Genomic DNA, 50,994 nt, shown 5'->3' with positions numbered 1-50,994 from the left:
CATCATCGCAAACGCATTGCTCAGGGATGGCCGCATATGGGAACCAACCCGTACTTGACCAACACGGATACTCTAGCGAAAGTGCTTGTAGTAGGAGGAAATCTGCGCCGCCGTGTTGGACGACAGATTGAGCTTGATGCCGATCTTGTCGCCGCGGTACCAGCGTACCATGCCGGTCAGGAAGCCCAGTTCCTCGCTCCTGATCGTCACTTCCTGCCCCGTCTTGGCGCCGATGTCGAAATAGAGCTGGAAGCAGATGCCTTCGTCCGAAAGGTCCTTGACGACGCCATTGCTGGACCCGGTCTTGCAGGTGACCATGCCGGTGATCTTCGTCTGTGTGCGGGCTGCCGCACGCTCCGTACTGTCCTTGTAGGCCATGTGATCCTCGAACCTGAATTGACAGGCCTGGATCGTCACACACGATCACTGAACATCGCGCTAAAAGAAATGCCCGCATTTGAGCGATGTGCGCCAAATGCGGGCATATTCATGAGATGCAACGCGGGCGCGTGACCCGCGCACTGTCAGGTTCAGCCGAAGACGCGCTTGAAAATCGTGTCGACGTGCTTGGTATGGTAGCCAAGATCGAACTTCTCGCGGATGTCTTCCTCGGAAAGCGCTGCACGGACTTCCGTATCGGCCAGCAGTTCCTCAAGGAAGTCCTTGCCCTGTTCCCAGACCTTCATGGCGTTGCGCTGCACGAGGCGGTAGGCATCCTCACGCGATACCCCTGCCTGGGTCAACGCCAGCAGCACGCGCTGCGAATGAACCAGACCGCGGAACTTGTTCATGTTCTTGATCATGTTCTCGGGGTAGACGAGCAACTTGTCGATCACGCCGGTCAGGCGGGAAAGCGCGAAGTCGAGCGTCACCGTCGCATCCGGTCCGATCATGCGCTCGACGGAGGAGTGCGAGATGTCGCGCTCGTGCCAGAGGGCAACGTTTTCCATTGCCGGTACCGAGAAGGCGCGAACCATGCGGGCGAGACCCGTCAGGTTCTCGGTCAGAACCGGGTTGCGCTTGTGCGGCATTGCCGACGAGCCCTTCTGGCCCGGCGAGAAATACTCTTCGGCTTCGAGCACTTCGGTGCGCTGCAGGTGACGGATTTCCGTCGCCAGGCGCTCGATCGACGAGGCGATGACGCCGAGGGTCGCGAAGTACATGGCATGACGGTCGCGCGGGATGACCTGGGTCGAAACCGGTTCCGGCTTCAGGCCAAGCGCCTTGGCGACATGTTCTTCCACGCGCGGATCGATGTTGGCGAAGGTGCCGACGGCGCCGGAGATCGCGCAGGTGGCGACTTCCTCACGTGCGGCCAGCAGGCGTTGCTTGCAGCGGTCGAACTCGGCATAGGCAAGCGCCAGCTTGACGCCGAACGTCGTCGGTTCGGCGTGGATACCGTGCGAACGGCCGATCGTCACCGTGTCCTTGTGTTCAAAAGCGCGGCGCTTCAGAGCTTCGAGCAGATGGTCGAGATCCGCGAGCAGCAGATCGGTCGCGCGGACGAGCTGGACGTTGAAGCAGGTGTCGAGCACGTCGGACGAGGTCATGCCCTGGTGGATGAAGCGGCTGTCCGGGCCGACGAATTCGGCAAGATGCGTCAGGAAGGCGATGACGTCATGCTTGGTGACGGCTTCGATCTCATCGATGCGCGCGACGTCGAAGGTGGCAGCGCCGCCCTTCTCCCAGATCGTGCGGGCCGCATCCTTCGGGATCACACCGATTTCGGCAAGCGCATCGCAGGCATGAGCCTCGATCTCGAACCAGATGCGGAACTTGGTTTCCGGCGACCAGATGGCCACCATTTCCGGACGGGAGTAGCGCGGGATCATGGGCTTTAGCTTTCGTCGTCAGTGGAGGATGGCCGTGCCTCTAGCAAAGATAGCCGTGAAGCTCAACGCATTTGGCTCGTGCGCTCGCTCGCCAGCCACAGGCTGACGCCGACGAGTATAGCACCACCGAGGGGCAGATAGAGGCGAAGCCCCATCACCAGAAACTGGTAGAACGCGATGAGCGAGGTGAAGGCGAGCTGGAAAAACCAGGTCCTGGTGCCGGCAGGCGCGTGCCATTGGGCGTAAAACTGCCGGTAGTCGAGGGCATAGAGCATCGCCGTCATCGCGACGGTGCCGAGCGAAAGGAAGAAGAGGTAAGCCGCAAAACGCGTTTCCGGCCGGCCCCCCAAAGCTGCAAGTCGAGCCAGGAACAGCGATGGCGCCCAGGCCAGAAGCGCCCCGAAGCCGAAGATCAGAAGCAGCTCGGACAGATGAAAGGTGAGAGCACGCTCGCGAAGCCAGAGGCCACACCAGGCCGAAAGCACCATCGCGCCGCCCCAGAGCGGCGCACCGATGACAAGCTCCCGCATCGTCGGAAGGGATTGGGCGAGCCGGCGCCGATGCAGAGCGCCTACCGGCGCCAGATCTGCTCTTGCCTCGACGCCCGCCGCCGCGTCGTTCATTTCGCGATCCGGGTCGGGATCGCGATCCAGCGTCCATCGGTCGTGCCTTCGAAGCCGAGCGACTTGACGAGAACCATGATGACATGGGTTTCGGAGCCGTCGTCATTCCGATGGGTGACGGCGCCACCGACCTGATAGCCGGTGGGGCAGCGGCGGCTCTCGGGCAAGCGGCTATCGTCCTGCAGGACGTCTGTCGCCGGCTTGCCCGCCTTCATCGTCATCGACAGACGAAAGCCTTTGACCTCCTTCAGGAAGTCCTTGCAGATGCCTTCGGGCTCGAAGGTCTTCTCTTCGAGCGTTACCGAATAGGTCTCGCGGAACCCTTCGTCGGCCGCAAAGGAATCGTAGGTCAGCGCCAGCGGCTTGGCGTTCGCCTCGGTGATCGGATTATAGGCGGCAAGCAGCCCGGGCGCATCAGCCAGGCGATAGGCGTCGATCAAGGGTGCCGCACGGCGGCGTGCCTCGTGACGCGCCTTGGAGAGCGGGCTGCCATCCTCGTGGCTGACGGCGCGCACCGGCGCGCCGGGCAAGAAACTGTCATTGCGCGTATCGATCACATAGATGGTCGAATAGGGAAAGCCGGAGCCATCCTGAACGCCGTATTCCTCGAAGGCGAAGACATTGCCGTCGGCCGAAAAGCCGATCGGCTGGAGCGCGGCATAGTCGCCCGCCAAGGCCGGCGCTGCGGCTGCCGCAGCGCCCAGCAAAAGCACGCCGCGCAGTGCCGCGCGCGGCTTCATCGATAGGCCTTTTCTGCCGGCGTGCGGATCGCCTCGATCGCCGTGCGATAGGCTTCGACGGAGCCGCCCTTGAAGATCGCCGAACCGGCGACGAGAACGTTGGCGCCGGCGCCGGTTGCGAAGGCCGCCGTGTCGGGCGCAATGCCGCCGTCGACTTCGATCTCGATCGGACGATCGCCGATCATCGCCTTGATGCGGCGGATCTTTTCCGCCGTAGCTTCGATGAACTTCTGTCCGCCAAAGCCCGGGTTCACGGTCATGACCAGGATGAGATCAACCTGATCGAGCACGTATTCGATGGCGCTTTCCGGCGTTGCCGGGTTGAGCGAGACACCGGCCTTCTTGCCGAGCGACCGAACGGTCTGCAACGAACGGTGAAGGTGCGGACCGGCTTCGGCATGCACGGTGAGGATATCGCAGCCGGCTTTCGCAAAGGCTTCGAGGAACGGATCGGCGGGCGAAATCATCAGGTGGCAATCGAACGTCGCATCGGTGTAGCGGCGCAACGACTTGATCACGTCGGGGCCGAAGGTGATGTTCGGCACGAAGTGCCCGTCCATGACATCGAGATGGATCCAGTCGGCGCCGGCATCGACGACGTCGCGGACTTCCTGTCCGAGCTTGGAGAAATCGGCCGCCAGGATCGACGGAGCAATGCGGATAGGGTGGGTCATGGCGCACTCCAGCGTGTTTTCCGCGCAATAGCACCGGCGGCGCGCGCAAACAACATGCTCGCGATCAAAGCTGCGTCACCTGAGCTGCGACCAGCACGGCATGAGGTCGTTTTCGGCCGGGGCCGCGTCATGAACGCCACGGGCGATGGCGCGCGCCATCGTCGATGCCGCCACCGCGCCGAGATCGATGAAATCCTCTAGTGTGGGGGTCTTGCCGCTGGCGCCGGTGGCAAGCGCAAAGATGAGATCGCCGTCGAGCGGCGTGTGCGCCGGCCAGAGCGCTCGGGAAAAACCGTCATGGGCGGCGATTGCCAGGCGCTTCGCTTCGGCCTTTGTGAGCACCGCATCCGTCGCGATGACGGCGATCGTCGTGTTGGCGGCTGCGGACTGCCGGTCGCGGAACTTGATGCGGATATCGGCAGCGTCAGCGGGCAGGGGATGCGGCAGGCCGAGCGCACCGAACTCGCCGTCCAGCTCGAAGGGTGCGGACCAGAAATGCCTGCTATCACCAACGGTCGCCGAGCCGAGCGCGTTGACCGCGACGAGCGCGCCGATGGTGATGCCGCTTGGCAGAACGGTCGATGCCGAGCCGAGACCACCCTTGACGGTGGCGGTCAGGGCGCCGGTACCGGCGCCGGCGGTTCCGGTCGCGAACGACGGGCCGGCGCGACGAACCGCCTCGAAGCCGAGTTCGCGATAGGGCGGGTAACGTCCCCAGTCCTTGTCGCCGCCGTTGATCAGGTCGAACAGGATGGCGGTGGGCACGATCGGTATCCGGTGCGGTCCGACGGCAAAGCCGCGGCCCATTTCCCTCAGCGCGGCCTGGGCTCCGGAGGCAGCGTCGAGGCCAAAGGCCGAACCGCCGGAAAGCACCAGAGCATCCACTGTCTGCACCGTGTTGTGCGGGTCGAGCAGATCGGTTTCACGCGTTCCGGGCGCGCCGCCCAGCACCTGAACCGCTGCCGTTGCCGGCGGATCGCAGACGATGGCGGTAACTCCGGACTTCAGCCGATGATCCTCCGCATTGCCGACCGTCAGGCCCGCGACGTCGGCAATCAGGTTCAGCGGTCCGGTGCGCATCATTGGGCGGTTCCTTCGGCAGGCACTGGCACGAAGCGGCCGCCTTGCCACTGCATCAGGCGATAGGGATTTTCGGCGCGCTCGTGCTGCGCGTTGAAGGCGATGGGACCGAGCACGGTCGTGTAGGGTCCTTTGGCGAATGCGTCGAGAAGGGGCTTGTCGTCCTTTTCCGCCTGGTCCTTGGCTTGCTCTAGCAGGGAGACGGCCGCAAAGGCCGGCAATACGTACCCGTCCGGTTCGGTTCCCGCGGCGCGAAGCGCGTCCGCGACCGGTTTACCCTCGGGCGATTGCGATGCGTCCGGCAGGGTGACCGCGAAAACGCCATCGGCGAGCGGCACGGTGAGATCGGCGGCATTCAGCGCGTCGCCACCGAGAAAGGCGAGGCCCGCGCCTTCGCCTTCTGCATCGCGCGCAATCACCGCCGTGTCCTGCCTGTCGCCGCCGGTAAAGACATGGGTCGCGCCGCTCTTCACCAGTCGCCGCACCAGGTTGACCTGCTGCTCCTGGGCGGGCCGATAGGTGTCGGTGAAGACCGGTGTCAGCCCAATTTCGCCGAGGGCGGAGCGTACGCTTTCAACCAGTTCCCGGCTGTGGATGGTTCCATCGTCGATCAACGCGATCGGCTTGTCCTTCCAGCGCTGGACGATGGTGTCGACGATGCTGGCAGCCTCGGCGTTGCCGCTCGGCGCAAGACGGAAGAGCGGCCACTTCTTCTTCAGCGCATCTTCCATCAGGACATCGGAACGCACACTGAGGGTAATGGCGGGAAGGCCCGCTTCGGCAAGTGCCGGAAGTGTGGCGTCAAGGCTTTCGGTGCAGAGGAACCCGATCGCTGCCTCGGCGCCGGCCGCAAGCAGCGCCTTGGTCAGCGCTTCATTGCCGGCCGTATCGCAGCTCTCTGGAATGACGACGATCTCACTGCCGCGATCGCCGGCCTGGAACGCGGCGCCATCGATGATCTGCTTGCCGAGAGGTGCAAACGGGCCTTCGACCGGCGCGACGACGGCCACCTTGATGCCGGCTGCCGCGGCGGGTGCGGCCTGTACCAGTCCGGCCACGACAAGGCTGGCGACGATCGATCGAAGCATTCATTTTCTCCGCTGCCGCATTTTCCCCGGATCAGGAGGGATCCTGACCCTGCGGCGAGCCCAAACATTGCCTTATCCGTGCCGGTCGCGACGGGCGCGCGGCACGGTAGTGGCCGCATGTTTTAAGGATGTGCCCTGCCGCGTCAAAGGAAAAGATGTGACTTCGGCCGCGGATGGTTCTATCCGCGTCGCTGCCGTGTCGCAGATCTGCAAGATTCTCCTTGCAGCGGGTTTCATATTTCCCGGTACTGTCTATGTATGTGGCTGACTTCGCTCGGAGAAAGAATTGTTGGACAAGAGCCGGCTGGACCCCATCAGTTACCGCGACGCCATGAGTCGCCTGGCCGGTCACGTGCAGATCATCACCGTGGCCGATGGTGTCGAGCGGCGCGGTGTCACGGTCACCGCATCCTGCTCCGTGTCCGACAGTCCGCCGACGATTCTGGCCTGCCTCAACGGCGCCAATCCGCGCAATGAGATCTTCACGCGCAGCGACAGTTTCGCGCTCAATCTGCTTGGCGATGAGCATCGCGCCATGGCACACGCTTTTTCCGGCCGCGATCAGCTCGACATGGACCTGCGCTTTGCCCTTGGCAAGTGGACCAAGCTGACGACAGGCTCTCCGATCCTCACCAACGCGATCGCTTCGTTCGATTGCCGGCTCATCGAGGTGAAGACGATCGCCACGCATCTGGTGCTTTTCGGCGAAGTCGTCGATGTCGCGATCGGACCGGCGCGGCCGCCACTCATTTATGTGGACCGCGGATACCACTCGCTATAAGTTTTACGTGGCGAGATTTCGTGCCCATCGAGACATGAGAAGATCGCCGTAAGCCTTTGAGTTGGAAGAGTGAATTCATTCGCTTTTCAACATCAAGTTATCGATTCGAGCCGTGGCGGAGGAGACATGGCCACACAGGCGACCACAGCCCTGCCGCAGTCCATCGAGGAGACGATGGCGCTGCTGGAGGCGCATGACTATCTCGCGGGAACGGCGCTCGCGACGGTGCTGTTTCTGGCGCTCAGAATGAAGCGCCCACTCTTTCTCGAGGGCGAAGCAGGCGTCGGTAAGACCGAGATCGCCAAGGTTCTGGCAAAGGCGCTCGATCGGCCGCTGATCCGGCTGCAATGTTATGAGGGCCTCGACGTCGCCTCGGCCGTCTACGAATGGAACTATCCGGCACAGATGCTGGAAATCCGCCTATCGGAAGCAGCCGGCAAGGTCGATCGAAAACGGATCGAAAGCGATATCTTTTCCGAACGCTTCCTGATCCGCCGCCCGGTCCTGCAGGCAATTTCTTCCAGCGCGGGCCGCGCGCCTGTCTTCCTGATCGACGAGCTTGACCGAACAGATGAGGCCTTCGAGGCGTTCCTTCTCGAAGTTTTGTCCGATTTTCAGGTCACGATACCGGAACTTGGAACAATCCGGGCGGACGAACCGCCAATCGTCATCATCACCACCAACCGCACCCGTGAGATCCATGACGCGCTCAAGCGACGCTGCCTCTATCATTGGGTCGATTATCCCAAGGCGGCGCAGGAGCTGGAAATCATCCGCCGCAAGGTACCCGGCTGCAACGCGACGCTGTCGCGCGAAGTCATCGCCTATGTGCAGCGGCTGCGGACGATCGACCTCTTCAAGAACCCCGGCGTTGCCGAGACCATAGACTGGGCAACGGCCCTGACGGAGCTCGACCGGCTGGCGCTCGATCCGGAAACGATCGCCGATACGCTCGGAACATTGCTCAAGTATCAGGACGACATCGCCAGGATCGAGGGTGCCGAGGGGCGCAAGCTGCTCGCCGAAGTCAAGGCGGAACTGCTGGCGGCGGGCTGACCATGAAGGAGCGGGAGGAGCACAGGGAAGGTGCCATTGTCCCGCCGCTTGGGGAAAGCGACGGCCGGCTTGCCGACAACATCGTCTTCTTCGCACGCGCCCTGCGTCGCGCCGGCATCAAGATCGGGCCGGGTGCCATCGCCGATGCCATCGATGCGGTGGCACTGATCGGAATCGGCGGCCGGGATGCGTTTTACGCCGCACTGCAATGCGTCTTCGTGAAGCGCCACGAGGACCAGCCGGTGTTCGACGAAGCCTTTCGGCTGTTCTGGCGCTCGCGCGGCCTCGTCGAGAAGATGATCGCGATGATGTCGCCGCTGGCGCCGGAGCGCGAAAGCGAGCGGCACCAGCGGCGTGCCGGCGAGACACGCGTCAGCGATGCGTTGCTTTCCGGGCACGAAGCGGATCGACCGCCACGTGAGGAACCCGAGATCGATATCGATGCGCGCTTCACGGTTTCGGGCCGCGAGCTCCTGCGTCGGGGCGATTTCGCGCAGATGAGTGCTGCCGAACTTGCCGCGGCGAAACGCGCCCTTGCCGCGCTGACGCTGCCGATGGACCGTGTCGTAACCCGTCGCTTCCGCCCATCGAAGAGGCAGATCCGCATCGACCCGCGCGCCACCATGCGTGACGCGATGCGTTTCGGCGGGGAACTGATCCTGCCGCGGTTCCGGGAGCGGCGTGTGGTGCATCCGCCGCTCGTCGTGCTTGCCGACATCTCGGGCTCGATGAGCCAGTACACCCGCATCTTTCTGCATTTCCTGCATGCGTTGACCGAGGAGCGGCGGCGCGTGCACACCTTCCTGTTCGGCACACGGCTGACCAATGTCTCCCGCCAGTTGCGCAATCGCGATCCGGATGCCGCGATCGACGACTGCGTGGCTGCGGTGAAGGACTGGTCCGGCGGTACGCGCATTGGCGAAACGCTGCATGAATTCAACAGACGCTGGTCGCGGCGCGTGCTCGGACAAGGCGCCATCGTGCTGATGATCACCGATGGCCTGGAGCGTGACGATGTGGGCGATCTTGAAATCGAAATCGATCGACTGCACCGGTCCTGCCGCCGGCTGATCTGGCTCAACCCGCTGCTGCGCTTCGACGGCTTCGAGGCGCGTGCGCGCGGCGTCAGAGCGATGCTGCCGCATGTTGACGAATTCCGGGCGGTGCACAATCTTGAATCGATTGGGGAACTGGTGAAGGCGCTTTCCGGGCAGGGTTCCCGGCAGGCTAACCCGCGGCGGTTCCTCAGATCTTGATCTGTCCGGCGGGAGGGTGGCAACATGCTGGAAGCTGCAAATGTTCTGGATCCGCTCGACATCGCCCAAGCCTGGATGAAGGAAGGGCGTAAGGTGGCGATTGCCACCGTGATCGAAACCTGGGGCTCGGCGCCGCGCCCCGTCGGCAGCCATCTGGTGATCGACGGCGACGGCAATTTTCAGGGCTCGGTTTCCGGCGGCTGCGTCGAAGGCGCCGTCATCACCGAAGCGGCAGATGTCATCGCTTCGGGCGCGCCAAGGATCCTCGATTTCGGCGTTGCGGACGAAACCGCCTGGCGCGTGGGACTTTCCTGCGGCGGCAGGATCCGGGTCCTTGTTGAACGGGTCGAAGGCTAGCTATGGAACGGAGGATTCTTGAAGCACTCAATGCGGCGCGTTCGGCGCGTCGGGCGGTTGTCACTGTCAGCGCTCTAGCCGGCAGCAGCAGCCAGATCTATCTCGAGGGCGATGATTGTCCGGATGTCTGGCGCGGCCCGGTCGCGCGCGCCCTGCAATCCGGCAAGGCCGGGATCGTGGAGACGGAGCAGGGCTCTTTCTTCCTCAATGTCTACTTGCCGCCGCCACGCATTCTCGTCATCGGCGCCGTGCATATTTCACAGGCCTTGGCCCAGCTGGCGCCCGTTGCCGGTTTCGACATGACGATCATCGATCCGCGTACTGCCTTCGCAACGCCGGAACGTTTCGCAGGCGTCGAGCTCATCGCCGAATGGCCCGAGGATGCCCTGAAACAGAGGCCGCTCGACCGCTTCACCGCCGTGCTGGCCGTCACCCATGATCCGAAAATCGACGACGAACCAATCCGGGTCGCCCTTGCAGCCGGCTGTTTCTACGTCGGCGCGCTCGGCAGCCGGAAAACCCATGCGACACGGGTCGAACGGTTGCGACAGGCCGGTGTTGCCGATGTTGACATAGCCCGCATCCGCGCACCGATCGGCCTCGATATCGGTGCGGCGAGCCCGGCCGAGATCGCCGTCGCCATCCTGGCCGAAATCATCGAGGCGCTACGGCGCCGCGATACCAGCCATGTCAAAGGAGTGATTGCGTGAGGTTCGGGCCGGTCAAGACCACCGAAGCGGAGGGCGCCATGCTGGCGCATGCGGTCAAGACGGATGAGATCCGGCTGCCGAAGGGCCACCGGCTTTCGCCCGCCGATATCGCCGCCTTGATCGCCTGCGGCACGCTGGAGGTGGTTGTTGCGCGCCTTGACCCCGGCGATCTCATGGAAGACGAGGCCGCAACGCGCATTGCGGCGGCAATTGCACCCGACCACCTGCGCTTCTCTCAGGCGGCAACCGGGCGTGTGAACGTCTACTCTCGGGTTGCCGGCCTCTTCGTCGCGAAGCGCGACACCGTCAACCGATTGAACCGCATCGATCCCGCCATCACGCTCGCCTGCCTTGCCGACCATGTGCCTGTGCAGGCCGGCGACATGGTCGCGACGATCAAGATCATTCCACTCGCCGTGGCCGGCCAACTCGTCGAGGAAGCACAGAAGCTGCTCCGGAGCCATGCCGCCTTCGAAGTAAAACCCTTTTCCGCGCGACGCGCAGCGCTAATAGCAACTCAGTTGCCGACACTGAAACCCCAGGTCATGGACAAGACGAAAACCATCCTGGCGGCTCGCCTGCGGCAATCGGGAAGCGAGCTTGTGACCGAGCGACGCGTCGCACACACGGAAGGCGCGGTCGCCGCGGCAATCGACGAACTCCGGGCCGACCATGACCTGCTGGTGGTCTTCGGTGCTTCCGCTGTCGCCGATCCGGATGATGTGATTCCCGCGGCGGTTCGTCGGGCAGGCGGCGTCGTCGATCATGTCGGCATGCCCGTCGATCCCGGCAATCTTCTCGTTCTTGGCCGTGTCGGCGAGATCCCCGTGATCGGGGCTCCCGGATGCGCCCGCAGCCCGCGCGAGAACGGATTCGACTGGATCCTCGACCGTATCCTCGCCGGCGAGTGGCCGAGCTTCGACGACATAACCGGCCTTGGCGTCGGTGGTTTGCTCGGCGAAATCCCGACCCGGCCGCAGCCGCGCGAAAAAGCAACGGCGTTGCCGTTAGGACCGGTCGAGATCGTCGTTCTGGCCGCCGGCCGCGCCAGCCGGATGGGACCGGACGGCGGGCACAAGCTGCTGGCGACCTTTGACGGCGTGCCGCTGGTTCGCCGCAGCGTCGAGGCAGCGATCGCTGCGGCCCCCGGCGGGGTTGTCGTGGTCACCGGCCACCGCGAGACCGATATCCGCGCTGCGTTGGAGGGTCTGCCCGCGAAGCTCGTCTCGAATCCAGACTACATGTCCGGAATGGCCTCATCTCTGACGATTGGACTTTCGGCCATCAACGAGCGATCCGCGGGCATGTTGGTCATGCTCGCCGACATGCCGGGCGTCAGCAGCGGCGATCTGCGCAGGTTGCTCGATCGTTTTGCGGCCGAAGGCGGCCGCGCCGTCATTCGGGCAACCGCCGATGGGCAACGCGGCAATCCGGTCATCCTGCCGCGGCAAACCTTTTCCGCTGTCCGTCTTTTGGTTGGAGACGTTGGCGCAAGGCACATCATCGAGAAGTGCGGACTGCCAGTCATCGATGTCGAGCTTGGTTCGGCGGCGCGGCTTGATCTCGACACGCCGGAGCAGATTGTGGCTGCCGGCGGTATCCTGGAGGAATGAACGCGTGGACAATGCTGCCATCGAGGAGATGTTCGAGACGCTGGGGCCGGTGACCATCAAGCGGATGTTCGGCGGCAAGGGGATCTATTGCCAGGGCATCATCTTCGCACTCGAGGTGGACGGAGAAATCCTCCTGAAGGGGGACGAGCAGACGGCGCCGACCTTCGAGGCGGCCGGCTCCCGGCAATGGGCCTATGATGGCAAGGGCAAGCCGGTGAAGATGCCCTATTGGAGCATACCGGACGACGCCTTTGACGACCCCGACGAGATGGCGCGCTGGGTGCGGCTTGCCTATGAAGCAGCGTTACGATCGAGAAAATAGAGGATAAACCCGCCAGCGGAGGCAATCCGCGACGACTGCGCCGCTAGAGCATCCCGCTCTCAAGTGGAATCACTGGAGGCGGAAAGATGCTCTATAATCAAAGTGCTAGAGCGTCCTTTGTGCCTTCGCTTGAACGCACGGCGCTCTTGTGCTCCAGCCTGCGCAAGGCATCGACTGCGTCGGCCGTAAAACGTGACAGCGGCTGGGGCAGGGCATCGAGATCGAACCAGCCGAGAGCGGAAAGCTTGTCCGGCTCGGTGAGTTCAGGCTCACCGATAAAGTCCCGGGTCACGTAGATCATCGAGATCCAGTGCTGGCGGTCAGCCTCGATCACCTGTTCGCTGAGGCACAGAAATTCGCTCGAACGGATCTGGAGGCCGCTTTCCTCTTCGGCCTCGCGCCGCGCTGCGGCTTCCGAGCGTTCCATATGATCGACCTTGCCGCCGACGATGTTCCAGTGCTCGGCTTCAGGCGCGTTAACGCGCTTGTAGAGCAGGATCTTGCCGTCGCGCACGATTGCAAGTCCGCAGCCGAGACCCGGAAAATCGATGCCCGGCAGGCCCATAGGTTTAATCAGGCCTTGCCGGCAATCAGCATGAAAGCGGGGATTTCGTCGCCGAAGCCAACGGGCGTCGGGCCGTCATCATAGTCGCGGCGGTGACGGTTGCGGCGATCGCGATTGTCATCGTTGGCCGGGTTCGATGCGCGCACCGGACGATCGGCGCGGTTGTTCTGTCCCTGCTTGTTTTCTGCGCTGCGTGCCGGTTTCACCGATTCCGCCCTTTCCACGACTGTTGCAACTTCGGCCTCACTATCGACACGCACGGTATCGGATTTATGATCGGCGCGAGCCCTCGGGCCGCGATCCCCATCTTTTTTCCGGTCCTTGCGGCCATCGCGATCGCGACCGCGATCGCGGCGACCGCTGTCGTGGCTTTCCATCGGCTCGGGCAAATTGGAAAGGTCGCCGTTCAGCCATTCGACCTTCTGGCCGATCAGCTTCTCGATCGCATCGGAGAACTTCGTGTCGCGCTTGGTCACAAGCGTGAAGGAGGCGCCAGAGCGACCGGCACGGCCGGTGCGGCCGATCCGGTGAACATAGTCTTCCGCATGGATCGGAACGTCGAAGTTGAAGACATGGCTGACATCGGGGATGTCGAGGCCGCGGGCAGCAACATCGGATGCAACGAGCAGCGTGATATTGTTGTCCTTGAAGCCGGCAAGCATGGCCATGCGCGAGCGCTGGTCCATGTCACCATGCAGGGCGCCGACCGAGAAGCCATGACGCTCGAGCGACCGAAAGAGGTCGGCGACATCCTTCTTGCGGTTGCAGAAGATGATGGCGTTCTTCAGATCGTCCTGGGCGCGAATCAGATCGCGCAGCACCGCGCGCTTTTCGTAATCCTTGGCGTGCGCCGCGACGAAGCGCTGTGTCACCGTCTGTGCCGTGGAGGCCGGGCGGGCGACTTCGACGCGCTCCGGGTTCTGCAGGAAGCGATCGGCGAGCTTCTGGATTTCCGGCGGCATGGTCGCCGAGAAGAACAGAGTCTGACGCGTGAACGGGATCATCTTGGCGATGCGTTCGATGTCGGGAATGAAGCCCATGTCGAGCATGCGGTCGGCTTCGTCGATGACCAGGATCTCGACGCCGGTCATCAGCAGCTTGCCGCGCTCGAAGTGATCAAGCAGGCGGCCGGGCGTGCAGATCAGAACGTCTGCGCCGCGCTCGAGCTTGCGATCCTGCTCATCGAACGAAACGCCGCCGATCAGAAGCGCGATGTTGAGCTTGTGGTTCTTGCCGTACTTATCGAAGTTCTCCGCGACCTGGGCGGCGAGTTCGCGCGTCGGCTCCAGGATGAGCGTGCGCGGCATGCGGGCGCGGGCGCGGCCCTTTTCCAGCAGCGTCAACATCGGCAGCACGAACGAAGCGGTCTTACCCGTTCCCGTCTGGGCGATGCCCAGAATGTCACGACGCTGCAGGGCCGGCGGAATGGCGCCAGCCTGGATCGGGGTCGGGATTGTGTAGCCCGCATCGGTGACAGCGGAGAGAACTTTTTGGCTCAGGCCAAGGTCAGCAAAATTGGTCAAAGGGAAATCTGTTTCCGTTCCGGTTCAATAGAACACTGATCGATCGATGGAAAACGCACGAGACGTGGCCGCGCTCATAAGCTGAACGTCGCTGAAAGTCAAGAAATCCAGCACGTTGAAGCAGCAAAAGGTAAATAGTGGCGAATCTGTCGCATTTCTTGTCAAGCCGCGCAAGACCTGGAGACAGCCAAACGACCCGTCAGTTCATGTAGGAGGCGAGCTTCCGGCTGGCATCGAGAAAGCGCATGGGATCCACCGCCTCGCCATTCAGGCGGATTTCATAATGAAGGTGCGGACCGGTGGAACGACCCGTATTGCCGGACTTGGCAATGACTTCACCTTCCGTCACCTGGTCGCCAACCTTCACCAGAACGGCGGAAAGGTGGGCGTATCGGCTCGACACGCCGTTTCCGTGGTCGATTTCGACCATGTTCCCGTAGCCGCCGGTCAGGCCGGCATTCGTCACGGTGCCGGGCGCGGCCGCGCGAATGCGCGTGCCGACCGTCGCGCGGAAGTCGATGCCGGCATGGAGCGCCAGGCGACCGAGGAACGGATCAAGACGGTTGCCGAAGTCGCTGGTGATGTCGCTCGCCGGAGACGGGTTGCCGAACGGCAGCGCGCGGACCTGCGCCCGCGTCCGTTCCAGTTCCAGAAGAGCCGTATCGAGAGCCGCCAGCGACTGGCCGAACTCGTCATCATTCGCCGGTTCGACGAACGGGCCGCCAATGGCGCTATCGACAGAGTCAGACGTCGCGACGGGGACCATTGCTGCGACATCGCCGACCGGCAGGTCGACGCCGGTCCGACCGACGATCGAGCGAATCGCACCCGACGTCTTTGCAGCACCATCCGTCAGTTGCTTCAGTCGCGCCATTTGTTCGAGTTCGACGTCCTTCAGCGACAGCGTCACTTTGGAGAATATCCGGTCGGCACGGTCCGAGGTCGATTCGGCCGCATCGGGTGCGGCATAGGCGAGGGGAGCGGGACGAATTGCACCGGTGACCGACGCGCCGCTCAGGCCCATCAATTTCTCGATCGCCTTTACGCCGCCGCTGCTGGCGTCGGCCCGTTTCTCAAAGGCGAGGGGTTCAATCTCCGGGGTCCCGTTGCTTTCCGTCGTCAGGCCGGAACTTTCGGCCCTTTCGACCAGGGCGCCGAGCTTTCCGTTGCGCGAGGTCAGCGCCATCTGCTGGCGCAGCAGCTTCTCGACCTTTTCTTCGACCACCTGCTGGTCGAGCAGTTGCCGGCTGGTGACGCGATCGACCTGCGCTCTCAATGCCGTGATTCGATCCTCGTATTCGTGCTGCATTCGCGCCTGGCGGGCGATCGTGCCGCCGATGAGATCGTCGCGCAGGACCAGATAGGATGTGGCCGCGAGATAGCCGATGCTGCAGACGCCGGCGAAGGATACGGCGATTGCCGCCATCCAGGGACGAACCGTCATGTGGCGAACCTTGTCGCCACTTGCCAGTATCAGAACGTGATTTTCCTTACGTTTTCCGAAGGCACGATTTGCCGAACGTCCAGACACCCGTTCTCTCCCGCCATGTGCGCGTTGCCTCGCATCACCTGCGGATCATTACACTTCGTTAGGGTTAACAATTGGTAAGGATGATTGCGGTTGCGTGATGCGGCTATCGGTTGGTCGAGGCGGTCATCGAGCGATAAAAGGACGGCGTCAGGCCTGCCTCGGCGCGGGCAATGTCGTTGAACGGTGCCTTCAATGGTCCGCGAAAATTGGCGCGCACCAGCGCCTGGAAGGTCACCGCGGGATCCTTCTTCTCGCGGGCGCAGAGGAAACGGAACCATTTGGCACCGACGGCAACATGGCCTTTCTCGTCTTCGTAGATCACATCCAGAACGGCGGCGCTCTCGACGTCGCCGGTTTCGCGCATCTTGGCCTGAAGGGCCGGCGTCACATCGAGACCGCGCGCTTCGAGAATGAGCGGCACCACGGCAAGGCGGGCCGTCAGGTCGTTGCGGGTATCGTGCGCCGCTTGCCAGAGCCCGTCATGGGCAGGCAGGTCGCCATAGTCTGCACCGAGATCGTTCAGCCGCTGCCGGACCAGCCGGAAGTGCTTGGCCTCCTCGAAGGCGACGCGCATCCAGCCGTCAAAGAAGGAATTGGGCACCGGCTCGGTCGCAAAGCGGGCGACGATATCGAGGGCCAGGTCGACGGCGTTCAACTCGATATGGGCGATCGAGTGCAGCAAGGCGATGCGGCCCTTGAGGGAACCGAGCGACCGCCGCTTCACCTGCGTCGGCGGTGTCAGTACGGGCTTGTCCGGCCGCCCGGGGCGAACCGGAACGGGTCGGTCGAGCGGCGAGCGCAGCGACAGCGTGCGGCGCTGCCAGCGCCGTGCCGTTTCTTGCGCAAGCGCCGTCTTGACCTCGAGGTCGGCGGCGCGAATCGCTTCGACTGCGCCGCCCCGCAGGCTGTGAAACACGGGCAATTCGGTCATTGGTTTCCTCAGAGGGCCTTTGCGGCGGCCAGGACCTCCTGGGCGTGACCGTCGACCTTCACCTTTTCCCATACCCTGACGACGACGCCGTCGGCGCCGATCAGGAAGGTGCTGCGTTCGACGCCCATGTACTTGCGGCCGTACATCATTTTCTCAACCCAGACGCCGTAGGCAGTCACCACCGCCTTTTCCTCGTCGGCAGCGAGCGTCACTGTGAGGTTGTGCTTCTTGGCGAAGCGATCGTGCTTTTTCACCGAATCGGGGGAGAGGCCGATCAGCGTTATGCCGGCTGCGGCAAACTCTTCGGCAAGTTCGGAGAACGAGATCGCCTCCAGCGTGCAGGCCTGCGTATCGTCCTTCGGATAGAAAAACAGCACGACGGGGCGGCCGCGAAAGGCGGAAAGCGAGATCGTGCCGCCGCCATCGCGCGGCAGGGTGAAGTCGGGAGCGACATCTCCGGGAGCGGGTCTTGCCATGATTAAACCTTCCTTCTGCCAAGTTTTGCAGACAATCGGACGCTACTGCATGTGGCCCTTGATCGTTGCCGATCAATGCGAAATCTGCGGCAACTCAAAGTTCTACAGCGACTTCTGCGCGCCTCTTAAGGCACGCCGCGCTGTAGGGCATATCGAAATTCGTCGACTGCCGTCCAGCGCATTTGTGCTAGATTCGACAGGTTTCGGACGGCGTCAGCCGCTACGAAACGTTGCAGTCGCTCGCCCGCGCGATTCCCGTTGAGGGTGGTGGCTTTCCACAGCATGGTCCCGCGTCTCATGGTGACTCTGCACGACGACATGTGGTCTACAGGAAACGAGAACCAGCCGTCCGCAACGATTGAAAAGAAGGCGCGGCGAAAAAGCTCGTATCGAACGGAGGACGTCCGCGCTGATGAGTGAGATCCGCGGCGAAAAAGTCGGCTTTCGCAAGAAAGACATCGTCGCGCTGCATGCGTTGCCTTCGGCGCAGGCTCACGATCCCATGATCGTGCACGCACCACGCAAGCGCGCCCTGCTGCGTCTCTGTGCCAAGATTGCCCTGTCCATATCCCTGCTCGCCCTCATCATAGGGGCGATCCTCGTGACCGTGATCGAAAGCGGCATGATGGACAGCACGCTGAACGCGCGTGCCCGGACGGCCCTCAATGCTGCGCTCGGAGACGCCTACCGCGCCGACGTCGGCAGCACGGTCGTGCGCGTGACGGCAAGCGGCGCGATTGCGCTCAAGGCCCGCGAGGTGGCGCTCAGCGAAGCGGCATCCGGCCAACCCGTCGCGAAGCTTCGCTCGATCTCGATCGCACTCGACCCATTGGCGCTGATGACCGGCCGCATCGCCGTCTCCAGCCTTGAAGCGGAAGGCGGCGATTTCGATACCGGGCTCCTTCCTCGGGGCGAGCCGCTCGATCTCACCAAGATCCGTATCGCCGATGTCGGCGATGCGCTCGAGGCCCTGTTCTCCCATGTCGACCGCATGTCGCAGATGGCGGCCGGGCGGGGCAGCCAGACCGTAACACTCTCCGACTTCAGTTTTTCCGTCGTCGGCGCCCGCAACCGCGTCGTTCCGGTCGTCGCCTCCGCACTCGAATTCAACCGGGATGCCAGCGGTTCGATGAGCGTCAAGGGCAGCGCCACCGTCGATGGTGTCGAGGTCGATATCACCGCCGACGCGCTTGGCCAGAGAGGGCATGTGACCGGCTTTGATGCGGCGATCACCAATCTGCCTCTCGCGCCGTTCTTCTACCACGGCAAGTCGGGTGCGGAGCAGGCCTTTGGCATCGACGCGACGGCAGGGCTGACGTTGAACGCGACGCGGGCAGTCGGGGAGGCGAAGCCGGATCTGCGCGTGGCAGTGCGCACCTCCAAGGGCACCTTCCATGCCGGCGGCCTCGTCTCGACGCTCAATCCGTCGCAAATGGACATCGCCTATGATTTCGGGCGCTCCGCGGTCGAGATCCTGCCATCGGTCGTCAAGATCGGCCGCTCGACCTTTCCGTTCACCGGCGCGGTCATCGACCTCGACAAACTTGCCGGCGCCACGGACAATGGCTTCGCGATCGATCTCCTCCTGAAGAACGCAAGCTCGGCCCCGGAAGACGTCACCGATCAGCCGCTGACCTTCGATGCCAAGGCAAGCGGCCGGTTCACCGCAGACACCCACCGGTTGATCTTCGATCAGCTCGCCGTGTCGAGCCCGCTTGGCTCGATGTATGGCTCGCTTTCGGTCGCCTTCGGCAAGACCTCGCCGCAGATCAGCTTTGCCGCCGTCAGCGACCGCATGGAGGCGACGGCCGTCAAGCAGTTGTGGCCGTGGTGGATCGCCAAGGGCGCTCGCCGTTGGGCGATCGGCAACCTCTTCGGCGGCATAGTCACCAATGCGCGCATCGAAGTGTCAGTTGCCGAAGGCCGGATTGCCAACAACGAAGGGGAGTTGAAGCTCAACGAACAGGAGCTCAACATCAACTTCGACATCGACGACACCCGCATCAACATAACCGGCGAGATACCGCCGCTGCGCGACACCTCCGGCAAGTTCAAGCTGAGCGGCCAGCGCATGACGGTTGAGATCGGGCAGGGCACCGCCTATTTCCCGTCGGGACGGTCCGTGGCGCTCAACGGCGGCGACTTCATCCTCCCCGATGTCTACACCAAGCCGCTGATGGCGGAGATGAAGATCGAGGTTGGAGGTGCTGCGGATGCGATTGCCGAACTCGTCACCTACAAACCGATCCAGGCACTGCAAAAGACGTCGCTGCTGCCGGAGGACTTCAGCGGTCCTCTCACCGCGCTTGTCGGTGCGCGCTTCGGCCTGATCTCGGACCAGCGCCCGCCCAAGCCGCTGTGGCAGGTGGAGATGCAACTGGACAAGGTCAGCGTCAACAGGGCGTTCTATGGCCGGCCGGTATCCGACCTCGTCGGAACGTTCCGGGTCGACAATCAGCAGGCCGTGCTCGATGCCGACGCGCAACTGGAGGGCGCCAAGGTCAGCATTGCGTTGACGGAACCGGTCGATAGCGATTCGAAGGTCAAGCGCTCGCGTGAGATTTCAGGCACCTTGGACCAGGGTGTCTGGCAGAAGCTGGCGCCGGGCCTGTCGAAGATCGTCTCCGGACCGATCAGTGCCGACGTGACGATTGGCGATCAGGATCGGGTAGAGGCGAAGATCGGGCTCGCAAAGGCCGCTCTGTCCTTGCCGTGGATCGGCTGGAGCAAAGGAGCCGGCATTCCGGCGGAGGCGCGTTTCACGGCGAGCAAGTCTAATGACACCGTCGTCATCTCCGATTTTGCCGTCGCCGGAGACGGTTTCGGTGCACGGGGTGATCTGCAGGTGGACGGTGGCGGACTGGTCTCCGCCCGCCTCGACAACGTCCGACTGGCCCAGGGCGACGACTTCAAGGTTTCGGTCGACCGCGGCAAGGGGGGCTATACGGCCACGCTCAGCGGCGCCGCTGCAGACATCAGGCCGATCCTCGCGCAGATGAAGGCGGGAAGCGACCAGAGCCAGGGCGGCGGCGACGACATCACCATCAAGGCCCAGCTCGATCGCGTCACTGGCTTCAACGGCGAATCCCTGTCGAATGTGAACCTGGTCTATGCCGAACGCGGCAGCCAGATCGAGGACGTCAATCTTTCGGCTGTCACCGGCAGCGGTCAGGCACTTGTCGCCCGGATCGCCAAGGCCGGCGCCGATAATACGCTTGAGCTGACCGCAGGCGACGCCGGCGCGCTGGCGCGCTTTGCCGATATCTACCAGAACATGCGCGGCGGCCTGCTCAATCTCAAACTGCGCGATCGTGGCGGGCGTTCCTGGCGCGGGAGCGTCGACATCCGCAAGTTCCAGCTCGTCGGTGAACAACGCCTGCAATCGATGGTGTCGACGCCAACAGGCGCCGACGGGCGAAGCCTCAACCAGGCCGTCCGCCGCGACATCGACGTGAGCTCGGCCCGCTTCGAGCGCGGTTTCGCCCAGCTCGCGCTCGACCGCGGCGCGATCCGCGTCGATGGCGGCGTGTTGCGCGGCACCGACGTCGGCGCGACCTTCCAGGGGACGGTGCGCGATAACAACGGCATCATGGATATGACCGGCACCTTCATGCCGGCCTATGGCTTGAACCGTATCTTTGGCGAATTGCCGCTGATCGGTGTTCTGCTTGGCAATGGCCGCGATCGTGGCCTGCTCGGCATCACCTTCAAGCTCAACGGCCCCTTCAATCAGCCGAAGCTGACGGTCAATCCCCTGTCGATCATCGCGCCGGGCGTCTTCCGCAGCATCTTCGAGTTCCAATGAAAAAGGCCGGCGCGAAGGCCGGCCTCAGTCGTCTATTCGTTGTGGCTCGGCTTAGGCCGGGCGCACGAGGATGTGCTTCTTCTTGCCGAGCGACAGCTTGACGACATTATCGGCGGTGACGTCACCGATGCCGATCAGGCGGCGCTCGTCGCTGACCGCCTCGTCGTTGATCCTGACGGCACCGCCCTGGACATGGCGACGGGCTTCGCCGTTAGAAGCGGCGAGGCCGGCGCGCACGATCAGCGTCAAAAGCCCGAGGCCGGCTTCGAGCTCGGCGGTCGGGATTTCGACCGAAGGCAGGTTGTCGGCGAGCGCGCCTTCCTCGAAGGTCTTGCGCGCGGTTTCCGCCGCCTGCTCGGCGGCCGAGCGGCCGTGCAGCATGGCGGTGATCTCCGTCGCCAGGATCTTCTTGACCTCGTTGATCTCGGAGCCACCAAGCTTCGACAACCGCTCGATCTCCGCCATCGGCAGCGTCGTATAGAGCTTCAGGAAGCGGGTGACGTCGGCGTCCTCGGTGTTGCGCCAGTACTGCCAGAAGTCATAGGCCGACAGCATATCCGGGTTGAGCCAGATCGCGCCGTTGACCGACTTGCCCATCTTGGCGCCCGACGCCGTCGTCAAAAGCGGCGAGGTCAGCGCGTAAAGCTGCGGCGTGCCCATGCGGTGGCCGAGGTCGATGCCGTTGATGATGTTGCCCCACTGGTCCGATCCGCCCATCTGCAGGCGGCAGCCGGTGCGCTTGTGCAGTTCCACGAAGTCGTAGGCCTGCAGGATCATGTAGTTGAACTCAAGGAACGACAGCGATTGCTCGCGATCGAGCCGCGTCTTGACGCTGTCGAAGGACAGCATGCGGTTGACCGAGAAGTGACGGCCGACGTCGCGCAGGAACTCGAGGTAGTTGATGCCGAGCAGCCAGTCGGCGTTGTTGATCATCAACGCGTCCTTGGGGCCGTCGCCATAGGTGAGATAGTTGGAGAAGACCGTCTTGATGCTGGCGATATTGGCTTCGATCGTCGCCGGCGTCATCAGTTGGCGCGCCTCGTCCTTGAAGGACGGATCGCCCACCATGCCGGTGCCGCCGCCCATCAGCGAGATCGGCTGATGGCCGGTCGCCTGCATCCAGTGCAGCATCATGATCTGAATGAGACCGCCGGCATGCAGGCTCGGTGCGGTCGGGTCGAAGCCGATATAGGCCGTCACGATTTCCTTCCGGAACAGTTCATCCAGGCCAGACTCGTCGGAGATCTGGTGGATGAAACCACGCTCGCTGAGGGTGTGAAGGAAATCGGACTTGAAACCGGACATGCTCTGTCTCTCTTGCGGGGAAGTTTTTGAACGAACGGGCGTTTAGCACTGTTTCCGCGCATAATCACTTCAAAAGTGATTCTGGAAATGTTGACGGCATGACACGGACAAGAACGGCAATCGGCCTGATGAGCGGCACGAGCATGGACGGCATCGACGTCGCCATGCTGAGGACCGACGGCGAAGACATCGTCGAGCGCGGCCCCTCCGCCGGCTTTTCCTATGACGCCCGCTTTCGCGACCGGCTGAAGCAGGGACTGGTCGACGCAAAGACGATCACGCAACGGGATCAAAGGCCCGGCGCGCTGTCGCAGCTTGAGCGCGACCTGACGCTGCGGCATGCCGAAGCGGTCAAAGCCTTCCTGCAGCAAAACGACCTGTCGCCGGCGGCCATCGACGTGATCGGCTTCCACGGGCAGACCGTGCTGCACCGTCCCGACGAGGCCTTGACGGTGCAGATCGGCGACGGCCCGCTGCTTGCCGGCGAAACGGACATCGACGTCGTCTACGACATGCGCGCCAACGACATGGTGCATGGCGGGCAGGGTGCACCGCTGATCCCCGCCTATCACGCCGCTCTGGCGCGGGGCGCCGCCGGCCTTTCGGCGCCGGTCGTCTTCGTCAATATCGGCGGCATCTCCAACCTGACCTTCATCGGCGCGGGCGAGACACTCGTCGCCTACGACAGCGGCCCGGGCAACACGCTGATCGATCAATGGGTCGAGGCACATGCCGGCATTCCCTTTGACCAGGGCGGCATGATCGCGAGCGAAGGCGTCGTTCTTCCCGATCTCGCGGAGCGCTACCTCGCCAATCCCTTTTTCACCGCGAAGCAGCGCCGGTCGCTCGACCGAAACGATTTTGCGCCGCCGACGGGAAGCGACGCCGGTCTTGCCGACGGCGCCCGCACGCTTGCCCATGTGACCGCAGCGGCGATCCTCAAGTCGGCCGTACACCTGCCGCAGCGGCCATCGACCTACATCATCTGCGGCGGCGGCCGCCTCAATCCGGTGATCATGCGCGACCTCGCGGCGCTCGCCAAGGAAGAGGGTGCAGCGGTGCTGCCGGCGGAGGACGCCGGCTTTAACGGCGATTCCATGGAGGCCGAGGCCTGGGCCTATCTCGCCGTAAGATCGCTGCAGGGCTTGCCGCTGACCTATCCGGGAACGACCGGGGTCGGGCGGCCTGTCACGGGCGGAAAACAAGCCGCCAGACCTGCTCGCTGATAGGCCCGAAACGGTATATGCTATCCACCGAATGGATTAATCAATTCTTCGCATCGGCCAATTAGGATCGGCCTCCGCGACCACCGGAGGTGGCGAAAGGCGGCTAGCCGCAGGACGAAGGTTTCGGGTTCTTCGATGGGTGGTGCGATCTCTCTGCTGGCTGTGAACTTTATCATTGCGCAGATTTTCACGGTCGCATTCCTCACCATTGCCGTAAAGAGCCGACAGCGCCGCGCGGCGCTGTGGTGCGCGGCCGGTTTTACCGTCGCGTCGCTTGCTGCCGTTTGCGAAGCGATCGTTCCCTTCTCGTCGACACCGCGGCTCTTTGCCATCGGCGCCTTCGCCTGCGTGCTCGGCGGCTTCTGTCTCCTGCGGTTTGGCCTCGGCCTCTTCTATCAGGTTCCGGTGCGTTGGCCGGTGCTTGCCGCGTGTTTCGTCGTGGGCGTTGCGCTCGACATGGAGATCTACGATTTGCCGCGCGGCACCTGGCAGCACGCCATCCCTTACCAGATGCCTTTCTTCCTGATCCAGGTGTGGACCGCGTCCGTGGTGCTGCGCTCGGGGCGACGCTCGTTCTCCGACTGGCTGCTTTTCGGTCTTCTGGCGCTCTGCTCGCTCTATTATCTCGTGAAAATCTATGCCGCCGTTGCGGCCGGCTCGGGCGTCACCGCCCAGGACTACGTCTCGAGCCCATTCGCGCTCATTTCCCAGGCACTCGGCGCGATGCTGATCGTCGGGGCAGGGCTTGCCATGCTCGGCGTGATGGTGAAGGACATCGTTGACGATGTGCAGGCCCGTTCGGAAATCGACCTGCTTTCGGGGCTCTACAATCGCCGTGGCTTCATGGATCGCGTCATGCCGCTCTTGGATGCGCGTGCGACCCAGACGCCGGGCACGCTTATCCTCGCCGACCTCGATCGCTTCAAGTTGGTCAACGACACCTATGGCCACCTCTCCGGCGACGAGGTGATCCGTCGTTTTGCGCGGGTGCTGATGGACGTCATGCCGAACCGTGCCGTGGCAGGCCGCCTTGGCGGTGAGGAATTCGCGGTGTTTCTGCCCTGCACGGACTTGTCAGAAGCGCGCGTCGTCGCGCACGGCATGCGCGCTGCCATCATGTCCCAGCAAATCGCCGGCCTGCCGGAAGCAGCGCGCGTGACGGCGAGCTTCGGCGTCACCGCCGTCGGCAGCGGCGAGGCCTTGGATCCCGTCATGCAGCGCGCCGACATGGCGCTCTACTCGGCCAAGGCAAACGGGCGCAATCGGGTCGAATGCACGGAGACGCCGACCACGGTCGTCAATCCGACCGTGCCGCAGTGGGTCGGTCGCCCCTAGGGGCCGCGGGCTCAAGCATAGATTGGACTGGCGTCCGCAAGCGCGCCGGATGTCTTGCCGATACCCTTCGCCTGCAGAAAGCGAAGAATGTCCAGAGTGAACTGGTCAGGATCCTGCAAGAGGGAGAAGTGACTGACTTCCGGTTGGATCAGCAAACCGGAGTTCGGAATGTTGTCGGCGATGAACAGTGTATCCGTTCGCTTGATGACTTCCTCGTGATCGCCATCCACGACCCAGACGGGAACCCGGATTCCCTGGAGATCGCGGTCCGTCATGTTTGGCTGTGAGGTCCACATCTTCAGCATCTGATCATAGAAGGCAGCGTATCCGCCGGGAGTGCGGGACAACCGCTCGTACTCGACGCGGGCCCGGGCCTCGTATGCGTTGAACATGGCGCTATTGGTTAGATCGAAGGTTCCGGACGGGTTGCTGTTTGCCCCGAAGGCGAATACGCCGCTGACCCGCTCGGGATGCAGCATCGCCAGCTTGAGGCCGGTAATGGCACCGTCGCTCCAGCCGACAATGGCACTTCTGGGTATGTTCAGCTGTTCCATCACCCCGACGACGTCGGAAACCATGAGGTCGTAACCGACAAGGTTGTCCCAGGTGCTGCGGCCGTGGCCGCGGCTGTCGAGAACGATGACTTGGTAGAACTTGGCGAGTTCAGGAACCTGGCGCCCCCAATAGTCGGAATTGGCCAGGCCTCCATGCAACATGATGATGGGCTCGCCTGTGCCGTAGACCGAGTACCAGATTTCCGCACCCGATACCGGTACGAACCCGTTCTGCGTGGCCGCTGGAAGCGCCGGAGTGTCCGGAAGGGTCTGCCATTTCGGTTCGCCAAATGAAACGCCCAACATTCCCGTCATCGCGATCCCCCAAAAAAGCGCCTGGCGTGACGCGCACGCCAGCACGGACAAACGGATCAACTCCAAATAACCCTGCCGTCCTTTAAACAGCTCAGACTTGCACCATACGCCGTTTGCGCGGCTCTGAAATCACCCCACCGGGTGAAGGACGACCGGACTTCGGAGTTAAATGAGGGTAACAGCGACGCGGCGCAGCGCTCAAACGTACGCAAAGCTCGCCGCAAACGAAAAGAGCCGTGCGGTCCGAAGAACGCACGGCTCTACTGCTCAATCTACCAAACGGTCAGCGAATGCGCTTGGCGGCCGGCTCCGGCGTCAGTTCGCCGTTCAGGCGACGGTCGAGATAGTCCTCGCATTCGCCCATCAGTCCGTCGACCTGACCATTGAAGAAGTGGTTGGCGCCGGGCACCGTGCGGTGGGTGATGAGAATGCCCTTCTGCGCCTTCAGCTTCTCGACGAGACCGTTCACGTCCTTCTCCGGCGCGACCTTGTCGGAATCTCCGTTGATGATCAGGCCGGAGGACGGGCAGGGCGCCAGGAACGAAAAGTCGTAGATGTTCGGCTGCGGTGCCACGGCCATGAAGCCTTCGATCTCCGGACGGCGCATCAGGAGCTGCATGCCGATCCAGGCGCCGAAGGAATAGCCGGCAACCCAGCAGCTCTTGGAATCCGGATGCAGGCTCTGCACCCAATCGAGCGCGGACGCCGCATCCGACAATTCGCCGGCGCCGTGGTCGAACTCACCCTGGCTGCGACCGATGCCACGGAAATTGAAACGGAGCGTGGTGAAGCCGCGCTTCTGGAACATATAGAAGAGCTGGTAGACGATCTGATTGTTCATCGTGCCGCCGAACTGCGGATGCGGGTGCAGGATGATGGCGATCGGGGCGCTCTTCTGCTTCGAAGGCTGATAACGGCCTTCGAGGCGGCCGGCGGGTCCGTTGAAAATGATTTCGGGCATTGGCTCTCCGGGAGTGTTCCTGGTTCGAATCTTGGGTTCAGATCGCGATCAGTCTTGACGAAAGCAGTCAGCTTTTCTAAAACCTAGTTTAGAACCGTTCAAAACTTCTGTGCGGGCATTCCGCCTTGTGCTTCGTCTCTTAAGGCAAGCGACGCGGAAAATTCAAGGAAAATGCATCGCCAGAGGTTGCCGGCTTGCGGCCTGTTGGTCTAGCGAAGGAAATCATGTCGGGTTCGCGCATCTACATGGACTGGAATGCCACGGCGCCGCTTCTGAGCGAAGCGCGCGAGGCCTGCCTGTTCGCGCTCGACCTCGTCGGCAACCCTTCTTCCGTCCACGGCGAGGGCCGTGCGCTGCGCACGCTCATCGAAAATGCCCGCCGTGATGTGGCCGCCCTTTGCGGTGCGAAAGCTGCCAGCGTCATCTTTACCAGCGGGGCGACGGAAGCGGCCAATCTGGTGCTGACGCCCGATTTCCGCATGGGCCGCACACCGCTCAAGATCAGCCGGCTATACGCGTCGGCGATCGAACACCCTGCGATACGCGAAGGCGGACGCTTTGCGCGCGAAGCCGTTTGCGAAATCCCGGTGACCTCGGCGGGTGTCGTCGATCTTCAGGTGCTTCGCGAGCTGCTCGCAGCGCATGACCGTGAACTTGGCTTGCCGATGGTCGCCGTCATGCTGGTCAACAACGAGACCGGCATCATTCAGCCAATTGCCGAGATTGCCGAAATCGTTCGCGCCAAAGGTGGTATACTTGTCGTCGACGCGGTGCAGGCCGCGGGCCGGCTGCCGCTGGCGATCGAAGAGCTGAACGCCGATTTTCTCATTCTCTCCTCGCACAAGATCGGTGGCCCGAAAGGCGCAGGCGCGCTGGTGGCGCGCGGCGAGGTGTTGATGCCCGCACCGCTGATCCGCGGCGGCGGGCAGGAGAAGGGGCATCGTTCCGGGACTGAAAATCCTGTGGCGATTGCCGGCTTTGCCGCCGCCGCCAGAAAGGTCGGCGAAGGCGTTGGCCAGCGGATGAGCGCCGTTGGAGCGTTGCGCGACAAGCTCGAAGGCGAGATGCTGAAAGCGGCAACGGATGTGGTCATACACGGCCGCGACGTTTCGCGCGTTGGCAACACGACATTCTTCACGCTCCCTGGCCTGAAAGCCGAGACGGGACAGATCGCCTTCGATCTCGAAGGCGTCGCGCTTTCGGCCGGATCGGCCTGTTCGTCCGGCAAGGTGGGACAGAGTCACGTGCTGACGGCGATGGGCTACGATCCGCGTCAGGGTGCGCTGCGGATCTCGATCGGTGAGGGAACGACCGCGGCTGACATCGAGCGTTGCGCCGCCGCCTTCGCGAAGGTAGCAGCACGACGCCGGGCACCGGGGCAGGCCGCCTGACGCGGGCGACGGGACGAAATTGCGGAAAAGCAATTTTCCGCTTGGCAAACAGGGTGAAAAGCGCCTTTTAGCCATTACATAAGCGGTGCGCTCAGTCGCATCGTGTTGACAAGCTACCGGACCTTGGATCCGGAAAGATTGGAGAACGACATGCCTGCCGTGCAGGAGACCATTGATCAGGTCCGTCAGATCGACGTCGACCAGTACAAATACGGCTTCGAAACGACCATCGAAGTCGAGAAGGCCCCGAAGGGCCTGTCGGAAGACATCATCCGCTTCATTTCGGCCAAAAAGAACGAGCCGGAATGGATGCTCGAGTGGCGCCTTGGCGCCTATCGCCGCTGGCTGACGCTCGACGAGCCGACCTGGGCCCGCGTCAGCTATCCGAAGATCGACTTCAACGACATCTACTACTATGCAGCGCCGAAGGGCATGACCGGTCCGACGTCGCTCGACGAGGTCGACCCCGAAATTCTCAAGGTCTACGAGAAGCTCGGCATTCCGCTGAAGGAACAGGAAATCCTCGCCGGCGTGCAGAAGTCGAGGATCGCCGTCGATGCCGTGTTCGACAGCGTCTCGGTCGTCACCACCTTCAAGGAAGAGCTGAAGAAGGCCGGCGTGATCTTCATGTCGATCTCCGAGGCGATCCGCGAACATCCCGAGCTGGTGCAGAAGTATCTCGGCTCCGTCGTTCCGACGACCGACAACTACTATGCGACGCTGAACTCCGCGGTCTTCACCGACGGTTCCTTCGTCTACGTGCCGAAGGGCGTTCGTTGCCCGATGGAGCTTTCCACCTATTTCCGCATCAACGAGAAGAACACCGGCCAGTTCGAGCGGACGCTGATCATCGCCGAGGAGGGCGCCTACGTGTCCTATCTCGAAGGCTGCACGGCGCCGCAGCGCGACGAGAACCAGCTTCACGCCGCGGTCGTCGAGCTCGTCGCCCTCGATGAGGCCGAGATCAAGTATTCGACGGTGCAGAACTGGTATCCGGGCGACAAGGAAGGCAAGGGCGGCATCTACAACTTCGTCACCAAGCGTGGCGATTGCCGTGGCAAGAACTCCAAGATCTCCTGGACGCAGGTCGAAACCGGCTCGGCGATCACCTGGAAGTATCCGTCCTGCATCCTGCGCGGCGACGGTTCACGCGGCGAGTTCTATTCGATCGCTGTGTCCAACGGCCACCAGCAGATCGACTCGGGCACCAAGATGATCCACCTCGGCAAGAACACGTCGAGCCGCATCGTCTCCAAGGGCATCGCTGCCGGCGTTTCGGAAAACACCTATCGCGGCCAGGTCTCGGCCCACCGCAAGGCCGAGAACGCCCGCAACTTCACCCAGTGCGATTCGCTTTTGATCGGCGACAAGTGCGGCGCGCACACCGTGCCCTATATCGAGGCGAAGAACTCGACGGCGCAGTTCGAGCATGAAGCGACGACGTCCAAGATCTCCGAGGACCAGCTGTTCTACTGCCTGCAGCGCGGTATCCCGACTGAAGCGGCGATCGCGCTGATCGTCAACGGCTTCGTCAAGGAAGTCATCCAGGAACTGCCGATGGAATTCGCCGTCGAAGCGCAGAAGCTGATTGGCATCTCGCTGGAAGGCTCCGTCGGCTAAGGCCGTGAACTGAATATTGAATGGCGCGCACGTCGTGTTTGCGCGCGAACAAACGTTCGTTTCCCAAGAGGACGATAGAATGCTTGAAATCAAGAACCTGCATGCCCGCATCGCCGAAGATGGCACCGAAATCATCCGTGGCCTGAACCTCACGGTGAAGGCAGGCGAAGTTGCTGCCATCATGGGCCCGAACGGCTCCGGCAAGTCGACGCTCTCCTACATCCTCTCGGGCCGTGAAGACTACGAAGTCACCGAAGGCGACATCCTCTACAACGGCGAGAGCATCCTGGAGCTCGACGCTTCCGAGCGTGCGGCCAAGGGCATCTTCCTCGCCTTCCAGTATCCGGTCGAAATCCCCGGCGTCGCCACGATGCAGTTCCTGAAGGTGGCAATGAACGAGCAGCGCAAGTATCGCGGCGAAGACGAACTGACGACGCCGGAATTCATGCGCCGCGTCAAGGAAGCTGCAGCCGAGCTGAAGATCGCTCCGGAAATGCTGCGTCGCCCGCTGAACGTCGGCTTCTCCGGCGGTGAGAAGAAGCGCGCCGAAATCCTGCAGATGTCGCTGCTCCAGCCGAAGCTGTGCGTGCTCGACGAGACAGACTCGGGCCTCGACATCGACGCGCTGAAGATCGTTGCAGACGGCGTCAACGCGCTGCGCTCGCCGGACCGCGCCGTCGTCGTCATCACCCACTACCAGCGCCTGCTCGATTATATCGTTCCGGACACGGTGCACGTCCTCTACAAGGGCCAAGTGATCAAGTCGGGCGACAAGATGCTGGCGCACGAACTCGAAGCCAACGGCTACGCCGACATCATCGATGCCGCGGCTTGACGCCTGTTGAAGGAGTGTTCGAATGAATATGCAACAGGCAATCAAGATGACGGCCGCCGAGACGGCGCTCGTCGATGCCTATACCGCGCAGATCGGCGATTTGCCGGGTGATGGTTCGGTTCTCTCGGTCCGCGACACGCTGGTGCACGAACTGAAGACGGCTGGCCTGCCGACCCGCCGCGTCGAATCCTGGCACTATACCGACCTGCGCACCCTGCTGCGCGCAGTGCCGGCCGCCGACCCGACGGCCTTTGCCGATCGCGTCGATGCGCTCGTTCCGGGCTCGACAGTACTTTCCGTCCGCAACGGCCAGGCTGAGGTCAAGGGTAGCCTGCCTGATGGCGTGACCGTCCGTTCCTATGTCGACAGCCTGCTCGACGGTTCGGCGGCCGCCGGCCTCGCCGTTCTCGGTTTCGACGACGCGATCGGCCGCATCAATGGCGGTCTTGTTCGCGGCGGTCTCGAAATCGACGTGGCTGCTGAAACTGCTCTGGAAGATCCGCTGGAAATCCAGCTGGTGCAGAGCCTCGGCCAGGCGCATACGCGCTTCCCGGTCGCCTTCGGCGCCAACACCAAGGCAACCGTGATCGAGCGGCATCTTTCGACCGATGCCGGCGAGAGCTTCGTCTCGTCTGTCAGCGACGTGACGCTTGCGGAAGGTTCCGAGATCATCTGGATCATCCTGCAGCAGCAGGGCATTTCCGATACCCATCTCGGCCAGCTCCGCTTCGACCTCGGCAAGAACGCCAAGCTGCATCTCTTCGTCATCAATGCCGGCGGCAAGCTGGTGCGCCAGGAGATCCACGGCAAGACGAGCGGCGAGGGCGCGGATTTCAAGCTGCGCGGCATCAACCTGCTCGGTGGTGAAAGCCACACGGACGTGACCTTCACGCTCGGCCACAACGTGCCGCACACGACCTCGACGGAGGTCATCCGCAACGTCGTGTTCGACCGCGCCAAGGGCGTCTTCCAGGGCAAGATCCTGGTCGCCAAGGACGCCCAGAAGACCGACGCGAAGATGGCGTGCAACACGCTGCTCTTGTCCGACGATGCCGACCTGTCGGCGAAACCGGAACTGGAGATCTTCGCGGACGACGTCCAGTGCGGTCACGGTGCGACGGTTACCGACATCGACCACACCCAGCTCTTCTACATGCTGGCGCGCGGCATTCCGGAGAACAAGGCGCGGGCGATGCTCGTCAACGCCTTCGTCGCCGAGATCGTCGAAGAGCTGGAAGAGCACGAAGCGCTGGTCGAGGCACTCGAAGACGTCATCTCGACCTGGCTCGACAAGCACGCCTAAGGCTATTGCGTAATTCCTTAATTCGGAAGCGATTTAGGGATAGAATTATGCAGCAGTTCAACATGTTACAGCGACCTTAGCGCGTCTGGAATGACGCGCGGCGCTGTAGCGAAATTGGATTGAAAGACATGGAACACTCCGTACCGGTGCCTGCCTACGACGTCGAAGCGATCCGCAAGGATTTCCCGATCCTATCGCGAACCGTTTATGGCAAGCCGCTTGTCTATCTCGACAACGGCGCATCGGCGCAGAAACCACAGGTCGTGATCGACGCGGTGGCCCATGCCTATTCCAACGAATATGCCAACGTCCATCGCGGCCTGCATTTCCTGTCGAATGCCGCGACGGAAGCCTATGAGGCGGCGCGCGATAAGGTGCGCCGCTTCCTGAACGCCCCTTCGCCCGACAACATCATCTTCACCAAATCCTCGACCGAAGCGATCAACACGGTCGCCTATGGCTACGGCATGCCGAAGCTCGGCGAGGGTGACGAGATCGTGCTGTCGATCATGGAGCACCACTCCAACATCGTTCCCTGGCACTTCATCCGTGAGCGTCAGGGCGCCAAGCTTGTCTGGGCGCCGGTGGACGAGAACGGCGCGTTCCACGTCGAAGACTTCGTCAAATGCCTGACGGACCGCACCAAGCTCATCGCCATCACCCATATGTCGAATGCGCTGGGTACGGTGGTTCCGGTCAAGGAGATCTGCCGCATCGCTCGCGAACGCGGCATCCCGGTTCTGGTCGACGGCAGCCAGGGCGCCGTGCACATGCCGGTCGATGTCCAGGACATCGATTGCGACTGGTATGTGATGACCGGCCATAAGCTCTACGGACCCTCCGGCATCGGCGTGCTCTACGGCAAGATGGACCGCCTTAAGGAGATGCGGCCGTTCCTCGGCGGCGGCGAGATGATCGAGGTGGTGACCGAAGATTACGTCACCTACAACGATCCGCCGCACCGCTTCGAGGCCGGCACGCCGCCGATCGTGCAGGCGATCGGGCTTGGCTATGCGCTCGACTACATGGAAAAGCTCGGCCGCGCAGCGATCCAGGCGCATGAGGCGGACCTGACAGCCTATGCGCGCGAGCGTCTTTCGGCGGTCAATTCGCTTCGGGTTTTTGGCGACGCGCCCGATAAGGGCAGCATCTTTGCCTTCGAGATCGCCGGCATCCATTCCCACGACGTCTCGATGGTCATCGATCGTGCCGGGGTCGCAGTTCGTGCCGGCACGCATTGCGCCCAGCCGCTCTTGAAACGCTTCGGTGTTACCTCCACATGCCGTGCATCTTTCGGCCTTTATAATACCAGGGCCGAGGTGGACGCACTGGCGGACGCGCTGGAGCATGCACGCAAGTTTTTCGCCTAAGAAGTTGGTAAAAGGTTCAAAGAGTTCTCGTAGTCTTTTGAACCAAAAGAGAAAGTCCAGGAGGCCGATATGAGCCTTGATGCAACGGAAGAAAAGGTCGATGTTCGCGAGGGCATCGTGCATTCGGCGATCCCGGCCGAGGAACTGGCGCGCCTCAGCGACGATATCATCGCCGCACTGAAGACCGTCTACGATCCGGAAATCCCGGCCGACATCTTTGAGCTTGGCCTCATCTACAAGATCGACATCGAAGACGACCGGATGGTCAAGATCGACATGACGCTGACCGCACCGGGCTGCCCGGTTGCCGGCGAGATGCCGGGCTGGGTCGAGAATGCCGTCGGCGCCGTCGAGGGCGTGTCGGGCGTCGAAGTCTCGATGACCTTCGATCCGCCGTGGACACCGGACCGCATGTCCGAGGAGGCGCAGGTCGCGGTCGGCTGGTACTGAGCCGAGACCTGCATATTGATCCGTTAAGGCACGGATACTACATTTGATTCTGTAAGGCGCCGGGCCTTTACCCCGGTGACGACAAGGAGAATGAGCCCATGGGCTTTGCCGTAATGAGCCTGACCGATTCTGCCGCCGACCGCGTCCGTTCGATCGTCGAAGGCGCCGGTGCCGATGCCAAGGGCATTCGCGTCGGCATCAAGAAGGGTGGCTGCGCCGGCATGGAGTATGCCGTCGACCTGGTGACCGAGCCCAACCCCAAGGACGACCTGATCGAACATCAGGGCGCCAGGGTCTGGGTGGCGCCCGAAGCCGTGCTCTACCTGCTTGGCACGCAGATGGATTTCGAAGTCACGACGCTGCGCTCCGGATTTACCTTCAACAATCCGAACCAGACGTCCGCCTGTGGCTGTGGCGAATCGGTCGAACTGAAGCCCGCCGACCTCGCGGCTCTGGCCGCACAGGGCGATGCGGTGGTGCGCGCCAACTAAATTTCCTCCATTCTTTCAAACGGATAGGTTGGCCCGGTTTTCGCCGGGCCATTTTTCTGCTGAGATGCTTGAACATGGAACGGGGGATTGGGCATGGCGGCGTTCAATGAGGATCTCGTCTTCAAGGCGCTCTACGAGACGTTTCCCGATCCGGTGATCATCATCGACGCCGAGCGCGTCATCCGCTCCGCAAACAATGCCGCCCTGCGCCAGTTCGGCTATCCCGCCGAAGAATTCATCGATCGCTCGGTGCGGCTGATCTACGCCAACGACGCGGAATACGAGAAGCGCCTGCGGAACCGCGCGGCACGCGTGGACGAAACCGCGGCCCGGACGTCGAACTATCTCTATGTCAGGCGCGACGGATCGACATTTTCCGGCCACCTTCGCACGACGCCGCTGCTCGACGATCAGGGCGCGGAACTGGCGCTCATCGGCATCATCCGCGACGTTTCCGATCTCACGGAGGCTGTGGGCGAGCGGCAGAAGGCTTCCAATATGCTCAACGCAGCGCTGGAAGCGATGCCAGAGGGCTTTGCCATTTTCGACCGGCAAGAGCGGCTGGTCGTCTATAACAGGGCGTATCAGGCAATCTGCGGGCCGGCGGGGGCAGCGCTGAAGCCCGGCATCACGGCCGAAGAAATCCTGCTTCTGGCGCGACAGGGCGGCCATTATCCCGATGCCTTGCCGGGCACCCGCGAGGGCGACGAGTGGATCGCTTCGCGCCTGCGCGATTTCCGTCACCCCGATGGTCGCCCGAAGATATACCGCTATGCCGACGATCGTTGGCTGCGCGTGGAGAATATCAAGGCGAAGGACGGCAACACCGTCGTCGCACGCGTCGACGTCACCGATCTCAAACGCGCCGAGCTCGCGCTTGAGCGCCAGAGGCAGGAACTCGAGCACAAGAACGAGGCCCTCGATCAATTCACCGCGACGGTCTCCCATGACCTCAAAGCGCCGCTCAGACACATCTCCATGTTCTCCGAAATGATCGAGGACGATCTGGCGGCAGGAAGCCAGGCTGAACTCGCCGAGAATGCGCGTCATCTGCGCGACAGCGTGAAACGCATGAACCGGGTGATCGACAGCCTGCTCGACTATGCGCAGATCGCGCACCGGATCACCCATTGGACGGAGGTGCGGCTCACAGACATTGTTGCCGAGACGCTGACCATACTTGCCAGCGACGTACAGGACGCGCAGGCAACCTTCGAGGTTGGCGACCTGCCGGAAGTGGAAGGGGACCCGGAGCTTCTGCGCCGCCTGGTCCAGAACCTGATCGGCAATGCGATCAAGTATCGGCATGCCGACCGCCAACCGGTGATCCGCATTCACGGCGGCGTCGCCGATCAGATTGTTGAGCTGGTGGTTGAAGACAATGGCATCGGCATCGACCCGCGCTTTTCGACGCGGATCTTCGAAGTGTTCCAGCGGCTGCACAAGGACGAGACCGTCTATGGCGGCACGGGAATCGGTCTGGCACTTGCCAAGCGCATAGCCGAAAGCCACGACGGCTCGATCCGACTTGACACCACCTTCCGCGAAGGCGCACGTTTCATCGTGCTTCTTCCGAGGCGGCTACGGAAGGCAAACTAGGGCGGAACAGGTGGTCTCGACGCCAAAGCGACTGCTCTTGGTGGAGGACGACGCGCACGACGCGCGCTTCGTCATGCGTGCCTTCGCACAGGTCGACGAGACCATCGATCTGGTGCTGGCGGCGGATGCGGACGACGCGATCGCCCGGCTTGCCCGCACCCATTTCGACTATGTGCTTCTGGATATCAAAATGCCCGGCAGCGACGGTATCGAGCTTCTGCGGCGCATCCGCAGGGGGCAGGCGACCGTCCTGATCCCGGTCATCGTGCTGACGTCATCCAGCAATCCGACCGACGTGCTCCATTGCTACCGCGCCGGCGCCAATGCCTATGTCGCCAAACCTGCTTCGGTCGCCGGCTACAGGCACTTTGCCGAGGCCTTCGTCCGCTTCTGGATTGAAAACACCATCCTGCCTCCCGGAATGACCACGCGTCGGTAAGTGCGCGCCAAAAAACGCGGGCGGACGAACGCGTCACGTCCTGGTGTCGATCCTTGTAGATTTCGGGAATCAATCTGGATGAGGGCACGCGCTGCGCGCTGCCACGGGCGCCGGACGGCGCTGAGGAAACCGGCGGAGCGAGCGCCCCGCCGGCTTTATTGACGTTACTCTGCCGCTTCCGCGTAGCTTTCCAGCGGCGGGCAGGTGCAGACGAGGTTGCGGTCGCCAAACACGTTGTCGACGCGGTTGACCGGCGACCAGTACTTGTCGACCCGGAAGGCGCCCGGCGGGTAGCAGGCCTGTTCGCGCGAGTAGGGACGATCCCATTCGCCGACCAGGTCTTCGACCGTGTGCGGTGCGTTCTTGAGCGGGTTGTTGACCTTGTCCATCCGGCCTTCCTCGATCGCACGGGCTTCCTCGCGGATTGCCAGCATCGCATCGCAGAAGCGGTCGATCTCGGCCTTGGTCTCCGATTCCGTCGGCTCGATCATCAGCGTGCCGGCAACCGGCCAGCTCATGGTCGGCGCATGGAAACCGCAGTCGATCAGCCGCTTGGCAACGTCGTCGACGGTGACGCCGGCGCTTTCGACCAGCGGGCGGGTGTCGATGATGCACTCATGCGCCACGCGGCCCTTCGACGACTTGTAGAGCACCTCATAGGCACCCTTCAGGCGGGCAGCGATGTAGTTGGCGTTGAGGATCGCCACCTTCGTCGCCTGGGTCAGGCCCTCGCCGCCCATCATCAGGCAGTAGCTCCAGGAGATCGGCAGGATCGAAGCCGAGCCGAAGGGAGCCGCCGAGACCGCACCCTCATGTCCGTCCGTTTCCGGATGGCCGGGGAGGTACGGGGCCAAGTGCGCCTTGACGCCGATCGGGCCCATGCCGGGACCGCCGCCGCCATGCGGGATGCAGAAGGTCTTGTGCAAGTTGAGGTGGCTGACGTCGGAACCGATGTCGCCGGGGCGGGCAAGGCCGACCATGGCGTTCATGTTGGCGCCGTCCAAGTAGACCTGGCCGCCGTGCTTGTGCACGATCTCGCAGACCTCACGCACGTTCTCCTCGAACACGCCATGGGTCGACGGATAGGTGATCATGCAGCACGAGAGGTTTTCCGCGTACTGCTCGGCTTTCGCACGGAAATCGTCCATGTCGATGTCGCCGTTTTCACTCACCTTGATGACGACGACCTTCATGCCGGCCATCTGCGCGGAGGCCGGGTTGGTGCCGTGCGCCGAGGTCGGGATCAGGCAGACGTCGCGATGGCCGTTGCCGTTGGCGATGTGATAGGCGCGGATCGTCAACAGACCGGCATACTCACCTTGCGCGCCCGAGTTCGGCTGCATCGAGATCGCGTCGTAGCCGGTGACGGCGCAGAGCTTTTCCGACAGGTCCTCGATCATGTGCTGGTAGCCAGCCGCCTGCTCCTTCGGCACGAAGGGATGGATCTCGGAGAATTCCGGCCAGGTGATCGGCAGCATTTCCGCGGTCGCGTTGAGCTTCATCGTGCACGAGCCGAGCGGAATCATCGCCCGGTCGAGCGCGAGGTCGCGGTCCGACAGACGGCGGATGTAGCGCGTCATCTCGCTTTCTGCGCGGTTCATGTGGAAGATCGGGTGCATCAGGTACTCGCTTGTGCGCAGCAGCGGCTGCGGCAGGCGGTAACCCGGCTCGAACTGTTCCACCTTGAAGTCGCCGCCGAAGGCGCGCCAGACGGCTTCGAGCGTGACCGGGCGCGAGCGCTCGTCAAGGCTGATGCCGATCTTGGTCTCGCCGATCTTGCGCAGGTTCACTTCCTCGGCGACCGCGGTCTTGAGGATGATGCCCTGCAGCTTGCCGACTTCGACGGTGATCGTGTCGAAGAACACATCGGGCTCTACGGTATAGCCGAGTTTTTCAAGGCCCATGGCGAGACGCACGGTCTTCTGGTGAACGCTCTGGGCGATCGCCTTGATGCCCTTCGGTCCATGGAACACCGCGTACATCGAGGCCATGACGGCGAGCAGCACCTGGGCGGTGCAGATGTTCGACGTCGCTTTCTCGCGGCGGATGTGCTGTTCGCGGGTCTGCAGAGACAGGCGATAGGCGCGGTTGCCGCGCGCATCGACCGATACGCCGACGAGGCGGCCGGGCATGGAGCGCTTGTGCGCGTCCTTGACCGCCATATAGGCCGCATGCGGACCGCCATAGCCGACCGGCACGCCGAAGCGCTGGGTGCAGCCGATAGCGATATCGGCACCCATCTCTCCGGGCGACTTCAGCAGAGCCAGCGCCAGCGGATCGGCGGCGACGGTTGCGATCGCGCCGGTCTGGTGCAGGCGGGCGATCAGGCCGGTGAAATCGTTCACGTGGCCGTAGGTGCCCGGATACTGGAAGATCGCGCCGAAAACATCGACCGGATCGAGATCGGTGAAGGGATTGCCGATGACGATCTGCCAGCCGAGCGGCTCGGCGCGGGTCTTCAGGAGAGCGATCGTCTGCGGGTGGCAGTTCTCGTCGACGAAGAAGGTCTTGGCCTTCGACTTCGAGACGCGCTCGGCCATCGCCATGGCTTCAGCTGCGGCGGTCGCTTCGTCGAGCAGAGAGGCGTTGGCGACGTCGAGGCCGGTCAGGTCGCAGACCATGGTCTGGTAATTGAGCAGCGCTTCGAGACGACCCTGGCTGATTTCCGGCTGGTAGGGCGTATAGGCCGTGTACCAGGCCGGGTTTTCCAGGATGTTGCGCTGGATCACCGGCGGCGTGATGGTGCCATAATAGCCCTGACCGATCAGCGACACGAGCTTCTGGTTGCGGTTGGCCGTTTCGCGCATCTTGTCGAGCGCTTCGCGCTCGGTCATCGGCGCGCCCCAGGCAAGCGGCGTCTTTTGCCGGATCGACGGCGGCACGGTGTCGTCGATGAGCGCGTCGAGCGACGGGTAACCGACGACCTTCAGCATCTCATCCATTTCGGCCGGCGACGGGCCGATATGACGCCGGTTGGCGAAGTCATACGGCTTGTAGTCGGTAAAGGTGAAATCCTTGGGCATGCTCATCAGGCGACGAGCTCCTTGTAGGCCGCTTCTTCGAGAAGGGCGTCGGCTTCGCTGGGATTGGCAAGCTTCAGCTTGAAGAACCAGGCAGCACCCTGCGGATCGCTGTTGACGAGCGACGGGTCGTCGACGATCGCCTGGTTCACTTCGACGATTTCGCCGTCAAGCGGACAATAGACGTCGGAGGCTGCCTTGACGGATTCGACGGTGGCGGCGGTATCGCCCTTGGCGAAGGTCGAGCCGGTTTCCGGCAGCTCAACGAAAACGAGGTCGCCAAGCTGGCCGGCGGCGTGCTCGGTGATGCCGACGGTTGCGACACCAGCTTCGATCTTCAGCCACTCGTGTTCCTCAGTGAACTTCAACATGTGCGCTCTCTCCTGATCAGCGTTTGTAGGTTTGTTTGACAAAGGGCAGGGCGGCGACCGCTATGGGCAGGTACTTGCCGCGCACTTCCGCAAAGAGGGTGGTGCCGATTTCGATGTGGCCGGCATCGACGTAGCCCATGGCGACGGGGCCATCGACGGAGGGGCCGAAACCACCCGACGTCACCTGGCCGACAGGCGTCTTGCCCTCGGCATCGGCGAACAGATTTGCGCCGCCGCGCACGGGCGCGCGTCCTTCCGGCTTCAAACCAACGCGGCGGCGCGAAGCGCCATCGGCCAGCTGGCCGAGGATGCGATCGGCACCGGGGAAGCCTCCCTCACGGGCGCCGCCGGCCCGCCGGGCCTTCTGCATCGCCCACTCGATGGCGCCCTCGACCGGCGTGGTCGTGGTGTCGATGTCGTTGCCATAAAGACAAAGACCCGCTTCCAGACGCAGCGAATCACGCGCGCCAAGGCCGATCGGCTTGACATCGGGATGCTCGAGCAGCCGCTGGGTGACATCCACTGCGGATGCGACGGGAATGGAGATTTCGAAACCGTCTTCGCCGGTGTAGCCGGAGCGGGAAATGATGCAGGCAATATCATGCAGATCGGCTTCGGCGACGTCCATGAAGCGCATGGCCGAGACATCGGCCCACAATTCGCCCAGCACGGCTTCGGCATGAGGACCCTGCAGCGCGATCAGCGCGCGGTCGTCGAGCATGGTGACTTCGCAGGTGTCGGCAAGCCCCTTTTTCAGATGCTCGAGATCCGCATCCTTGCAGGCGGCGTTGACGACGAGGAACAGGTGGTTGCCACGGTTGGCGATCATCAGGTCGTCGAGGATGCCGCCCTCGGCATTGGTGAAGATCGCATAACGCTGCCGGCCTTCGCCAAGGCCGAGCACATCGACCGGCACCAGCTTTTCAAGCGCAAGCGCTGCGTCTTCGATCTTGCCGGACTTCGGCCGGACAATGACCTGGCCCATATGCGAAACGTCGAAGAGACCGGCGGCAACACGGGTGTGCTGGTGCTCCTTCATCACGCCATCGGGGTACTGCACCGGCATGTCGTAACCGGCAAAGGGCACCATGCGCGCGCCGAGTGAAAGGTGCAGCGCATGCAGCGGCGTATGTTTCAAATGGGGATTCTGTTCCAAATCCGGCCTCCAGGTCTGGCGCTCCCGCGCCGGCTCACACTTCCGGCGTCAATCGCCGTCGATTCGAGCCCCCTCTGTCCCTTTGCCTGAGATTGTTATCCCTTCGGCGAGCGTTGAAACGCTTCTCTCCAGAGTCCTACCGGCACCTTGCTGGTCCTTTGGCCTGAGAGTTTCCGGGGCGGTTGCTCCTTCGGCACCGGTTTGAGCCGGCTTCTCCCAACAAGATCGTCTCCAGATAACGGCGAAGGCGGGAGCTTGGCAAGGGGGCGGTGTCGCGGTGAAACACATTTTTGTCGCACGACCAAAGGCCGCAGCCCGGGCGGGTGCGGCAATTCTGTCTTTGCATTCTTCTCCGGTTGAGGATAACCCAAGTGAAATACCGGGGATGACCATGACAGGGCGCGAAGGAAAATTCGGGATAGCAGTGCGGCTCGTCGCCGTATTCGCGCTCGTTTTCCTGGCCTTTGCCCACAAGCCGCTCATGGCCAAGACGCTGACGCCGGCCGAGATCGCCGCCTATCAGCTGCCTGATGGTTCGATGGCCGAAATCTGCTTCGGCCTGGACGGCGTCGACCACCAAAGCGGCAAGGGCCAATCGATGGCCCCGATCTGCGAAGCCTGCCGGCTCTCGGGTTCGATCCTCCTGCCAGTTCCGCCGACCGAGAGCGTTCGCGCCGATGCCGGCGAATGGCAGCTATCGCCGGTTCTCGCTGAGAACGCCACGCCCCATCAGCATCTGCGCCTGCTGCCGCATTCGCGCGGGCCGCCTGTGCGTTCGTAATCCTCCTCTCGCATTCCCATTACAATTCGCCGCCCTCAAGCGGCTTGGACCACCCCCGTGGTCAGGAGATTACGACATGAACACGACCAGACTGGCTTCGCTTTCGCTCGGCCTTAGCCTTGCCGCAAGCGGCATTGCCCACGCACACGCCACCTTCGAAAACGACACGGCGCCGGTGGAGAGCACCTTCAAGGCGGTGCTGCAGGTGCCACACGGCTGCGACGGCAAGCCGACGACGGAAGTGCAGATCAAGCTGCCCGAAGGCTTCGTCTTCGCCAAACCGCAGCCGAAGCCCGGTTGGGAGCTCGAGGTGATCAAGGGCGATTACCAGAAAACCTACGACAATCATGGCGAGAAGGTCTCGTCCGGCCCGGTGGAAATCCGCTGGAAGGGCGGCAACCTCTCGGACGATTACTACGACACCTTTGTCGTGCGCGGCAAACTCTCGGGCTTCGACAAGGAAACCGTGCTTGCGTTCCCGACCACGCAGCTTTGCGGAACCGAAGGCAAGGTCGTCTGGGATCAGGTTGCTGCCGAAGGCCAGAACGCGCATGACCTGAAGAGCCCGGCGCCGACCGTGACGGTAACCATGGCCGACGCTGCCGATCCTCATGCCGGCCATGGCGGGCATATGGCTGCTGCCGACGGGGCAGCGAAACTTGGCGACCTCGAGATATCAGGCGGCTCGGTTAAGGCCATGTTGCCGGGCGCCAAGGTCGGCGGCGGCTTCCTGACGATCAGGAATGGCGGGGCAGGCGAGGATCGGCTCGTGGCCGTCGAAAGCCCCGCGGCTGCTCGCGTCGAGATCCACGAGATGAAAATGGAAAACGACGTGATGAAGATGCGCAAGCTCGATGACGGCGTTGCAGTACCGGCCGGTGAAACGGTCGAGCTCAAGGCCGGCGGCCTGCATCTGATGTTCATGGACGTGAAGACGCCGTTCAAGGAAGGTGATGCCGTTCCCGTCACGCTCGTCTTCGAAAAGGCTGGCAAGGTCGATGCGGCATTCCCGGTGGGCTCGGCCAAGGGCGGCGCGGCGGCCGGCGGCCACAAGCATCACTGATTGAGATATTGCGACGCTCGCCTCAGGCGGCGTCGCTTTCATCCTCTTGGCCGGCCGGTTCATCCTGCCGGTCTTCGTTTTCGCGGCTCTCGGCTCCGTCGTCGTCATCGCGCATGAATTCGAGATAGCGGCGCAGCGCTTCGGCTTCCGAGCGTTCCGGCAACCGGCCATCGGCGCTCATGAGCATGAAGGAGAGGGGCAGGGCGCCCTTGGTCTTTGGGATCGAGACCGGCGTCAGCGCGGGCTCCTCGGCGCGCCGGATCGAAAGCAGCGTGATCGCTTCGTCGGTCGGACCGTCACCCCGCACGCGTGCAGACGGCTTCAGCGCTTCCGCTGCATAGGCCGCTGTCGTCGCGGATACTGTGACGACCTGTGTCACGTCTTTCCTGCCTTCCCGTCGTTCAATCCTTTCTTGTCGCTCAACTCCACTTGCAGGTGTGTAAAAACCGGCACCTGCCTTTTAATAAAATCCTAACGACGGCCAGATTCGTGGCAGTTGCGGTGAACGAATCCCGAAGCGCGAACCTGTACTTGCGATATTACTAAAGTTCGCGCACACTCGCCCAGATAGAAACGGGGAGGCTTCAAATGACCGAGCGAAGCGTGTTGGAAACCAGAATTCGGGCCCTCTACCTTGCCCGCAACGTCAACGACCTCGACACCATGATGGCGCAACTCGATCCGGACTTCAGCTTCCGCATCGTCGGAAACGGCAGGCTCGGCACGATGGCGCTCGGGGTCAACACGCCGGAAACGGTGCGCAGCAGTTTCCAGGCCCTCGTTGAGAACTGGGACCTGAGCGAGATGGAGATGGTTGGCGCTTACGCTGACGGCGATACTATCGTCGTCCACCGCGCCGGCGTCGTTTGCTTCATTCCATCGCAAACCCGTCAACGGACCGAAATCATAGACAAGTTCACGTTCCGTGACGGGCGGATCGTCGATCTGACGGAGTTCGTTGACACCTTGTTCGTCGCCGAAACGATCGGGCTACTGGACGCGCCGGACAGAGACTATTCGCCCTCAACTCTGGACAGGATGAGCCTTTGAACTTCCGGCTCCTGAGCTCGGATGGCGTTCATCAACACCGCGAGGCGGCCACGCAGGCCGTGGATCTGGTCGAGCAACCGCATGGCGACATCAACGCCGTCGTCGTTGACGCCCATTGGACCTGTCAGATCCTGGATCAGACGGGCGCGGGCGAGGTCGGCGTCTTCGAAAAGCCAGCCTGCTTCCGCCTCGCGCGGCATCAGCCAACGCTGTTCGATCCAGATGCGTAAGACCTTCACCTCGATGTCGAGGTGTTCGCAGAATTCGCGGTCGTTCATGCTTGCCCTCCCATGCCTTTGCGCGGGTCTTCCGTCTTTCCGTCTGCCCAGCTTTCAACGAAGGCGGATAGCGCCGGATCGGGGGTCTGCGGCAGCACGATCTTCAGGCTGACGTAGGCATCGCCATGGCCGCCGCCGGACTTGTGCAGGCCCTTGCCCTTCAAACGCAATGTCTTGCCGGTGTTGGAGTGCGGCGGGATCGTGACATTGACCGCCCCGTCGATCGTCGGAACCCGGATCTTGCCACCGAGCACCGCTTCACTCAGTGAGATCGGCACCTCGTAGCGAACGTCGTCACCATCGGTTGCAAAAAGAGGATGCGGCCTGACGCGGATATCGATCAGCGCGTCGCCGGCCGGCGCACCGTTGAACCCGGGCTCGCCCTTGCCACGCAGCCGCAGCGTCTGGCCGTCGCGCGTGCCGGGCGGGATGGTGAGATCGAGCGCCGGTCCGCCGCCCGGCAGGCTGATCTCGGTCTTGGTGCCGTTGGCCGCGTCGAGAAAGCCGATCTCCATGGAAAAGTGCTGATCACGGCCGCGCTGGCGTTGCTGCTGGCCGCTGCTGCGACGGGAAAAGAAACTCGAGAAAATATCGTCCGCATCCGCGAAATCCGAAAAGCCATGTGCGCTCTCGTAGCGTCCCGCCGTATCTCCAGACGAGGCATAGTCGCGGTAGTAGTGGCGGGGTGCAGTCTCCGCACCCGTCTCGTCAATTTCGCCGCGATCGTATTTGCCGCGTTTCTCCTCGTCACTGAGGAGGGCGTAGGCCGCCGAAACTGCCTTGAAGCGGTCCTCCGCTCCTTTGTCTCCCGGGTTAAGATCCGGGTGCAATTTCTTGGCGAGCTTGCGATAGGCGCTCTGGATGTCCTTTTGTGTCGCTTCGCGGCTGACGCCGAGCGTTTCGTATGGGCTCGTCATGCGGTCTCCCTCAGGCGGCATCGATTGAGGTCGCATCGCCGACGCTCTGCGTGCGTTGCGATCATGCGTCTTCAATCACTCGCCTAAGAGCATAGGGCGGATTTTCGCGCGCGACAGGGGCGGCGCACCATGCGTGACGCATTGTCGCCGGCGCGGCCGGTTGCGGCTCTGCACCTTCGACCATTTCGCGAATTCGCGATCTCTGATACAATCAACGCCGGAAAGTTCTCTTTGGGTGCAACGTTGCCTCGAAGCTCGGGGAGGTCGAAATGTCCGTCCGCCTGCAACTCGCCATCATGGTCGGCCTGATGATCAATGCCATCCTGTTCGGGATCGGCATCGTAACGGTTTTGTCGATCCCGGTTCTCGCCGACAACGCCAAGTATTCGATCCCGGCGCTGGTGGTTGCCTGCTTTGTCACGACGCCGTTCGTCGCCTGGTTCATGGCGCCGCGGCTTCGCCTCAGATACTGGCAGGAGCGGGAGCAGGGTAACAAGCAGCAGCCGATCTAGCCCGTGCTCATCGTTCATTGACCAAGATTCACGTCTATCCATGGAAATCCCGGATGCACGAACGGCCAAGTGGTCGCCGGCAAAAATTACATCTTCAACGATCAAGCGTTTTGTTATACCACCGGCCAGATGCCCCTTGTCCTGTAGGCTAATCCTTATATATCCACTAGACTCAAGGACATAGCCGCTGTTAAGGCCCGAAAGGAACCGACTTCATGAGAACGATCGTATTGCTGTTCGCACTCGTCACTCTGGCCGCTTGCTCGCAGACCGGCGGCGGTGGCACGCACTATGTTGGCGGTGACGGCGATTACTACCAGGGCATCGTCGCCCCCCGGTAACAGCGATCGTTTTCCATCGATCACTTGGCTGTCGCGAGCGCGCCTTCGCAAGAGGGAAAAGGCTCGGCTAGCCTGGTGGCCAGCGGCCGCCGGGCCCAAAGTGACAGGCTTTGGCCGTCCCCGCATCGCGCTTGATGTCGCCCCGAGCAAGGAGTGCGGTGCGAGGCGAGGCGGTCATGCTCGGCGATGGGTCCATGTCCAACGGCCATCCTCCTGACAATCCAGCACGGCTTCGTAGAGATCACGCGCGTCGCCTTCTTCGCCATTGTTGATGCAGGTAATCGCGTTCTCGGAGAGCAGGTTCAGCACCTTCCGAAACGTTTCATGACCGAGGGTTGCTTCAAGCCGGTCAAGAAAGACATATCGCGGTCTGGCGAGAAGCACCTTGGCGACAGCCAAGAGCTGTTGCTCACCCAGGGACATCTCCCAGTCCTGTTCCTTCTCCAGCCCGAGCGCGTCGTGAACAAGGCCGTCGAGACCAACGCTGCGCACGACCTCGAGCATTTGACTGTCGGAGGCATCGCCCGGGTTATCCGGAGGCAGAAGAATTTGCCGAAGCGACCCCGGCGGCAGATAGGGGCGCTGCGGAAGAAACATCAGGTCGTTCGGGCGCAGGATCCGCCCGGCGCCGGCGGTCGGAATTCCGGCGGTTGCCCTGAAGAGCGCTGCACCTGCAGCCCCATGCGATCCCGATATCAACACCGGTGTTCCCGGCGGGATCGTTACCGACAGATCATGTAGCAATGCGTGGCCGCCAGCCGAGCCCAACGTCACGTGGTCGAAGGCCAAATCGCCATCTTGCTTGACCAGTTCGATGCCGGTCCCACCCCCCCTTGTTCGGCTCTTTTCAATGGCTTCGAGCAGGGAACTCAGCCGGGAAACCACTGCGGCGAAATTTGAGATCGAATTGAATTGCCGAACGATCAAGGAGAACGCGCCCACGAGCATGGCAAAGGCCGAGCCTGATTGGGTGATCACTCCGAATTCGATTTCCCCCCGCATGAAAGCCGGAGCAATGATCAAGTCCGGGATGATCTGAATCATCCAATTGTAGCCGCTCGTAAAATAGGCCAAGTTCCGGTTGACCGCGGTAATGGTGAGGATGTTGGCGATCAGATCATCGAGGCGCTGCATCAATCGCGTTTTTTGCTGGCCTTCAACGCTGGCCACCATCACCGATTCAGCGTTTTCGCGCACATGCATGAGGCTGGACCTGAAGCTCGCTTCCTTGTCGAGTCGCTCATAGTTCAGGCCGATGAGAGGGCGCCCCAAAACGATCGTCATGTAGGAGCCGCAAGCCGCATAGAGCACGGCTACGACAAACAGCAGGGGACTTATGGACCAAAGCACGCCTGAGAACGTCACCACCGTCAGTGTACTGCTGAACAACATGATGATGTAGGAGAGGGTGGTAACCGTGAATGCCTGGATGTCTTCGGATATCCGCTGGTCCGGGTGGCTCAGCGTCCCTGAGACCTCCAGGCGATAATAGGCCTCATTCTCCAGATAGTATCGACGGCGCGTCTCGTCAGGAACCCGCGCCAAAGCAGCGCCAGCCGTTCTTCGACAAAGCGCGCGATGACGCCGACAACGGTAAGGACGGCAAAGACGCAGATGTAAAAGACCGCTTGCCGAACGAACTCATCCATCTGGCGCTCGGCGATGCAGTCATGAAATTGCGGCCGACGTAATTGTTCACCACGTTGAGGCCATTCAAGCCGAAGAGCAGAGCCATGAGCCCGGCAAACATCCACCTGGCCCTGCCGCCGACTTCGGATGCCAGGAAAAATCGGACAGCTCTTGCGAAACGAAATGCGGTCGTTCTGATCGGTACTGGCTGGCTGTCCATCTGAGTACCTTTTGTTGGTTTGGCCCTCAGAGCCAGCCGCCGGAAAAACCTGCACGCCTCAATCCCACCACCACAGGCGCGCACCGGCGCATGATGTTCCACAGCAAGCCTGTTCGGTAGTTCTCGATCATCAGGACGACCGGGCCCTGGTCGATGCCGAAGTGGTAGGGGCTGACCCACCAACCGGCTTCGGTTCCTTCCACCGGAAAGCTTCGGTTGAACGATGGCTTGAAGCCGTAAAGCCTGGTCATGCCGAGCTTCATGCGGGCGCAGTTCCAGATTGTCGGGATGACGATCTCCGGCGCGAACGGCAGCGAGGCGACGACGGCCCAGGGCGACACGGTTCCGTCATCCGGGCCGAAGGGCGCGCCGCGGGCGAGATAATCGAAAAACTCCCTTTCGCTGCCGTTCACGGTACGCTTGGTCCAACCCGGCCCGTCGCTCGCCGTGAAGCCCCAGCAATGCTCGCCGTAGCCGACGAAATTCTGCGGATTGCGGATGGCATATTCCTGCTGGACGAATGTCGCGTGCCGGCTGTTCTGGAAATAGTCGCTGTTGTGCTCGCGCATGAACTCGTCACGGATCCCACGGAAATCGATCCACATATGCGAGAGCTGGTGGGTGAAGAGAGGGCCCGAATAGAGCAGCTCGCGACCATAAAGGTTCCGCCAGTCGTAGCTTTCGGTATAGGCGGCATAGGCTTCCGCCGGCAGCGGATGGGTCGGCGAGCCGAGACCGAGTATGTAGAGAAGCAGGCCCTCGTCGTAGCCGCGCCAGCGATAGGGAATGAAGCCGTTCTCCGGCCGCCAGCCATGGGTCAGCGTAAGTCCGTGATCGCAGGCCCAGTTCCAGTCGGCACGCTCATAGAGCGCATTTGCCGACCGGCGAATTTCGATTTCATCCGGCGTATCGCCATCAAAATAGGCGGCCACCGTCAGTGCACCAGCGAAAAGGAAGGCGGAGTCGATCGTCGACAATTCGCATTCCCAAACGCGTCTGCCGGTCTCAATGTCCAGGAAGTGATAGAAGAAGCCCTTGTAGCCGGAAGCATCCGGCTCCGGCCCTTGCGGGCATTGCAGGAGAAACTGCAGCCGTCGACGCGCGATCTTTGCGGCGAACTTGCGAATGACAATGCCCCGCTCGATAAGCACGGGGATCGTCGCCAGCGCCATGCCGATCGCCGCAATACTTGCGGGTGCATCTTCCTGTGTCTTGTCGCGCACCAGGCCGTTGTCGGGATTGGTGCAATGCAGATAGTACAGCAGCGTCGTGAACTGCAGCCGGGCAAGATCCTGCTCGGTCGGCATCCGGTTCAATTCGGGGTCTGTCGACAACAATCCCGGCATGGCTAGGCCACCACGAGGCGGACGTCGTGATCTCGTCCGTCGTCCACGAGTGGAACACTTCGGTCAGCGACCTTCCTGCCATCAAGGCTCAGCGAATAGTGCTTCTGTCCTCGTTTGGAATCTCGGCTCACCTTGATACGGTATGTTGATCTCCCATGCCGAAAATCAACATCGTATGTCGACCACCCGGTGGGAATGCACGGCTCGACAAAAAGCCGGGGCCCCTGACGGCGAATGCCGAGAATGGCCTCAAGACCAACGCGGTACAGCCAGCCCGCCGATCCCGTATACCAGGTCCAGCCACCGCGGCCGGTGTGAGGAGCGGCGCCATAGACGTCGGCGCTGACAACATATGGCTCGACCATGTAGCGGTCGGTGTCTTTGGGTGACAGGGCATGGTTGATGGGATTGAGCATGCTCCAGAGCTGAAACGCCCGATCGCCATCCCCCAGCAATGCTGTCGCCAGCGCCACCCACGTGGCCGCGTGGGTGTACTGGCCGCCATTCTCCCGAATTCCGGGCACATAGCCCTTTATGTAGCCGGGCTGCAGCGCGCCCTTGTCGAACGGCGGATCGAAAAGCTGTATCAAGCCGCTGTCGGTACGAACGAGCCGCTCCCAAACCGCGCGCATTGCCTGCGCGGCGCGCTCGGCATCTGCAGCACCCGAGATAACTGCCCAGGCCTGCGGGATCGCGTCGATCTGACACTCGTCGTTCGACTGGGACCCGAGGGGAGTGCCATCGTCGAAGTAGGCACGGCGATACCAGGCGCCATCCCAGGCGTGGGTCTCCAGGGATATGCGCAGGGTCTCGGCGCGCTCCTTGCACCATTTGGCCCGTTCGTCATCTGCCATCGCCGATGCGATGGCGGCAAAGGATCCAAGGACGGTCAGAAAGAACCATCCGTTCCATACGCTCTCGCCTTTGCCTTCCGCGCCGACCCGGTTCATGCCGTCGTTCCAATCGCCCGTTCCCATAAGCGGAAGCCCGTGGCTGCCTAGCCGCAAACCTCGGTCAAGTGCCCGACAGCAGTGCTCATAGACGGTCCCGCTCTCCTGGCTGGCCGGAGGCACCTCGTAGCGCTCCTCCTCCTCGTCCTCTAGAGGCGGCGAGACGATGAAAGGAACCTGTTCGCTGAGGAGCCCGTAGTCTCCGGAGACCGATACATAGTGATGGACGACGTAGGGCAGAAAGTAGAGGTCATCCGTCATGCGTGTGCGCACGCCGGCACCCGATGGCGGATGCCACCAATGTTGAACGTCTCCCTCGGCAAACTGGCGCGAGGCAGCGCGAAGGATGTGCGTTCGCGCTTCATCGGGCGCGCAATGGACGAGGGCTGCGACGTCCTGGAGCTGGTCGCGAAATCCATAGGCGCCGCCGGATTGGTAGAACCCTGTTCGCGCCCAGATACGGCAAGCCAACACCTGATAGAGCAACCAGCGGTTCATCATGAGGTTGAAGGCCGTATCTGGCGTTCGGACCGTGACGGCGTTCAGCAAATGATCCCACTGTTGTGAAACGGCTGCCAGCGCGTTCCTGGCGCCCCTCGGTTCGGCATGTTCGCGGACGAGCCTGCGCATTTCCTCGCGGCTTTCGGCCTGCCCGAGCACGAATACCAGCTCGACGGTCACCGCCGGCGGGATTGAAACGCTGACCATGAGGGCTGCGCAGGGGTCGAGCAGAGAACCGGTTTGTCCCCCGAGATCGAAGCCTTCCAATCCCACCGGCTGAGCGATGGAACCGTTTCTGCCGAGGAACGCGCGCCGATCGCATGTGAACGATCGGACAGGCGCGCTTGAGGCGGCGAATGCGAGCGTTCCGGAAAAATCCCCTTCCCAGACGTTCCGGGCAACGATAGCACCGATCTCGCTGTCAAATTCGCATTCGACCCGGGAGCATGCGCTTTCGCGCAGCGTGCCGAGGACCCATTCAACGAAGTAGGTGGCGGTAAGGCGGCGAAGTCGTTTTCCGTCGTTGCGAATAGCAAGGCGGACAACCTTGATCGCTCCCGAGGCCGGCACGTGGACAGTCATTTCATGATGCAATGGTCCGCGACTGCTTTCGTAGCACGTGTAACCTTGACCATGCTTCGTCCTCGTCGTCGATGTCTGGCCGAGAGGCAAAGGCGTCGGCGTCCATAGCTCCGCCGTCTG

At 62.5% G+C, this 50,994-nt stretch carries 47 protein-coding genes, 1 pseudogene and 1 riboswitch (1 of these 49 cut by a window edge); of the genes and pseudogenes, 24 read left to right on the top strand and 24 right to left on the bottom strand.

What is annotated here, in order from left to right:
• Nucleotides 1-72 precede the first annotated feature (72 nt).
• The 7 genes from AC070A_RS30870 to AC070A_RS30840 all read right to left on the bottom strand — a co-directional run bounded on the left by AC070A_RS30870 (nt 73) and on the right by AC070A_RS30840 (nt 6,037).
• On the bottom strand, nt 73-378 hold the full coding sequence (locus AC070A_RS30870) for a PilZ domain-containing protein (RefSeq protein ID WP_058328250.1): 306 nt from the start codon (nt 376-378) through the stop codon (nt 73-75).
• A gap of 152 nt (nt 379-530) precedes the next feature.
• Nucleotides 531-1,832: an adenylosuccinate lyase gene (purB, locus tag AC070A_RS30865; RefSeq protein ID WP_113736417.1), complete on the bottom strand. Its 1,302-nt coding sequence runs from the start codon at nt 1,830-1,832 to the stop codon at nt 531-533.
• 62 nt (nt 1,833-1,894) lie between these two features.
• Nucleotides 1,895-2,455 carry a hypothetical protein gene (locus AC070A_RS30860; protein WP_375374144.1) on the bottom strand — a complete coding sequence of 187 codons (561 nt, stop codon included), beginning with the start codon at nt 2,453-2,455 and terminating at the stop codon, nt 1,895-1,897.
• Nucleotides 2,452-3,195, bottom strand: coding sequence for a DUF2259 domain-containing protein (locus tag AC070A_RS30855; protein WP_113736416.1), 744 nt, complete (start codon nt 3,193-3,195; stop codon nt 2,452-2,454). Before AC070A_RS30855 ends, AC070A_RS30860 begins: the two co-directional genes overlap by 4 nt.
• The gene (gene rpe / locus AC070A_RS30850) at nt 3,192-3,869 is read right to left on the bottom strand and encodes a ribulose-phosphate 3-epimerase (protein WP_110878656.1); all 678 of its coding nucleotides are present in this window, start codon (nt 3,867-3,869) and stop codon (nt 3,192-3,194) included. The genes AC070A_RS30855 and rpe overlap by 4 nt, the downstream gene beginning before the upstream one ends.
• A gap of 75 nt (nt 3,870-3,944) precedes the next feature.
• On the bottom strand, nt 3,945-4,952 hold the full coding sequence (locus AC070A_RS30845; RefSeq protein WP_162770866.1) for a P1 family peptidase: 1,008 nt from the start codon (nt 4,950-4,952) through the stop codon (nt 3,945-3,947).
• Nucleotides 4,949-6,037, bottom strand: coding sequence for a branched-chain amino acid ABC transporter substrate-binding protein (locus tag AC070A_RS30840; RefSeq protein WP_113736415.1), 1,089 nt, complete (start codon nt 6,035-6,037; stop codon nt 4,949-4,951). Before AC070A_RS30840 ends, AC070A_RS30845 begins: the two co-directional genes overlap by 4 nt.
• 331 nt (nt 6,038-6,368) lie before the next feature.
• Here AC070A_RS30840 and AC070A_RS30835 point away from each other — a divergent pair, with 331 nt between their 5' ends.
• From AC070A_RS30835 to AC070A_RS30805, 7 genes are all read left to right on the top strand, one after another.
• A complete protein-coding gene (locus AC070A_RS30835) occupies nt 6,369-6,818 on the top strand; it encodes a flavin reductase family protein (protein WP_082615818.1) in 450 nt (149 codons plus the stop codon).
• A gap of 126 nt (nt 6,819-6,944) precedes the next feature.
• A complete protein-coding gene (locus AC070A_RS30830) occupies nt 6,945-7,874 on the top strand; it encodes an AAA family ATPase (RefSeq protein ID WP_058324135.1) in 930 nt (309 codons plus the stop codon).
• A 2-nt stretch (nt 7,875-7,876) separates the two neighbouring features.
• Nucleotides 7,877-9,130 (top strand): vWA domain-containing protein, encoded by a 1,254-nt coding sequence (locus AC070A_RS30825; protein ID WP_113736414.1) that lies wholly within the window; start codon nt 7,877-7,879, stop codon nt 9,128-9,130.
• 24 nt (nt 9,131-9,154) lie between these two features.
• A complete protein-coding gene (locus AC070A_RS30820) occupies nt 9,155-9,487 on the top strand; it encodes an XdhC family protein (protein ID WP_058324137.1) in 333 nt (110 codons plus the stop codon).
• 2 nt (nt 9,488-9,489) lie between these two features.
• Nucleotides 9,490-10,197, top strand: coding sequence for an XdhC family protein (locus tag AC070A_RS30815; protein ID WP_113479536.1), 708 nt, complete (start codon nt 9,490-9,492; stop codon nt 10,195-10,197).
• Nucleotides 10,194-11,810 (top strand): NTP transferase domain-containing protein, encoded by a 1,617-nt coding sequence (locus AC070A_RS30810; RefSeq protein ID WP_492384613.1) that lies wholly within the window; start codon nt 10,194-10,196, stop codon nt 11,808-11,810. Before AC070A_RS30815 ends, AC070A_RS30810 begins: the two co-directional genes overlap by 4 nt.
• A 4-nt stretch (nt 11,811-11,814) precedes the next feature.
• On the top strand, nt 11,815-12,132 hold the full coding sequence (locus AC070A_RS30805) for a TfoX/Sxy family protein (protein ID WP_058324140.1): 318 nt from the start codon (nt 11,815-11,817) through the stop codon (nt 12,130-12,132).
• A gap of 97 nt (nt 12,133-12,229) precedes the next feature.
• Here AC070A_RS30805 and AC070A_RS30800 read toward each other — a convergent pair whose 3' ends face one another.
• From AC070A_RS30800 to AC070A_RS30780, 5 genes are all read right to left on the bottom strand, one after another.
• A complete protein-coding gene (locus AC070A_RS30800; RefSeq protein WP_058324141.1) occupies nt 12,230-12,697 on the bottom strand; it encodes an NUDIX domain-containing protein in 468 nt (155 codons plus the stop codon).
• An 8-nt stretch (nt 12,698-12,705) separates the two neighbouring features.
• Nucleotides 12,706-14,220: a DEAD/DEAH box helicase gene (locus AC070A_RS30795; protein ID WP_058324142.1), complete on the bottom strand. Its 1,515-nt coding sequence runs from the start codon at nt 14,218-14,220 to the stop codon at nt 12,706-12,708.
• A gap of 199 nt (nt 14,221-14,419) precedes the next feature.
• On the bottom strand, nt 14,420-15,751 hold the full coding sequence (locus tag AC070A_RS30790; protein WP_058324143.1) for a M23 family metallopeptidase: 1,332 nt from the start codon (nt 15,749-15,751) through the stop codon (nt 14,420-14,422).
• Nucleotides 15,752-15,854: 103 nt separating this feature from the next.
• Nucleotides 15,855-16,682, bottom strand: a complete 828-nt coding sequence (locus tag AC070A_RS30785; protein WP_113479534.1) for a ferritin-like domain-containing protein — start codon at nt 16,680-16,682, stop codon at nt 15,855-15,857.
• A gap of 8 nt (nt 16,683-16,690) precedes the next feature.
• A complete protein-coding gene (locus tag AC070A_RS30780; RefSeq protein WP_058328241.1) occupies nt 16,691-17,158 on the bottom strand; it encodes a peroxiredoxin in 468 nt (155 codons plus the stop codon).
• A 412-nt stretch (nt 17,159-17,570) separates the two neighbouring features.
• On the opposite strand from AC070A_RS30780, the gene AC070A_RS30775 reads away from it, so the two are divergent.
• On the top strand, nt 17,571-20,963 hold the full coding sequence (locus AC070A_RS30775) for a YhdP family protein (protein WP_113479533.1): 3,393 nt from the start codon (nt 17,571-17,573) through the stop codon (nt 20,961-20,963).
• Between the two features lie 51 nt (nt 20,964-21,014).
• Here the strand turns inward: AC070A_RS30775 and tyrS are convergent, their stop codons facing one another.
• Nucleotides 21,015-22,268, bottom strand: a complete 1,254-nt coding sequence (gene tyrS, locus AC070A_RS30770; protein ID WP_113479532.1) for a tyrosine--tRNA ligase — start codon at nt 22,266-22,268, stop codon at nt 21,015-21,017.
• A gap of 98 nt (nt 22,269-22,366) precedes the next feature.
• On the opposite strand from tyrS, the gene AC070A_RS30765 reads away from it, so the two are divergent.
• Together AC070A_RS30765 and AC070A_RS30760 are read left to right on the top strand one after the other, a co-directional pair.
• On the top strand, nt 22,367-23,494 hold the full coding sequence (locus AC070A_RS30765) for an anhydro-N-acetylmuramic acid kinase (RefSeq protein WP_113479531.1): 1,128 nt from the start codon (nt 22,367-22,369) through the stop codon (nt 23,492-23,494).
• A 135-nt stretch (nt 23,495-23,629) separates the two neighbouring features.
• Nucleotides 23,630-24,829: a GGDEF domain-containing protein gene (locus tag AC070A_RS30760; RefSeq protein ID WP_113479530.1), complete on the top strand. Its 1,200-nt coding sequence runs from the start codon at nt 23,630-23,632 to the stop codon at nt 24,827-24,829.
• A gap of 11 nt (nt 24,830-24,840) precedes the next feature.
• Here AC070A_RS30760 and AC070A_RS30755 read toward each other — a convergent pair whose 3' ends face one another.
• Complete coding sequence (locus AC070A_RS30755; RefSeq protein ID WP_309140316.1) at nt 24,841-25,743, bottom strand: alpha/beta fold hydrolase; 903 nt, start codon at nt 25,741-25,743, stop codon at nt 24,841-24,843.
• Between the two features lie 238 nt (nt 25,744-25,981).
• On the bottom strand, nt 25,982-26,659 hold the full coding sequence (locus AC070A_RS30750) for an alpha/beta hydrolase (RefSeq protein WP_057250211.1): 678 nt from the start codon (nt 26,657-26,659) through the stop codon (nt 25,982-25,984).
• A 224-nt stretch (nt 26,660-26,883) separates the two neighbouring features.
• Between AC070A_RS30750 and AC070A_RS30745 the strand changes: the two genes are divergently transcribed.
• The 9 genes from AC070A_RS30745 (at nt 26,884) to AC070A_RS30705 (ending at nt 36,157) form a co-directional block, all read left to right on the top strand.
• The gene (locus AC070A_RS30745; RefSeq protein WP_110878647.1) at nt 26,884-28,050 is read left to right on the top strand and encodes a cysteine desulfurase family protein; all 1,167 of its coding nucleotides are present in this window, start codon (nt 26,884-26,886) and stop codon (nt 28,048-28,050) included.
• A 150-nt stretch (nt 28,051-28,200) separates the two neighbouring features.
• Nucleotides 28,201-29,670 carry a Fe-S cluster assembly protein SufB gene (gene sufB, locus AC070A_RS30740; RefSeq protein ID WP_058324151.1) on the top strand — a complete coding sequence of 490 codons (1,470 nt, stop codon included), beginning with the start codon at nt 28,201-28,203 and terminating at the stop codon, nt 29,668-29,670.
• A gap of 79 nt (nt 29,671-29,749) precedes the next feature.
• Entirely contained in the window at nt 29,750-30,505 is a 756-nt protein-coding gene (gene sufC / locus AC070A_RS30735; protein WP_057250217.1) for a Fe-S cluster assembly ATPase SufC, read from the top strand.
• A gap of 22 nt (nt 30,506-30,527) precedes the next feature.
• Nucleotides 30,528-31,808 (top strand): Fe-S cluster assembly protein SufD, encoded by a 1,281-nt coding sequence (gene sufD, locus AC070A_RS30730; protein WP_113479528.1) that lies wholly within the window; start codon nt 30,528-30,530, stop codon nt 31,806-31,808.
• A 128-nt stretch (nt 31,809-31,936) separates the two neighbouring features.
• Entirely contained in the window at nt 31,937-33,178 is a 1,242-nt protein-coding gene (locus tag AC070A_RS30725; protein WP_110878645.1) for a cysteine desulfurase, read from the top strand.
• Between the two features lie 69 nt (nt 33,179-33,247).
• Nucleotides 33,248-33,628 (top strand): SUF system Fe-S cluster assembly protein, encoded by a 381-nt coding sequence (locus AC070A_RS30720; RefSeq protein ID WP_065373631.1) that lies wholly within the window; start codon nt 33,248-33,250, stop codon nt 33,626-33,628.
• Between the two features lie 98 nt (nt 33,629-33,726).
• Nucleotides 33,727-34,119 (top strand): Fe-S cluster assembly scaffold SufA, encoded by a 393-nt coding sequence (gene sufA, locus AC070A_RS30715; RefSeq protein ID WP_057250226.1) that lies wholly within the window; start codon nt 33,727-33,729, stop codon nt 34,117-34,119.
• 93 nt (nt 34,120-34,212) lie between these two features.
• The gene (locus AC070A_RS30710) at nt 34,213-35,718 is read left to right on the top strand and encodes a sensor histidine kinase (protein ID WP_113479527.1); all 1,506 of its coding nucleotides are present in this window, start codon (nt 34,213-34,215) and stop codon (nt 35,716-35,718) included.
• 10 nt (nt 35,719-35,728) lie between these two features.
• Entirely contained in the window at nt 35,729-36,157 is a 429-nt protein-coding gene (locus tag AC070A_RS30705) for a response regulator (protein WP_093233054.1), read from the top strand.
• Between the two features lie 164 nt (nt 36,158-36,321).
• On the opposite strand, the gene gcvP is transcribed toward AC070A_RS30705, so the two are convergent.
• The 3 genes from gcvP to gcvT are packed head-to-tail and all read right to left on the bottom strand — an operon-like array spanning nt 36,322 to nt 40,704.
• Nucleotides 36,322-39,186 (bottom strand): aminomethyl-transferring glycine dehydrogenase, encoded by a 2,865-nt coding sequence (gene gcvP / locus AC070A_RS30700; RefSeq protein ID WP_093233055.1) that lies wholly within the window; start codon nt 39,184-39,186, stop codon nt 36,322-36,324.
• Entirely contained in the window at nt 39,186-39,548 is a 363-nt protein-coding gene (gene gcvH, locus AC070A_RS30695; RefSeq protein ID WP_057250234.1) for a glycine cleavage system protein GcvH, read from the bottom strand. Before gcvH ends, gcvP begins: the two co-directional genes overlap by 1 nt.
• Before the next feature lie 16 nt (nt 39,549-39,564).
• Nucleotides 39,565-40,704 carry a glycine cleavage system aminomethyltransferase GcvT gene (gene gcvT, locus AC070A_RS30690; protein ID WP_113479526.1) on the bottom strand — a complete coding sequence of 380 codons (1,140 nt, stop codon included), beginning with the start codon at nt 40,702-40,704 and terminating at the stop codon, nt 39,565-39,567.
• A 141-nt stretch (nt 40,705-40,845) separates the two neighbouring features.
• Nucleotides 40,846-40,933: riboswitch (glycine riboswitch) on the bottom strand.
• A gap of 162 nt (nt 40,934-41,095) precedes the next feature.
• Here gcvT and AC070A_RS30685 point away from each other — a divergent pair.
• Together AC070A_RS30685 and AC070A_RS30680 are read left to right on the top strand one after the other, a co-directional pair.
• Entirely contained in the window at nt 41,096-41,485 is a 390-nt protein-coding gene (locus AC070A_RS30685; RefSeq protein ID WP_113736419.1) for a hypothetical protein, read from the top strand.
• Nucleotides 41,486-41,561: 76 nt separating this feature from the next.
• Nucleotides 41,562-42,548 (top strand): DUF1775 domain-containing protein, encoded by a 987-nt coding sequence (locus tag AC070A_RS30680; RefSeq protein ID WP_058324156.1) that lies wholly within the window; start codon nt 41,562-41,564, stop codon nt 42,546-42,548.
• Between the two features lie 22 nt (nt 42,549-42,570).
• Here AC070A_RS30680 and AC070A_RS30675 read toward each other — a convergent pair whose 3' ends face one another.
• Nucleotides 42,571-42,927 (bottom strand): hypothetical protein, encoded by a 357-nt coding sequence (locus AC070A_RS30675; protein ID WP_113479525.1) that lies wholly within the window; start codon nt 42,925-42,927, stop codon nt 42,571-42,573.
• 209 nt (nt 42,928-43,136) lie between these two features.
• Here AC070A_RS30675 and AC070A_RS30670 point away from each other — a divergent pair, with 209 nt between their 5' ends.
• On the top strand, nt 43,137-43,598 hold the full coding sequence (locus AC070A_RS30670; RefSeq protein ID WP_113479524.1) for a nuclear transport factor 2 family protein: 462 nt from the start codon (nt 43,137-43,139) through the stop codon (nt 43,596-43,598).
• Here AC070A_RS30670 and AC070A_RS30665 read toward each other — a convergent pair.
• Both AC070A_RS30665 and AC070A_RS30660 read right to left on the bottom strand, forming a co-directional pair.
• On the bottom strand, nt 43,562-43,876 hold the full coding sequence (locus AC070A_RS30665) for a chaperone modulator CbpM (protein WP_113479523.1): 315 nt from the start codon (nt 43,874-43,876) through the stop codon (nt 43,562-43,564). The two genes, AC070A_RS30670 and AC070A_RS30665, sit on opposite strands and share 37 nt — an antisense overlap.
• Nucleotides 43,873-44,793, bottom strand: a complete 921-nt coding sequence (locus AC070A_RS30660) for a DnaJ C-terminal domain-containing protein (RefSeq protein ID WP_113479522.1) — start codon at nt 44,791-44,793, stop codon at nt 43,873-43,875. The genes AC070A_RS30665 and AC070A_RS30660 overlap by 4 nt, the downstream gene beginning before the upstream one ends.
• A 269-nt stretch (nt 44,794-45,062) precedes the next feature.
• On the opposite strand from AC070A_RS30660, the gene AC070A_RS30655 reads away from it, so the two are divergent.
• Nucleotides 45,063-45,305 carry a hypothetical protein gene (locus AC070A_RS30655; protein ID WP_057250349.1) on the top strand — a complete coding sequence of 81 codons (243 nt, stop codon included), beginning with the start codon at nt 45,063-45,065 and terminating at the stop codon, nt 45,303-45,305.
• Nucleotides 45,306-45,520: 215 nt separating this feature from the next.
• Nucleotides 45,521-45,646: a hypothetical protein gene (locus AC070A_RS30650; protein WP_255571446.1), complete on the top strand. Its 126-nt coding sequence runs from the start codon at nt 45,521-45,523 to the stop codon at nt 45,644-45,646.
• A gap of 174 nt (nt 45,647-45,820) precedes the next feature.
• On the opposite strand, the pseudogene AC070A_RS30645 reads toward AC070A_RS30650, so the two are convergent.
• From AC070A_RS30645 to AC070A_RS30635, 3 genes and pseudogenes are all read right to left on the bottom strand, one after another.
• Nucleotides 45,821-47,495, bottom strand: a pseudogene (locus tag AC070A_RS30645) (ABC transporter ATP-binding protein/permease).
• Between the two features lie 26 nt (nt 47,496-47,521).
• Nucleotides 47,522-48,841: a glucoamylase family protein gene (locus AC070A_RS30640; RefSeq protein ID WP_058328225.1), complete on the bottom strand. Its 1,320-nt coding sequence runs from the start codon at nt 48,839-48,841 to the stop codon at nt 47,522-47,524.
• 2 nt (nt 48,842-48,843) lie between these two features.
• Nucleotides 48,844-50,994, bottom strand: partial view of a GH36-type glycosyl hydrolase domain-containing protein gene (locus AC070A_RS30635; protein ID WP_113479521.1) — the 3' portion only. 1,701 nt of this gene lie beyond the right edge of the window; only the last 2,151 of its 3,852 coding nucleotides appear in the window; the start codon falls outside the window, past its right edge — the gene reads right to left on this strand; it ends in the stop codon at nt 48,844-48,846.

This window comes from Ensifer sp. GW101-20A05, assembly GCF_059424735.1.
The sequence above is the reverse complement of the archived record's forward strand: the minus strand, read 5'-3'. Positions and strand labels throughout refer to the sequence as shown.

Excerpts from the sequence above, each read along its gene's own strand:
- AC070A_RS30870 (WP_058328250.1), bottom strand. The coding sequence starts at position 378 with ATGGCCTACAAGGACAGTACGGAGCGTGCGGCAGCCCGCACACAGACG.
- purB (WP_113736417.1), bottom strand. The coding sequence starts at position 1,832 with ATGATCCCGCGCTACTCCCGTCCGGAAATGGTGGCCATCTGGTCGCCG.
- AC070A_RS30860 (WP_375374144.1), bottom strand. The coding sequence starts at position 2,455 with ATGAACGACGCGGCGGCGGGCGTCGAGGCAAGAGCAGATCTGGCGCCG.
- AC070A_RS30855 (WP_113736416.1), bottom strand. The coding sequence starts at position 3,195 with ATGAAGCCGCGCGCGGCACTGCGCGGCGTGCTTTTGCTGGGCGCTGCG.
- rpe (WP_110878656.1), bottom strand. The coding sequence starts at position 3,869 with ATGACCCACCCTATCCGCATTGCTCCGTCGATCCTGGCGGCCGATTTC.
- AC070A_RS30845 (WP_162770866.1), bottom strand. The coding sequence starts at position 4,952 with ATGATGCGCACCGGACCGCTGAACCTGATTGCCGACGTCGCGGGCCTG.
- AC070A_RS30840 (WP_113736415.1), bottom strand. The coding sequence starts at position 6,037 with ATGCTTCGATCGATCGTCGCCAGCCTTGTCGTGGCCGGACTGGTACAG.
- AC070A_RS30835 (WP_082615818.1), top strand. The coding sequence starts at position 6,369 with ATGAGTCGCCTGGCCGGTCACGTGCAGATCATCACCGTGGCCGATGGT.
- AC070A_RS30830 (WP_058324135.1), top strand. The coding sequence starts at position 6,945 with ATGGCCACACAGGCGACCACAGCCCTGCCGCAGTCCATCGAGGAGACG.
- AC070A_RS30825 (WP_113736414.1), top strand. The coding sequence starts at position 7,877 with ATGAAGGAGCGGGAGGAGCACAGGGAAGGTGCCATTGTCCCGCCGCTT.
- AC070A_RS30820 (WP_058324137.1), top strand. The coding sequence starts at position 9,155 with ATGCTGGAAGCTGCAAATGTTCTGGATCCGCTCGACATCGCCCAAGCC.
- AC070A_RS30815 (WP_113479536.1), top strand. The coding sequence starts at position 9,490 with ATGGAACGGAGGATTCTTGAAGCACTCAATGCGGCGCGTTCGGCGCGT.
- AC070A_RS30800 (WP_058324141.1), bottom strand. The coding sequence starts at position 12,697 with ATGGGCCTGCCGGGCATCGATTTTCCGGGTCTCGGCTGCGGACTTGCA.
- AC070A_RS30785 (WP_113479534.1), bottom strand. The coding sequence starts at position 16,682 with ATGACCGAATTGCCCGTGTTTCACAGCCTGCGGGGCGGCGCAGTCGAA.
- AC070A_RS30780 (WP_058328241.1), bottom strand. The coding sequence starts at position 17,158 with ATGGCAAGACCCGCTCCCGGAGATGTCGCTCCCGACTTCACCCTGCCG.
- AC070A_RS30775 (WP_113479533.1), top strand. The coding sequence starts at position 17,571 with ATGAGTGAGATCCGCGGCGAAAAAGTCGGCTTTCGCAAGAAAGACATC.
- tyrS (WP_113479532.1), bottom strand. The coding sequence starts at position 22,268 with ATGTCCGGTTTCAAGTCCGATTTCCTTCACACCCTCAGCGAGCGTGGT.
- AC070A_RS30765 (WP_113479531.1), top strand. The coding sequence starts at position 22,367 with ATGACACGGACAAGAACGGCAATCGGCCTGATGAGCGGCACGAGCATG.
- AC070A_RS30760 (WP_113479530.1), top strand. The coding sequence starts at position 23,630 with ATGGGTGGTGCGATCTCTCTGCTGGCTGTGAACTTTATCATTGCGCAG.
- AC070A_RS30750 (WP_057250211.1), bottom strand. The coding sequence starts at position 26,659 with ATGCCCGAAATCATTTTCAACGGACCCGCCGGCCGCCTCGAAGGCCGT.
- AC070A_RS30745 (WP_110878647.1), top strand. The coding sequence starts at position 26,884 with ATGTCGGGTTCGCGCATCTACATGGACTGGAATGCCACGGCGCCGCTT.
- sufB (WP_058324151.1), top strand. The coding sequence starts at position 28,201 with ATGCCTGCCGTGCAGGAGACCATTGATCAGGTCCGTCAGATCGACGTC.
- sufC (WP_057250217.1), top strand. The coding sequence starts at position 29,750 with ATGCTTGAAATCAAGAACCTGCATGCCCGCATCGCCGAAGATGGCACC.
- sufD (WP_113479528.1), top strand. The coding sequence starts at position 30,528 with ATGAATATGCAACAGGCAATCAAGATGACGGCCGCCGAGACGGCGCTC.
- AC070A_RS30725 (WP_110878645.1), top strand. The coding sequence starts at position 31,937 with ATGGAACACTCCGTACCGGTGCCTGCCTACGACGTCGAAGCGATCCGC.
- AC070A_RS30720 (WP_065373631.1), top strand. The coding sequence starts at position 33,248 with ATGAGCCTTGATGCAACGGAAGAAAAGGTCGATGTTCGCGAGGGCATC.
- sufA (WP_057250226.1), top strand. The coding sequence starts at position 33,727 with ATGGGCTTTGCCGTAATGAGCCTGACCGATTCTGCCGCCGACCGCGTC.
- AC070A_RS30710 (WP_113479527.1), top strand. The coding sequence starts at position 34,213 with ATGGCGGCGTTCAATGAGGATCTCGTCTTCAAGGCGCTCTACGAGACG.
- gcvP (WP_093233055.1), bottom strand. The coding sequence starts at position 39,186 with ATGAGCATGCCCAAGGATTTCACCTTTACCGACTACAAGCCGTATGAC.
- gcvH (WP_057250234.1), bottom strand. The coding sequence starts at position 39,548 with ATGTTGAAGTTCACTGAGGAACACGAGTGGCTGAAGATCGAAGCTGGT.
- AC070A_RS30685 (WP_113736419.1), top strand. The coding sequence starts at position 41,096 with ATGACAGGGCGCGAAGGAAAATTCGGGATAGCAGTGCGGCTCGTCGCC.
- AC070A_RS30680 (WP_058324156.1), top strand. The coding sequence starts at position 41,562 with ATGAACACGACCAGACTGGCTTCGCTTTCGCTCGGCCTTAGCCTTGCC.
- AC070A_RS30670 (WP_113479524.1), top strand. The coding sequence starts at position 43,137 with ATGACCGAGCGAAGCGTGTTGGAAACCAGAATTCGGGCCCTCTACCTT.
- AC070A_RS30665 (WP_113479523.1), bottom strand. The coding sequence starts at position 43,876 with ATGAACGACCGCGAATTCTGCGAACACCTCGACATCGAGGTGAAGGTC.
- AC070A_RS30660 (WP_113479522.1), bottom strand. The coding sequence starts at position 44,793 with ATGACGAGCCCATACGAAACGCTCGGCGTCAGCCGCGAAGCGACACAA.
- AC070A_RS30655 (WP_057250349.1), top strand. The coding sequence starts at position 45,063 with ATGTCCGTCCGCCTGCAACTCGCCATCATGGTCGGCCTGATGATCAAT.
- AC070A_RS30650 (WP_255571446.1), top strand. The coding sequence starts at position 45,521 with ATGAGAACGATCGTATTGCTGTTCGCACTCGTCACTCTGGCCGCTTGC.
- AC070A_RS30640 (WP_058328225.1), bottom strand. The coding sequence starts at position 48,841 with ATGCCGGGATTGTTGTCGACAGACCCCGAATTGAACCGGATGCCGACC.